58 protein-coding genes (1 of these 58 running past the window's edge) are annotated in these 57671 nt (G+C 46.2%); 26 read left to right on the top strand and 32 right to left on the bottom strand.

Annotation, left to right across the window (positions count from 1 at the left end; all coding sequences use genetic code 11):
- From KIT90_RS12890 to KIT90_RS12785, 22 genes are all read right to left on the bottom strand, one after another.
- Positions 1-239 carry the 5' portion of a F0F1 ATP synthase subunit epsilon gene (locus tag KIT90_RS12890; protein ID WP_005429758.1) on the bottom strand. 184 nt of this gene lie to the left of the window's left edge, so 239 of the gene's 423 nt are visible here — the first part of the coding sequence; the start codon lies at positions 237-239; its stop codon lies beyond the left edge, outside the window.
- Positions 240-257: 18 nt separating this feature from the next.
- Entirely contained in the window at positions 258-1661 is a 1404-nt protein-coding gene (gene atpD / locus KIT90_RS12885; protein WP_039840091.1) for a F0F1 ATP synthase subunit beta, read from the bottom strand.
- A gap of 35 nt (positions 1662-1696) precedes the next feature.
- On the bottom strand, positions 1697-2563 hold the full coding sequence (gene atpG / locus KIT90_RS12880; RefSeq protein WP_005440806.1) for a F0F1 ATP synthase subunit gamma: 867 nt from the start codon (positions 2561-2563) through the stop codon (positions 1697-1699).
- A 44-nt stretch (positions 2564-2607) separates the two neighbouring features.
- Positions 2608-4149 (bottom strand): F0F1 ATP synthase subunit alpha, encoded by a 1542-nt coding sequence (gene atpA / locus KIT90_RS12875; RefSeq protein ID WP_009708033.1) that lies wholly within the window; start codon positions 4147-4149, stop codon positions 2608-2610.
- Positions 4150-4162: 13 nt separating this feature from the next.
- A complete protein-coding gene (atpH, locus tag KIT90_RS12870; protein WP_285376992.1) occupies positions 4163-4696 on the bottom strand; it encodes a F0F1 ATP synthase subunit delta in 534 nt (177 codons plus the stop codon).
- Between the two features lie 14 nt (positions 4697-4710).
- A complete protein-coding gene (atpF, locus tag KIT90_RS12865; protein WP_005451032.1) occupies positions 4711-5181 on the bottom strand; it encodes a F0F1 ATP synthase subunit B in 471 nt (156 codons plus the stop codon).
- Between the two features lie 71 nt (positions 5182-5252).
- Positions 5253-5507, bottom strand: a complete 255-nt coding sequence (atpE, locus tag KIT90_RS12860) for a F0F1 ATP synthase subunit C (RefSeq protein ID WP_002540812.1) — start codon at positions 5505-5507, stop codon at positions 5253-5255.
- A 55-nt stretch (positions 5508-5562) separates the two neighbouring features.
- On the bottom strand, positions 5563-6375 hold the full coding sequence (atpB, locus tag KIT90_RS12855) for a F0F1 ATP synthase subunit A (protein WP_009708035.1): 813 nt from the start codon (positions 6373-6375) through the stop codon (positions 5563-5565).
- An 8-nt stretch (positions 6376-6383) separates the two neighbouring features.
- Complete coding sequence (locus KIT90_RS12850) at positions 6384-6773, bottom strand: F0F1 ATP synthase subunit I (RefSeq protein ID WP_005440813.1); 390 nt, start codon at positions 6771-6773, stop codon at positions 6384-6386.
- Positions 6774-6962: 189 nt separating this feature from the next.
- Positions 6963-7844 (bottom strand): ParB/RepB/Spo0J family partition protein, encoded by an 882-nt coding sequence (locus KIT90_RS12845; RefSeq protein WP_285376990.1) that lies wholly within the window; start codon positions 7842-7844, stop codon positions 6963-6965.
- Positions 7845-7869: 25 nt separating this feature from the next.
- Positions 7870-8643: a ParA family protein gene (locus KIT90_RS12840; RefSeq protein WP_005440815.1), complete on the bottom strand. Its 774-nt coding sequence runs from the start codon at positions 8641-8643 to the stop codon at positions 7870-7872.
- Positions 8644-8653: 10 nt separating this feature from the next.
- The gene (gene rsmG / locus KIT90_RS12835; protein WP_005440819.1) at positions 8654-9289 is read right to left on the bottom strand and encodes a 16S rRNA (guanine(527)-N(7))-methyltransferase RsmG; all 636 of its coding nucleotides are present in this window, start codon (positions 9287-9289) and stop codon (positions 8654-8656) included.
- Entirely contained in the window at positions 9289-11184 is a 1896-nt protein-coding gene (mnmG, locus tag KIT90_RS12830; protein ID WP_285376989.1) for a tRNA uridine-5-carboxymethylaminomethyl(34) synthesis enzyme MnmG, read from the bottom strand. Before mnmG ends, rsmG begins: the two co-directional genes overlap by 1 nt.
- A 469-nt stretch (positions 11185-11653) precedes the next feature.
- On the bottom strand, positions 11654-12094 hold the full coding sequence (gene mioC, locus KIT90_RS12825; protein ID WP_005440825.1) for an FMN-binding protein MioC: 441 nt from the start codon (positions 12092-12094) through the stop codon (positions 11654-11656).
- 103 nt (positions 12095-12197) lie between these two features.
- The gene (mnmE, locus tag KIT90_RS12820) at positions 12198-13559 is read right to left on the bottom strand and encodes a tRNA uridine-5-carboxymethylaminomethyl(34) synthesis GTPase MnmE (protein ID WP_005440826.1); all 1362 of its coding nucleotides are present in this window, start codon (positions 13557-13559) and stop codon (positions 12198-12200) included.
- Positions 13560-13692: 133 nt separating this feature from the next.
- Complete coding sequence (yidC, locus tag KIT90_RS12815; RefSeq protein ID WP_009708036.1) at positions 13693-15315, bottom strand: membrane protein insertase YidC; 1623 nt, start codon at positions 15313-15315, stop codon at positions 13693-13695.
- A 2-nt stretch (positions 15316-15317) separates the two neighbouring features.
- A complete protein-coding gene (yidD, locus tag KIT90_RS12810; protein ID WP_078608021.1) occupies positions 15318-15575 on the bottom strand; it encodes a membrane protein insertion efficiency factor YidD in 258 nt (85 codons plus the stop codon).
- Complete coding sequence (gene rnpA / locus KIT90_RS12805) at positions 15542-15865, bottom strand: ribonuclease P protein component (RefSeq protein ID WP_009699098.1); 324 nt, start codon at positions 15863-15865, stop codon at positions 15542-15544. The genes yidD and rnpA overlap by 34 nt, the downstream gene beginning before the upstream one ends.
- A 46-nt stretch (positions 15866-15911) precedes the next feature.
- Positions 15912-16046 (bottom strand): 50S ribosomal protein L34, encoded by a 135-nt coding sequence (gene rpmH, locus KIT90_RS12800; protein WP_005378825.1) that lies wholly within the window; start codon positions 16044-16046, stop codon positions 15912-15914.
- Between the two features lie 242 nt (positions 16047-16288).
- Entirely contained in the window at positions 16289-17026 is a 738-nt protein-coding gene (locus KIT90_RS12795) for an amino acid ABC transporter ATP-binding protein (RefSeq protein ID WP_005440831.1), read from the bottom strand.
- Complete coding sequence (locus KIT90_RS12790) at positions 17023-17694, bottom strand: amino acid ABC transporter permease (RefSeq protein WP_045398812.1); 672 nt, start codon at positions 17692-17694, stop codon at positions 17023-17025. The genes KIT90_RS12795 and KIT90_RS12790 overlap by 4 nt, the downstream gene beginning before the upstream one ends.
- A 105-nt stretch (positions 17695-17799) precedes the next feature.
- Positions 17800-18561 carry an amino acid ABC transporter substrate-binding protein gene (locus KIT90_RS12785; protein ID WP_258491053.1) on the bottom strand — a complete coding sequence of 254 codons (762 nt, stop codon included), beginning with the start codon at positions 18559-18561 and terminating at the stop codon, positions 17800-17802.
- Positions 18562-18991: 430 nt separating this feature from the next.
- On the opposite strand from KIT90_RS12785, the gene dnaA reads away from it, so the two are divergent.
- The 5 genes from dnaA (at position 18992) to KIT90_RS12760 (ending at position 25989) form a co-directional block, all read left to right on the top strand.
- Positions 18992-20398 carry a chromosomal replication initiator protein DnaA gene (gene dnaA, locus KIT90_RS12780; RefSeq protein WP_005440837.1) on the top strand — a complete coding sequence of 469 codons (1407 nt, stop codon included), beginning with the start codon at positions 18992-18994 and terminating at the stop codon, positions 20396-20398.
- Positions 20399-20461: 63 nt separating this feature from the next.
- Positions 20462-21562: a DNA polymerase III subunit beta gene (dnaN, locus tag KIT90_RS12775; RefSeq protein ID WP_005440839.1), complete on the top strand. Its 1101-nt coding sequence runs from the start codon at positions 20462-20464 to the stop codon at positions 21560-21562.
- Positions 21563-21571: 9 nt separating this feature from the next.
- The gene (gene recF, locus KIT90_RS12770; protein WP_285376984.1) at positions 21572-22651 is read left to right on the top strand and encodes a DNA replication/repair protein RecF; all 1080 of its coding nucleotides are present in this window, start codon (positions 21572-21574) and stop codon (positions 22649-22651) included.
- A 13-nt stretch (positions 22652-22664) separates the two neighbouring features.
- Positions 22665-25082 carry a DNA topoisomerase (ATP-hydrolyzing) subunit B gene (gyrB, locus tag KIT90_RS12765; protein WP_009708039.1) on the top strand — a complete coding sequence of 806 codons (2418 nt, stop codon included), beginning with the start codon at positions 22665-22667 and terminating at the stop codon, positions 25080-25082.
- A 469-nt stretch (positions 25083-25551) separates the two neighbouring features.
- Positions 25552-25989 (top strand): Hsp20 family protein, encoded by a 438-nt coding sequence (locus tag KIT90_RS12760; protein WP_285376983.1) that lies wholly within the window; start codon positions 25552-25554, stop codon positions 25987-25989.
- Between the two features lie 150 nt (positions 25990-26139).
- Here KIT90_RS12760 and KIT90_RS12755 read toward each other — a convergent pair whose 3' ends face one another.
- Positions 26140-27393, bottom strand: a complete 1254-nt coding sequence (locus tag KIT90_RS12755) for a valine--pyruvate transaminase (RefSeq protein ID WP_285376981.1) — start codon at positions 27391-27393, stop codon at positions 26140-26142.
- Between the two features lie 327 nt (positions 27394-27720).
- On the opposite strand from KIT90_RS12755, the gene KIT90_RS12750 reads away from it, so the two are divergent.
- The 14 genes from KIT90_RS12750 to KIT90_RS12685 are packed head-to-tail and all read left to right on the top strand — an operon-like array spanning position 27721 to position 39097.
- Positions 27721-27936, top strand: coding sequence for a Flp family type IVb pilin (locus KIT90_RS12750; protein ID WP_285376980.1), 216 nt, complete (start codon positions 27721-27723; stop codon positions 27934-27936).
- Positions 27937-27983: 47 nt separating this feature from the next.
- Positions 27984-28382: a prepilin peptidase gene (locus tag KIT90_RS12745; RefSeq protein ID WP_285377022.1), complete on the top strand. Its 399-nt coding sequence runs from the start codon at positions 27984-27986 to the stop codon at positions 28380-28382.
- A gap of 7 nt (positions 28383-28389) precedes the next feature.
- Entirely contained in the window at positions 28390-29196 is an 807-nt protein-coding gene (cpaB, locus tag KIT90_RS12740; protein WP_285376978.1) for a Flp pilus assembly protein CpaB, read from the top strand.
- A gap of 8 nt (positions 29197-29204) precedes the next feature.
- A complete protein-coding gene (locus KIT90_RS12735; protein WP_285376977.1) occupies positions 29205-30533 on the top strand; it encodes a type II and III secretion system protein family protein in 1329 nt (442 codons plus the stop codon).
- Entirely contained in the window at positions 30530-31000 is a 471-nt protein-coding gene (locus KIT90_RS12730) for a hypothetical protein (protein WP_171371576.1), read from the top strand. Before KIT90_RS12735 ends, KIT90_RS12730 begins: the two co-directional genes overlap by 4 nt.
- A gap of 18 nt (positions 31001-31018) precedes the next feature.
- Positions 31019-32242 (top strand): ATPase, encoded by a 1224-nt coding sequence (locus KIT90_RS12725; RefSeq protein WP_285376975.1) that lies wholly within the window; start codon positions 31019-31021, stop codon positions 32240-32242.
- Positions 32243-32255: 13 nt separating this feature from the next.
- Complete coding sequence (locus KIT90_RS12720; protein ID WP_285376973.1) at positions 32256-33539, top strand: CpaF family protein; 1284 nt, start codon at positions 32256-32258, stop codon at positions 33537-33539.
- A 3-nt stretch (positions 33540-33542) separates the two neighbouring features.
- Positions 33543-34460, top strand: a complete 918-nt coding sequence (locus KIT90_RS12715) for a type II secretion system F family protein (protein ID WP_285376972.1) — start codon at positions 33543-33545, stop codon at positions 34458-34460.
- Complete coding sequence (locus KIT90_RS12710; RefSeq protein WP_285376970.1) at positions 34460-35347, top strand: type II secretion system F family protein; 888 nt, start codon at positions 34460-34462, stop codon at positions 35345-35347. Before KIT90_RS12715 ends, KIT90_RS12710 begins: the two co-directional genes overlap by 1 nt.
- Positions 35340-36104: a lipopolysaccharide assembly protein LapB gene (locus KIT90_RS12705; protein WP_285376968.1), complete on the top strand. Its 765-nt coding sequence runs from the start codon at positions 35340-35342 to the stop codon at positions 36102-36104. The genes KIT90_RS12710 and KIT90_RS12705 overlap by 8 nt, the downstream gene beginning before the upstream one ends.
- Complete coding sequence (locus KIT90_RS12700; protein WP_009708052.1) at positions 36094-36579, top strand: TadE/TadG family type IV pilus assembly protein; 486 nt, start codon at positions 36094-36096, stop codon at positions 36577-36579. The genes KIT90_RS12705 and KIT90_RS12700 overlap by 11 nt, the downstream gene beginning before the upstream one ends.
- Entirely contained in the window at positions 36554-37123 is a 570-nt protein-coding gene (gene tadF, locus KIT90_RS12695) for a tight adherence pilus pseudopilin TadF (RefSeq protein ID WP_285376967.1), read from the top strand. The genes KIT90_RS12700 and tadF overlap by 26 nt, the downstream gene beginning before the upstream one ends.
- 1 nt (position 37124) lies before the next feature.
- Complete coding sequence (locus tag KIT90_RS12690) at positions 37125-38450, top strand: pilus assembly protein TadG-related protein (RefSeq protein ID WP_054824655.1); 1326 nt, start codon at positions 37125-37127, stop codon at positions 38448-38450.
- Positions 38451-38461: 11 nt separating this feature from the next.
- A complete protein-coding gene (locus tag KIT90_RS12685) occupies positions 38462-39097 on the top strand; it encodes an OmpA family protein (RefSeq protein WP_285376965.1) in 636 nt (211 codons plus the stop codon).
- Here KIT90_RS12685 and KIT90_RS12680 read toward each other — a convergent pair.
- The 5 genes from KIT90_RS12680 to glyQ all read right to left on the bottom strand — a co-directional run bounded on the left by KIT90_RS12680 (position 39094) and on the right by glyQ (position 46577).
- On the bottom strand, positions 39094-40476 hold the full coding sequence (locus KIT90_RS12680; protein ID WP_285376964.1) for an ATP-binding protein: 1383 nt from the start codon (positions 40474-40476) through the stop codon (positions 39094-39096). The two genes, KIT90_RS12685 and KIT90_RS12680, sit on opposite strands and share 4 nt — an antisense overlap.
- A gap of 3 nt (positions 40477-40479) precedes the next feature.
- Complete coding sequence (locus KIT90_RS12675; protein ID WP_285376963.1) at positions 40480-41160, bottom strand: response regulator transcription factor; 681 nt, start codon at positions 41158-41160, stop codon at positions 40480-40482.
- A 117-nt stretch (positions 41161-41277) separates the two neighbouring features.
- A complete protein-coding gene (locus tag KIT90_RS12670; RefSeq protein WP_285376961.1) occupies positions 41278-43362 on the bottom strand; it encodes an alpha-amylase in 2085 nt (694 codons plus the stop codon).
- A gap of 217 nt (positions 43363-43579) precedes the next feature.
- Positions 43580-45646: a glycine--tRNA ligase subunit beta gene (gene glyS / locus KIT90_RS12665; protein WP_005378875.1), complete on the bottom strand. Its 2067-nt coding sequence runs from the start codon at positions 45644-45646 to the stop codon at positions 43580-43582.
- A gap of 13 nt (positions 45647-45659) precedes the next feature.
- Complete coding sequence (gene glyQ / locus KIT90_RS12660; protein WP_005440855.1) at positions 45660-46577, bottom strand: glycine--tRNA ligase subunit alpha; 918 nt, start codon at positions 46575-46577, stop codon at positions 45660-45662.
- A 485-nt stretch (positions 46578-47062) separates the two neighbouring features.
- Here glyQ and KIT90_RS12655 point away from each other — a divergent pair, with 485 nt between their 5' ends.
- Both KIT90_RS12655 and KIT90_RS12650 read left to right on the top strand, forming a co-directional pair.
- Complete coding sequence (locus KIT90_RS12655) at positions 47063-47617, top strand: TMEM165/GDT1 family protein (RefSeq protein ID WP_009708060.1); 555 nt, start codon at positions 47063-47065, stop codon at positions 47615-47617.
- Positions 47618-47777: 160 nt separating this feature from the next.
- A complete protein-coding gene (locus KIT90_RS12650; RefSeq protein ID WP_009708061.1) occupies positions 47778-48038 on the top strand; it encodes a hypothetical protein in 261 nt (86 codons plus the stop codon).
- 44 nt (positions 48039-48082) lie between these two features.
- Here KIT90_RS12650 and tusA read toward each other — a convergent pair whose 3' ends face one another.
- Positions 48083-48331 (bottom strand): sulfurtransferase TusA, encoded by a 249-nt coding sequence (gene tusA / locus KIT90_RS12645; protein WP_005426051.1) that lies wholly within the window; start codon positions 48329-48331, stop codon positions 48083-48085.
- Between the two features lie 132 nt (positions 48332-48463).
- Between tusA and KIT90_RS12640 the strand changes: the two genes are divergently transcribed.
- Together KIT90_RS12640 and KIT90_RS12635 are read left to right on the top strand one after the other, a co-directional pair.
- Positions 48464-48646 (top strand): hypothetical protein, encoded by a 183-nt coding sequence (locus tag KIT90_RS12640; RefSeq protein ID WP_009708062.1) that lies wholly within the window; start codon positions 48464-48466, stop codon positions 48644-48646.
- Between the two features lie 167 nt (positions 48647-48813).
- Positions 48814-49755: a LysR family transcriptional regulator gene (locus tag KIT90_RS12635; RefSeq protein ID WP_009708063.1), complete on the top strand. Its 942-nt coding sequence runs from the start codon at positions 48814-48816 to the stop codon at positions 49753-49755.
- A gap of 73 nt (positions 49756-49828) precedes the next feature.
- On the opposite strand, the gene KIT90_RS12630 is transcribed toward KIT90_RS12635, so the two are convergent.
- The 3 genes from KIT90_RS12630 to fadB all read right to left on the bottom strand — a co-directional run bounded on the left by KIT90_RS12630 (position 49829) and on the right by fadB (position 54437).
- The gene (locus tag KIT90_RS12630) at positions 49829-50809 is read right to left on the bottom strand and encodes an MDR family oxidoreductase (protein WP_009708064.1); all 981 of its coding nucleotides are present in this window, start codon (positions 50807-50809) and stop codon (positions 49829-49831) included.
- Positions 50810-51075: 266 nt separating this feature from the next.
- On the bottom strand, positions 51076-52251 hold the full coding sequence (fadA, locus tag KIT90_RS12625; RefSeq protein WP_005426042.1) for an acetyl-CoA C-acyltransferase FadA: 1176 nt from the start codon (positions 52249-52251) through the stop codon (positions 51076-51078).
- Positions 52252-52265: 14 nt separating this feature from the next.
- Positions 52266-54437, bottom strand: a complete 2172-nt coding sequence (fadB, locus tag KIT90_RS12620) for a fatty acid oxidation complex subunit alpha FadB (protein WP_285376957.1) — start codon at positions 54435-54437, stop codon at positions 52266-52268.
- Positions 54438-54705: 268 nt separating this feature from the next.
- On the opposite strand from fadB, the gene KIT90_RS12615 reads away from it, so the two are divergent.
- From KIT90_RS12615 to hemG, 3 genes are read left to right on the top strand one after another with little or no spacing between them, the layout of a single operon-like run.
- Positions 54706-55329: a YigZ family protein gene (locus KIT90_RS12615; RefSeq protein ID WP_005440863.1), complete on the top strand. Its 624-nt coding sequence runs from the start codon at positions 54706-54708 to the stop codon at positions 55327-55329.
- Positions 55330-55375: 46 nt separating this feature from the next.
- On the top strand, positions 55376-56833 hold the full coding sequence (locus KIT90_RS12610) for a TrkH family potassium uptake protein (protein WP_005440865.1): 1458 nt from the start codon (positions 55376-55378) through the stop codon (positions 56831-56833).
- Between the two features lie 9 nt (positions 56834-56842).
- Positions 56843-57370 carry a menaquinone-dependent protoporphyrinogen IX dehydrogenase gene (gene hemG / locus KIT90_RS12605; protein WP_009708068.1) on the top strand — a complete coding sequence of 176 codons (528 nt, stop codon included), beginning with the start codon at positions 56843-56845 and terminating at the stop codon, positions 57368-57370.
- Positions 57371-57671: the final 301 nt, after the last annotated feature.

Below are 57671 nucleotides of genomic sequence, written 5' to 3'. Positions count from 1 at the left end.
ACTGTAGCAGTACCAGGCTGAACTTCGACCATACCACCAGAGACATAAATGAACTCTTCGTGGCCGTGCTGTTTCACAATACGCACCATACCAGGCTTAATAGCGGACAGCAGCGGAGTGTGGCCGTGGAAAATACCCAGCTCACCTTCGCTACCGGTCACCTGAAACGTTTCTACGCGACCAGAGAAAATACGTTTCTCAGCGCTTACTACGTCTAGGTGAAAGGTTATTGGTGCCATATCGCCTCCTAGTTAGCCTTATAGCTTCTTCGCATTCTCGATAGCATCGTCAATCGTACCGCAGTACATGAACGCTTGCTCAGGAATGTCATCGTATTCACCAGCTAGTAGACCTTTGAAGCCACGTAGTGTCTCTTTAAGAGGTACGTAAACGCCTGGGTCACCTGTAAATACTTCCGCTACGTGGTAAGGCTGAGTTAGGAAACGCTCAATCTTACGTGCACGAGATACAACTTGCTTATCTTCTTCAGATAGCTCGTCCATACCTAGAATCGCGATGATATCTTTCAGCTCTTTGTAGCGCTGAAGTGTCTGCTGAACGCCACGAGCTGTGTCGTAGTGCTCTTGACCAACTACTAGTGGGTCTAGCTGACGAGAAGTCGAATCTAGTGGGTCGATCGCTGGGTATAGACCCATAGCTGCGATGTTACGGTTAAGTACAACCGTTGCATCCAAGTGCGCGAACGTTGTTGCTGGAGACGGGTCAGTCAAGTCATCCGCAGGTACGTATACCGCCTGTACAGACGTGATAGAACCTTGCTTAGTTGACGTGATACGCTCCTGTAGTACACCCATCTCTTCTGCAAGAGTTGGCTGGTAACCTACCGCAGAAGGCATACGACCTAGAAGTGCTGATACCTCAGTACCTGCAAGCGTGTAACGGTAGATGTTATCAACGAACAGAAGTACGTCACGACCTTCGTCACGGAAACGTTCTGCCATTGTTAGGCCAGTCAGTGCAACACGTAGACGGTTACCTGGTGGCTCGTTCATCTGACCGTAAACCATCGCTACTTTAGATTCTTCAGGCTTCTCAACGTTTACAACGCCCGCTTCCTGCATCTCGAAGTAGAAATCGTTACCTTCACGAGTACGTTCACCAACACCAGCAAATACCGATAGACCTGAGTGTTGAAGTGCGATGTTGTTGATAAGTTCCATCATGTTAACGGTCTTACCTACACCTGCACCACCGAATAGACCGATTTTACCACCCTTAGCGAATGGACAAACCAAGTCGATTACTTTAACACCAGTTTCTAGAAGTGCTGTTTCGTTTGATTGCTCTTCGTAGCTTGGTGCTTCGCGGTGAATAGAGTAAACCTCTTCTGCACCGATCTCACCACGCTCATCAATCGCGTCACCTAGGACGTTCATGATACGACCTAGAGTTTTAGTACCTACTGGTACTGAAATTGGAGCGCCAGTGTTAACCACTTCAACGCCACGACGTAAACCATCAGAGCTACCCATTACGATACAACGAACTACGCCACCGCCTAGCTGTTGTTGAACCTCAAGAACTAGACGCTCTTTAGATTCTGTAACGTTTAGAGCGTCATATACACTTGGTACTTCGCTCTGTGGGAACTCTACGTCGACTACCGCACCGATGATCTGTACGATCTTACCTGTAGCCATCGTTAATCCTCTAAACTATTTCGTTTTACCTAAGCTTAAACCGCAGATGCACCACCAACGATTTCCGATAGTTCTTGTGTGATCGCAGCCTGACGGGCTTTGTTGTACACAAGTTCTAAATCTTCAATCAAGTTGGTTGCGTTATCCGTTGCAGCCTTCATCGCAATCATTCGAGCCGCTTGCTCACAAGCAAGGTTCTCAACCACACCTTGGTATACCTGAGACTCTACGTAACGCACTAGAAGTGTGTCTAATAGAGGTTTTGGCTCAGGCTCATAGATGTAGTCCCATGAGTGCTCACGCTGCATCTCTTCGCTGTCCGATTTAGGCAAAGGTAGCAATTGATCGATCGTTGGTTGCTGAATCATAGTGTTCACAAACTTGTTGAACACCACATATAGACGATCCAGTTCACCTTCATCGTATTTCTTAAGCATTACGCCAACAGAACCGATTAGGTCTTCTAGGCTTGGGCTATCGCCCAGACCAGAAACCTGTGCCGCAACTTTTGCGCCACCATGTTTGAAGAAAGCTGTTGCTTTTGAACCAATTACAGCCAGTTCAACTTCAGCACCTTTCTCTTTCCATGATTGCATGTCTGTAACGGCTTTTTTGAACACGTTAATGTTCAAACCACCACACAGACCACGGTCTGTCGAAACGATGATGTAACCAACACGTTTAGCTTCACGCTCTTCTAGGTACGGATGACGGTACTCTAGATTTGCATTAGCCACATGACCGATCACTTTACGCATTGTTTCAGCGTATGGACGAGAAGCTTCCATTGCGTCTTGAGAACGACGCATTTTTGAAGCTGCTACCATTTCCATCGCTTTCGTAATTTTCTGAGTGCTTTTAACACTACCGATTTTATTACGTATCTCTTTTGCGCCGGCCATCGTTACTCTCCGTTAGTTGGTGGCAGAAACTGCCACCGACCTAATTACCAAGTTTGGGTTGCTACGAAGTCGTCAGTCAGTTTCTTCAACTGAGCTTCAACTTCATCGTTGTATGCACCCGTCTTGTCGATCTCAGCTGCGAATTCAGCGTATTGACCGCGAGCGTACGATAGTAGAGACGCTTCGAAATCTAGCAGTTTGCTTAGTTCAACATCTGCTAAATAGCCGCGCTCTGCCGCGAAGATTACTAGTGCTTGGTCAAATACAGACATTGGAGCGTACTGCTTCTGCTTCATTAGTTCTGTAACTTTTTGACCATGGTCTAGCTGTTTCTTCGTCGCTTCATCAAGGTCAGACGAGAACTGTGCAAATGCCGCTAGTTCACGGTACTGAGCTAGTGCAGTACGGATACCGCCAGATAGCTTCTTGATGATTTTCGTCTGAGCTGAACCACCTACACGAGATACTGAGATACCTGGGTCAACCGCTGGACGTACGCCCGCGTTGAATAGCTCAGTTTGTAGGAAGATCTGACCATCGGTAATCGAGATTACGTTAGTCGGTACGAATGCTGAAACGTCACCTGCTTGAGTTTCGATGATAGGAAGAGCAGTTAGAGAACCAGTCTTACCTTTCACTTCACCATTAGTGAAACGCTCTACGTACTCTTCGTTTACACGAGCTGCACGCTCTAGTAGACGCGAGTGTAGGTAGAATACGTCACCTGGGAATGCCTCACGGCCTGGTGGACGTTTTAGTAGTAGAGAGATCTGACGGTAAGCTACCGCTTGCTTAGATAGATCATCGTAAACAATCAGTGCGTCTTCACCGCGATCGCGGAAGTATTCACCCATCGCACAACCTGCGTATGGCGCTAGGTATTGTAGCGCTGCAGATTCAGAAGCAGATGCAACAACAACGATAGTGTTAGCTAGCGCGCCGTGCTCTTCTAGTTTGCGAACTACGTTAGCGATAGTCGATGCTTTCTGACCGATTGCTACGTAGATTGAGAAAATACCAGAGTCTTTCTGGTTGATAATCGCATCGATCGCCATTGCTGTTTTACCAGTCTGACGGTCACCGATAACAAGCTCACGCTGACCACGACCGATTGGGATCATTGAGTCAACTGATTTGTAACCAGTTTGTACAGGTTGGTCTACCGATTTACGGTCGATTACACCTGGTGCAATTACTTCTACAGGCGAAGTCAATTTAGCTTCGATTGGACCTTTACCATCGATAGGCTCACCTAGTGTGTTCACTACGCGACCTAGAAGTTCTGGACCAACTGGCACTTCAAGAATGCGGCCAGTACCTGTAACTTTCATGCCTTCCTTAAGGTCAGCATATGGACCCATTACTACCGCACCAACCGAGTCACGCTCAAGGTTAAGTGCTAGTGCATAACGGCCACCCGGTAATTCAATCATTTCACCTTGCATCACGTCCGCTAGGCCGTGGATGCGGATGATACCATCGCTTACCGATACGATAGTACCCTCGTTGCGAGCTTCACTAACAACGTCGAAAGATTCGATACGCTGTTTGATTAGATCGCTAATTTCCGTGGAATTAAGTTGCATGCTCCAATCCCCATTAAGACTGCAATGCATCGCTCAGGCGGTTCAAACGACCTCGCGCTGAGTCATCGATGACTAGGTCTCCGGCTCGAATAATAACCCCACCAAGTAGGGTCTCATCTACGCTGCAATTCAGCTTCACTTTGCGTTCAAGACGCACTTCAAGTTTGCTGCCAATGTTTGCTAGCTGTTCATCAGAAAGTTCGCTTGCTGAAATGACTTCAACATCGATTTCTTTCTCATGCTCTTTCTTCAATAAGAAGAATTGCTCACAAACATCAGGAAGGGCCGTTAGACGACCATTCTCAGCCATAACCTTAATCAGGTTTTGACCGTGTGCATCAACTTGTTCACCGCAAACTGCAACAAAAATCTCCGCCAATTTGTCAGCAGAAACAGAACCCGTTAGAAGTTCATTCATTTGTTCGTTTATGGCAACTTCAGTAGCGAAAGACAACATTTGGCCCCATTGGTCCAATTGGTCTTTGTCTACAGCAAAGTCAAAAGCTGCTTTAGCATAGGGGCGTGCGATTGTAGTCATATCAGACATATGCGCCCCCAGACTTAAAGTTTTGCAGTAATGTTGTCGAGAATATCTTTCTGAGCGTCTTTATCGATAGTACGCTCAAGGATTTTCTCGGCACCAGCTACAGCCAGAGTAGCAACTTGTTTGCGCAGCTCATCGCGTGCACGATTACGTTCAGCTTCAAGTTCTGCTTCCGCTTGCGCTAGGATTTTCTGGCGTTCTGCCTGAGCTTCCTCGCGAGCTTCATCAATAATTTGAGACTTACGCTTGTTCGCTTGGTCGATGATCTCAGTTGCTGTGCGCTTCGCTTCTTTCATCTGATCAGAAGCGTTGGCTTGTGCTAGATCCAAGTCTTTTGCAGCACGTTCCGCTGCTTGAAGACCATCAGCAATTTTCTTCTGACGCTCTTCGATCGCTTGCATCAATGGTGGCCATACATACTTCATGCAGAACCACACAAATAGTGCGAACGAGATTGCTTGACCTAGCAGAGTTGCGTTTATGTTCACAACAGCTACCCCTCTATTTGGACTTAGTGTTAATCAGTGACAAGCCTGAGCTCGTCCCGAGTTAAAGGTGATTAACCTAGTTGACCAACGAATGGGTTTGCGAATGTGAATAGTAGCGCGATTACGATACCGATCATTGGAACCGCATCAAGTAGACCTGCGATGATGAACATCTTAACTTGTAGCATAGGAGCCATTTCTGGTTGACGTGCTGCACCTTCTAGGAATTTACCACCTAGTAGTGCGAAACCAATCGCTGTACCAAGAGAAGCAAGACCGACGATAATACCTACGGCGATTGCAGAAAAGCTCAGTAAAGTTTCCATTACTATCTCCAATTTATAGTTGTTGGCTTAGTGCCCAAATAAAAAGCTTAAAAAATTAATGATCAGCGTCTTCGTGTGCCATTGACAGGTAAACAATTGTCAACATCATGAATACGAAGGCTTGAATCGTAATAACCAAGATATGGAAGATTGCCCACGGTAGTGAACCCATCCATTGCAAGTACCATGGTAGCATTGCCGCACAAAGAATGAATACAACCTCACCCGCGAACATGTTACCGAATAGACGCATACCAAGTGATAGAGGCTTCGCTAGTAGCGATACCACTTCAATCAGTAGGTTAAACGGAATCATCAGTGGGTGATTGAATGGATGTAGTGCAAGTTCTTTTGCGAATCCACCTAGACCTTTCACTTTGATGCTGTAGTAGATCATCAATGCGAAAACGCCTAGAGCCATAGCCATGGTGATATTCACATCAGCAGACGGTACAACCTTAAGATAAGGGATACCTAGCCAATGCTCTGCTGGGTACGGTAAGAAGTCGATAGGAACTAAGTCCATCACGTTCATCAAAAATACCCAACAAAAGATAGTCAGTGCTAAAGGCGCGATCAGTGGGTTGCGTCCATGGAACGTGTCTTTGACGTTTTCCGCGACAAATTCAACGATCATTTCTACAGCACACTGAAGCTTACCCGGTACACCCGCTGTTGTTCTCTTCGCTACTTTGTAAAAAATTCCGAGGAAGATTAAACCAGTAAACCAAGAAAAAAACAGGCTATCGATATGTACGTTCCAGAAACTTGCTTCATCCGCTACCAAGCCTAACTTAGCTAAAGAAAGGTTTGATAAGTGGTGGGCAATGTAACCGGACGATGTTAGCGCTTCACCTGGCGCAGCCATAACTCATCCTATTTTTTGTTGTTAATGAATAGCACTGGTGCACAGATATTAATACCTAGTACCAGCAAATAGGTTAGTTTGAGGGGAACAAGTTCCACCTGCATATACATGTAGGCTACGTAGAACAACACAACCGTGATGAGGATTTTCAGTACTTCACCTGTGTAGAAAGACGCCGCGATACGCTTGGCAGCGCGAGCCCCACTAAACATAAAAGCACATAGCGCAAAGACAGCATTGGCAACAACAAAGATGCCTCCACCTACCAGCGCTGAAATTCCCCATTCAGGATTCACGGCTATCGCCATTCCTGCAGCCACAAAAATAACCGCGCCAGACTGGATCATTAACAATTGCTTTGCGAGCTCTCGTCCTGGTCTAGCTAACGCAGCTACCATGTATTCGTACCTCTAGTAATATCCACTTTGCACTAAACTCTCTGTGCAGGGAAATTGGCGAAAATTATACGGTGCGAACAATTGAATGCAATTATATTGCATCAAAAACTTACAGTTTTGTTTACAATCCGACAACTTTCACACAAAATTCGATTATTTTAATTAATTGACCTAAATCAATTATCTCATTTAGGCCTCTAGCTTGGCAATCAGTTGATCCAATTTGTGAGGCTCATCAAGACTTATCGTCACTTTCGCTTTGCCGTTTGCAGAACGGACCAAAGAAACCTTAGCATCAAGCAGTTGACTCAATTTATGCGACATTTGCTCCGCTTCGGTATCTTCTTGTTGAGCTTTTTGCTCATTTTGTGGGGCTAAGCACTTTTTTACTAACTGTTCGGTTTGGCGAACGGTCATTTGCTTCTTAGCCACTTGTTGAGCCACTTCAACCTGCTGCTCGCTTTCCAAGGCTAACAGAGCTCGAGCATGACCCATTTCTAATTTTTTGTCTGCAACCAGACCTTTTACATCAATTTCTAACTGATTTAGACGTAATAGGTTACTAACAGTGGTTCTTGATTTGCCAATCACATCGGCCACTTGCTGATGCGTTAGCGTGAATTCATCCTGTAGACGCTCAAGCGCTTGAGCTTCTTCAATCACATTCAAATCTTCACGTTGAATGTTCTCGATAAGCGCCATCGCAATAGCGGCACGGTCTTCGACCTTTTTCACCAAACAAGGTACTCGTTTTAGACCGGCTTGCTTTGCTGCGCGCCAACGGCGTTCACCAGCGATGATTTCAAACTGGCCACTCGCCACTTGGCGAACCACGATCGGCTGAATGATGCCTTGCGATTGAATTGAAGCTGCGAGTTCTTCTAGCGCTTCTGGCGCCATATCTTTACGCGGTTGGTAAACACCAGGCTGCAATTGACCAATCGCCAAATCAGTCAGTTCACCGTCTGCCGACAATGCTTGGCTGTGCGATGCAATATGCTGTTTTTCACGAGCCAACGAACTGGTCGACAACAACGCATCCAGTCCTTTTCCTAGACCACGCTTAGACATAGGATGAATTCCTTAGGTTAGAGAGTTAAACTGGGATTTCTTCGCGGCGGAGCATTTCGCCCGCTAAAGCAAGATACGCTTTGGCGCCCGCAGAGTACTTGTCATAGTACATTGCAGGTTTACCGTGGCTCGGCGCTTCGGCCAAACGCACATTACGTGGGATCACAGTACGGTAAACTTTACTACCAAAGTGTTTTTTAAGTTGATCGGATACTTCATTAGACAGGCGGTTACGTGGATCGTACATGGTACGCAGTAAACCTTCGATTTTGAGGTTTTCATTGACCACGGCCGCTAACTTGCTGATTGTATCCATAAGAGCAGTTAAACCTTCTAACGCAAAGTATTCACATTGCATCGGCACCAGCACAGAGTCGGCTGCGGCCATAGCATTGATTGTAAGAAGGTTTAGAGAAGGAGGACAATCAATAAAGATGAAATCATAGTTATCGCGAACTGACGCAAGGGCGTTTTTCAGACGCACCTCGCGCGCGAATACTTCCATCAATTTGATTTCTGCAGCGGTGACGTCGCCGTTCGCTGCAATCAGATCGTATTTCCCTGTGGTTTCAGTACAAACCACTTGATCAAACGGGGTATCTTCAACCAGAAGATCATACGCCGTCGCGTCAACCATGTACTTGTCGACGCCACTGGCCATCGTAGCATTGCCTTGAGGGTCGAGATCGATCACCAAAACCTTGCGCTTTGTTGCCGCCATCGAAGCTGCTAAGTTAATGCACGTTGTTGTTTTGCCGACCCCACCTTTCTGGTTGGCGATTGCTACAATTTTACCCACGATTACCTCGCTAATTTTCCTTGCGCGATAAGATTACTAGATGACGATCACCTTCCAACTCAGGAACAGCTAAAGATATGATCTCCGTCACACTACACCATTCAGGAAGCAGATCTATTTCATCTTTAGGGTGAAGACCTTTCAAAGCCAAGAACACCCCAGAATCTTGTTTAGGCAGATGATGACACCATTCCACCATGTCCGTCATTGAAGCAAAAGCTCGACTCAAAACGCCATCAAATTTTTCTTCTGGCTGGAATTCTTCGACGCGACTTTGAATTGCCGTCACATTTTTCAGCCCTAGCGTGTGCACAACTTGCTTGATAAAGCGGATGCGTTTGCCAAGGCTATCGAGCAAGAAGAAGGTCTTCTCTGGATTCATGATTGCCAATGGAATACCTGGTAAACCAGGTCCTGTGCCAACATCGATAAAACGCTCACCTGGTAAGTGAGTGCTAACGACGATGCTATCAAGGATATGTTTCACTAGCATCTCAAGTGGGTCACGAACCGACGTCAGGTTGTATGCTTTGTTCCACTTGTCGAGCAGTTCGACGTAACCGACTAACTGCTCGCGTTGTTTTTCAGACACTTCCAAATCAGTCTGGGCGATCAGAGCATCCAATCTTGTGCGTAAAGCGCTCATTACTCTTCCTCACCTTTTTTCAGCAAGCCATGCTTCTTCAGGTGAACAAGCAGAATCGAAATCGCAGCCGGCGTGATACCAGAAATACGTGATGCAATACCGATGCTTTCTGGTTTTGCTTCTGTCAGCTTAGCGACTACTTCGTTGGACAGACCTTTCACGTCTTTGTAATCCAAGTCCGCAGGGAGCTTAGTGTGCTCATGGCGCAGTGATTTTTCGATCTCTTCTTGCTGACGCTTGATGTAACCATCGTACTTGACTTGAATTTCAACTTGCTCTGACGCTTGTTGATCTTCGAGAGCAGGAGCAAAAGCATCCAATTGCGTCAATTGTGAGTATGAGATCTCTGGACGACGAAGAAGATCTTCACCGCTTGCCTCACGTGCCATTGGTGTTTTCAATAGCTTGTTCAGCTCATCGATACCTGCAGAATTTGGGTTCATCCACGTCGATTTCAGACGTTGACGCTCGGTTTCCATGTTCTCGATTTTTTCGTTGAAACGTGCCCAACGAGCATCATCAATCAAACCTAGTTCACGCCCTTTTTCCGTTAAACGTAGATCGGCGTTATCTTCACGCAGCAACAGACGGTATTCAGCACGAGATGTGAACATACGGTACGGTTCTTTGGTACCCATGGTCGACAAGTCGTCAATCAGCACACCCATGTAAGCTTGGTCACGGCGTGGGCTCCAGCCTTCTTTGCCTTGACTGTGTAAACTTGCGTTCAAGCCTGCCATCAAACCTTGTGCTGCCGCTTCTTCGTAGCCAGTTGTACCGTTGATTTGACCCGCAAAGAACAGACCGCTGATGAACTTGGTCTCGTAAGTTTGCTTCAAATCACGTGGGTCGAAGAAATCGTACTCAATCGCGTAACCTGGGCGAACGATGTGTGCGTTTTCAAAACCTTTCATTGAACGAACGATTTGTACTTGCACGTCAAACGGCAAGCTGGTGGAAATACCATTCGGGTATAACTCGTGCGTGGTTAGGCCTTCTGGCTCAATGAAGATTTGGTGACTGTTTTTATCCGCAAAACGCATCACTTTGTCTTCGATAGACGGGCAGTAGCGCGGACCAATACCTTCGATCACGCCTGCGTACATTGGGCTGCGATCAAGGTTATTGCGGATCACATCATGAGTTTGCTCATTGGTGTGAGTAATAAAACATGGGATTTGACGCGGCTGATGCTCACGTTTACCCATGAATGAGAATACTGGTGTTGGGTTGTCACCGTGCTGTGCTTCTAACACAGAGAAATCGACACTGCGAGCATCGATACGTGGTGGTGTGCCCGTTTTCAGACGATCCACACGGAATGGAAGTTCACGTAATCGATCCGCCAATGCGATCGATGGTGGATCCCCAGCGCGACCGCCTGAAGAGCTTTCCATACCAATGTGGATCTTACCGCCAAGGAAAGTACCTACGGTTAAAACCACCGCTTTTGCGTGGAATTTCAGACCCATTTGAGTCACAACGCCAACCACACGATCTTGGTCCACTATCAGATCATCAACCGATTGTTGGAACAGAGTTAGGTTTGGTGCGTTTTCTAGCGCGTTGCGTACGTACGCCTTGTACAATGCACGGTCCGCCTGCGCGCGAGTTGCACGAACTGCTGGACCTTTAGAGGCATTTAGCGTTCGGAATTGAATACCCGCATGGTCAATGGCTTCTGCCATCAGACCGCCCATAGCATCCACTTCTTTTACTAAGTGACCTTTACCGATACCACCAATCGCCGGATTACATGACATCTGGCCTAATGTATCGATGTTGTGGGTAAGAAGGAGTGTTTTTTGTCCTGTGCGTGCAGATGCGAGCGCGGCTTCCGTTCCTGCGTGTCCGCCACCGACAACAATGACGTCAAAGTTTTCGTGATAAAGCATGAACTGACCTCAGGTATTCAAAGGGTTTAATGGACAGATAAAAAAGAGCGGTATTTTACCTTTTTTCTCTGTGAGAGAGAATCGTTTTCTCGCTTTTCAAATTTTAGTCCCTAAGACTATATATATAAGATCTATATATATGATCTTTTATTGGATCTATTATTAGGATCGACCGTTTCTGTGGATAACTAGAAAATGATCAACAAGATCATGGATCTTCTTTGGATCATATCTTGTGATCATGACTTGATCAGATCGAGGATTTCCTGAGATCAAAATGCGGGGTTATACACAGGGGGTAAAACGGATCAAAGTTGTTATTGGGATAACTAAAGGAAAGTCACCGGATCTTACCTTACTTATCCACAGCTAGTTTGGGTGTTTTTTGAGCGGTTGAACAAAAAGTTTTGTAGGAAGTTATTCACTAAGGGGAGAAACAGAGCCGCGATGCGACTCTGTAAGAGAGGAATTAAGCGGTAAAGCGTGCCAGATTCTCCTTCAACCACACCTCTGCGGCGTCTTCAGGTACATCATGGCTGAGTACATCAATCTTCAAGCAGTCAGTGATAGGCGTTGCACCAATGTCTTCTAACAGGTCATAAGCATGCTGGCCTGCAGCGCAGAATGTATCGTAGCTTGAATCTCCAATCGCAATCACTGCGAACTTCACATCGGCCATCTTAGGTGGTGTGTTTTGTAACGCAGCAATAAAAGGTTGGATATTATCTGGGTATTCGCCCGCGCCGTGAGTTGAAGTGATCACTAGCCAAGTGCCTTGGTTCTCGATCGATGACAATTCTGGTTGGTTGTGGATCGTCGTTTCTAAACCGTTTTCATTTAGCAGATCACTCAGGTGATCACCTACGTATTCTGCGCCACCTAACGTACTGCCTGTAATAATGTGGATCATGTGTCTTCCTTTATTGAGCCATACTCACGCCTTGGGTAACCACAGTGCGTCAGTACAAAAAGAAACGCGGCGTTAAACTTATGCTTAACACCGCGCGTTTTGATTATTTACCGATACAGAATGAGGAGAAGATTCTGCCGAGGAGGTCATCAGAGCTGAACTCGCCAGTAATCTCATTCAAGTGCTGCTGAGTAATACGCAGCTCTTCTGCCAAGATTTCCCCCGCCATATAGCCTTCAAGCTGTTCTTGGCCGATTTGAAGGTGCTGAGCAGCACGTTCTAGCGCATCTAGGTGACGACGACGAGCCATAAAGCCGCCTTCGGTATTGCCTGAGAAGCCCATGCACTCTTTTAAGTGAGTACGTAAAGCATCCACACCTGCACCGGTTTTTGCAGAAAGGCGAATCAGTGTCGGATCGTTTACATGGCAGATCCCCATATCTTCGCCCGTTTGATCCGCTTTGTTGCGGATCACCGTCATGCCAATACTGTTTGGCAAGCGATCAACGAAGTCTGGCCAAATGTCTTTTGGATCCGTTGCATCGGTTGTGGTGCCATCAACCATAAACAGAACACGGTCTGCTTGGGCGATTTCATCCCATGCACGCTCGATACCGATTTTCTCTACTTCATCAGAAGCATCACGCAGACCAGCGGTATCGATGATGTGTAAAGGCATGCCATCGATATGGATGTGTTCACGCAATACGTCACGCGTGGTACCGGCGATATCCGTCACGATAGCGGATTCTTTGCCAGATAGAGCGTTCAATAGACTTGATTTACCAGCATTAGGACGACCAGCAATTACGACTTTCATGCCTTCACGCATGATCGCGCCTTGGTTGGCTTCTTTACGTACCGCATCTAGGTTATCGATGATTGTTTGTAGGTCACCAGACACTTTACCATCGGCCAAAAAGTCGATTTCTTCTTCTGGAAAGTCAATGGCGGCTTCCACGTAGATACGTAAGTGGATCAGAGATTCCACCAGCGTTTGGATGCGTTGTGAGAACTGGCCTTGCAGTGATTGCAGTGCTGATTTTGCTGCTTCTTCTGAGCTGGCATCAATCAGGTCGGCAATCGCTTCTGCTTGAGTTAGGTCCATCTTGTCGTTTAGGAAGGCGCGTTCTGAGAACTCACCTGGTCGAGCGGCACGTACGCCGTCGATACCCAAGATACGCTTAATCAGCATATCCATTACCACAGGGCCACCGTGGCCTTGCAGTTCAAGTACGTCTTCGCCTGTAAACGAATGTGGGTTAGGGAAGTACAGGGCAATGCCTTGGTCTAGCACGGTGCCATCTTCCGCTTGAAATGGCAGATACTCTGCGTAGCGAGGCTTTAGCGTCTTACCTGTGACTTCTAGCGCCACTTGATTGGCCTTAGGGCCAGAAACACGAATAATGCCGACACCACCACGACCGGGTGCGGTAGCCTGAGCGACAATCGTATCTGTAGTCATAATCTTGCCTTTTGAGCTGGGCTATAGGGTTTACACCCCTAGGGAGCCAGAACCAATTAATTAGCTGAATTGTAATCAGCCAAAAACAAAAAGGCGACCTTTTGGCCGCCTTTCTTATGCTTTTCTATCAAGGTTACTTAGTGTGTAAGCCTTTTTTCTCCAGCGCTTTGTAAATCAAAGTTTGCTGGATAAGCGTAACGATGTTCGACACCAACCAGTATAGAACTAGGCCTGATGGGAAGAACAAGAAGAAGAAGGTAAACATAACCGGCATAAAGGTCATGATCTTCTGCTGCATTGGATCCGTTACTGTTGTTGGGCTCATCTTCTGGATTAGGAACATTGACGCACCCATCAGTAGAGGCAGGATGTAGTAAGGGTCCTGCGCTGAAAGGTCATGAATCCAACCGAAGAATGGAGAGTGACGTAGCTCAACCGATTCCATTAGTGCCCAATAAAGCGCGATGAAGATAGGCATCTGTAGGATAAGAGGTAGACAGCCACCCAGTGGGTTCACTTTCTCTTTCTTGTACAGTTCCATCATTTCTTGGCTCATGCGCTGACGGTCATCACCGATACGCTCGCGCATTGCTTGCAGCTTAGGCTGTAGCATGCGCATTTTCGCCATAGACGTGTATTGCGCTTTAGTTAGTGGGTACATTGCACCACGAACGATGAAGGTCAAACAGATGATTGCTACACCCCAGTTACCCACAAAGCTTTGGATGAAAGCAAGCAGTGAGTGAAGTGGTTTAGCGATGAACCATAGCCAGCCGTAGTCCACTACTAGGTCTAGGTTTGGTGCTACTGCAGCCATTTCTTTTTGTAGCTTAGGACCAACCCATAGTGTTGCTTCAAACTTCGCTTGGTCACCCGTTGCGATAGTTTTGTTTGGCATACGTACGCCGATGTCACCTAGGTTACCAATCACGCGAGTGTACAGGTTAGTACCCGGTTCGTTGCGTGGGATCCAAGCTGCAGCGAAGTAGTGTTGGATCATTGCTGCCCAACCTTGGCCATCTGCTAGGTTGATAGACAGGTTACGATCCTGCATATCTTCAAAGCTGTATTTCTTGTAACGAACGTCTTCTGTTGAGTAAGCACCGCCACGGTAAGTCGGCATTGTGATGCTACCACCAGCGTCCATTAGGTTTTGACGCAAGTGAGCGTACATACCAAATGTTGCGTTGTTACCAGAGTTGTTCACAACATCGTATTCTACGTTCAGTGCGTAGCTGCCACGTTTGAATACGTAAGTTTTGATGTATTCGATACCGTTTGCAGTGAATGTCATTGGAACGCGTAGTTCGTCTTGACCGTCAGCTAGAGTAAAGCTGTCTGCGCTCACGTTGTAGTGAGGACGGTTAGTGCTGCTAAGGTCGATACCTTGAGGACCCACTAGACCGCTTTGTGCGATGAACTGGTGGCCTTTAGTGTCTTTTAGCAGAACGAATGGGTCTGATGAATCAAGTTCAGCAGCGTATTTGTTCAGGTCGGCATGTACCACATCGCCACCAACGGTGTCGATCGACAGAGTTAAAACATCAGTCGTTACTGTGATAGTTTTTGCAGAAGCTTGCTGTTGGCCAGGAACTGGATCCAAGTCATCAGCAAAAGATGGTGCAGGTAGAGTACTGCTTGATTGAGCCTGTTCAACCGCTTGAGGTGCTGGATTCTTTGCTACTTGCCATTGTTGAAACAGCAAGAAAGAAACCAGTGCCAGAGCGATAAGCAGGATATTACGTTGAGAATCCATCGTTAGTTATCTCTGTCTTGTTTTTGGACTGGTGGAACGGGGTCATACCCCCCTTCATTCAAAGGGTGGCATTTTAATAGACGTTTGCCTGATAACCAACATCCTTTTACAAAACCGTGAGCTCTCAAAGCTTCTAGCGCGTAAGTGGAACAAGTTGGAGTGAACCGGCAACGAGGACCAATCAGAGGGCTGATAAACCAGCGATATAGATTAATGAGCCCAATGGCTATCCACGTGAAGGGCGAGACAGGCGATGCCATAGCTTATCAAACAACTTAAATAATTCCTCATTGCTTAAATCTTGCGCGCTTTTCTTTGCAATCACAACAAAATCTTTATTTGGAAGTTGATGTTGATTGTTACGAAAGCTTTCACGAGCCAAACGCTTAAAGCGGTTACGACCAACAGCAGTTTTGATTTGCTTTTTCGGAACAGCTAAACCTAATCGAGGATGAGAAAGTTTGTTATTGCGTGCAATGATGGTGAAATGAGGCGAGCCAGCTCGATGAGCTTGCTGGAAGACGTTTTGATAATGCTCGGGAGTTAACAAGCGTAACTCCCGATTAAACGCGTACGTGTTCAAAATAAACTAGCGATTATTTTGATAGGCGCGCACGGCCTTTTGCACGACGTGCGTTGATAACTTTACGACCGTTCTTAGTTGCCATGCGAGCACGGAAGCCGTGAGTACGCTTGCGCTTTAGAACTGTAGGTTGAAAAGTGCGTTTCATGATAATTACCTTTACTGATCAGTAGTTTTAGGTTCTTGTTAAACCCGGCGTGGGCATTTTGCTTTCTTTATATAAAGAAGCTCTTTATTAAAGAAGAACAACCGACGCCTCTCAACAAAGAGGCGGAATTGTAATCACACTCACATAATGTGTCAATGACTCATGAGTACGAAATTCCGGCCGGGCGATTATACGTAGTGTGAGTAAAATCTCAAGGATCGATTGATCTTGATGCTTGATCTTTACTCTATTCCAACTTGGTTAAGGAATTTTTTCAAACGAGGATCTTGTGGATTATCGAAGATATCTTGTGGAGAACCTTGTTCAACGATGTTGCCTTCGGCCATAAAGATCACTCTATCCGCCACTTCTTTAGCAAATTGCATCTCGTGCGTGACCACTAACATTGTTTGATGTTGATTGGCTAACTTCTTCATTAATGAGAGAACTTCTCCAACCCATTCCGGATCCAACGCAGACGTTGGCTCATCAAAAAGCAGCAGTTCCGGTTGCAGCGCCATCGCTCGGCCGATACCCACACGTTGTTGTTGGCCACCAGACAGAGCCGCTGGATAACTTTCTCCTTTATCGCCAAGGCCGATGTCATCCAGAATTTCTTGAGCACGCTTGAGAGCGTCTTCTTTTTTCCAACCGCGTACCGTGATCAAGCCTTCTGCGATGTTCTGACGCGCGTTCATATGAGCAAATAGGGCATAGTTTTGGAAAACGAACCCAGTTCGGCGGCGCAGAGCCAATACTTCGGCTTTGGTATGCTTTTGTGTGTCGACGGAGATGTCATCGATGGTAATGCGACCTTCATCCGCTTGCTCTAAGAAGTTAACAGTACGTAGAAGTGTCGATTTACCCGTACCACTTGAGCCAATAATAACGATGATCTCACCTTGCTTGATATCGAGATCAATACCTTTGAGGACTTCTGTTTCGCCAAAGCGTTTGTGGATATTTTCTAATTTGATCATCGTACGTACGCCTTATTCAATTTCGCTTCTGCCCAAATTTGTACTCGAGTCAGAATCACCACCACACCCCAGTAGATAAGAGCGACGGCAAGGAAAGCTTCGAAGAAGCGGAAGCTAGAAGAGGCCTCCATCTGCGCTTTAGCCATGATTTCAGCCACACCCAGCGTGAAGGCAAGGGAAGTGGACTTAATCATATCGATGAAATAGTTCATAAGAGAAGGCAGTGCGACGCGCGTTGCTTGTGGCAAAATCACCCGACGCATTGCTTGAGGTGTTGTCATCCCCACTGACAAGCTCGCTTCCATCTGACTGCGATCGATACCAATGATGGCAGCGCGAATACTCTCTGCCATATAAGCGGCAAAGTGGAGCGTTAAGCCAATCACTGCCGCAGAAAAGGCATCAATGCCCACCATGAATGGGAAGATTTGCGGTAAGCCGTAGTAGAGCAAAAACAGTTGTACCAAAAGCGGAGTACCACGGAAGAAGCTGATGTAAAGTTGGCTCAATTGGTCGAGAAATGGCAGCTTAAATACGCGAATGTTCGCTAAAATAACGGCTAGAATCAGTGAAAAGACCAATCCCCATGTGGCCATTTCCATGGTTGTGCCAAGATACTTGAGCAGTATTGGCAACAATTCCAACATGTAATTAAAATCAAATCCCATACGACTTACCTTGAGAAAAGAAAAGGTGGAATACGAAGTTCCACCTTGTCATTGAGTTAAAAAAGGACGCGAGATAAAGCTCTGCGTCCTAAAAGAAGAGAAGTTTTACTTAGTGATGTCGGCACCAAACCATTTCACAGAAATCTTCTCTACTGTTCCGTCGGCACGCATCTCTTCAAGTGCTTTATTCACTTCTGCCTGTAGCTTACGACCTTTTTCGTTATCAACGAATGGCCAAGCGTTTTGAATCGTTTCAAATGGTTCACCCGCAAGTTGTAGCGGTAGACCGGTTTTCTTAATCAGTTCTAATGCAGACAGACGGTCCATAACGAACGCATCAGCACGGCCTAGCGCTACATCGTGCTCAATACCAGTATCGTAAGTCTTGATGTTGATCTTGCCGTCTTTGTCGTAGCTGCGAAGCAACTGCTCAAAGTTAGAGCCTAGGTTAACCGCAACGGTTTTGCCTGCTAGATCTTCCACACCTTGAATACTGTCGTTGCCTTTACGTACCGTGATTTGCGCGCCATCTACCACGTATGGGTCTGCAAACAGGTATTTCGCTTTACGTGCGTCTGTCATGGTGATCTGGTTTGAGATGGTATCAATACGGCCTGTCTCTAGAAGGCCAAACAAACCAGAAAAGTTCGCTGTTACGTATTCGATTTTGTAATCGTTACGTTTACCGATCTCATCCCACATATCCACTTCAAAGCCTTGCAGCTTATCTTGCTTCACAAAGGTGAATGGGAAGTAACGGCCAGACATGCCTACTTTTACTTCAGTAGCGGCAGTGTCGACTGCCGCTTGAACGGTCGCGGCAGATAAAGCGATGGCTGCAACGGCAACCTTAATCCAGTTTTTCATAATACATCTCCATACTTTTATGGTTGGAAATACTACTGTCAGTTAGCTCAATTAAAGAAATAACCAAGTGCAATAACCTAGACCTCAGAGTAATAAGATCTTATTTGGTATAGATAGTAGCCAAAATATAGGGATAAATGATGAAAAAACGATCGGAAAGAGCAGAAATGACGATCGAAAAAAATCGATGAACCGAAATTCATTCACAGAGTTATCACCAATTGCTCGATCTGGCTGATTTTGCCCAAATGTGGATCAATGTGTGGGCAAATTTGGGGCAAGATGTGTTGATCTCGCTTAGTTGGGCGAAATAATTGTGAATAACTTAGATCTTATTCACTGGATCATCGATCAATTGCTGGCGATCTTGGTTATCAACAGGTAAAATTGCCAGTCTTTTCCGATAATTCAAATACTCAGTGGGGGCACCGTGTCATCTTCGCTTTGGTTGCAATGTTTGCAGCAGCTTCAAGAAGAGCTACCAGCTACAGAATTCAGCATGTGGGTTCGTCCGTTACAAGCGGAGCTCAATGACAATACTCTCACTCTGTTCGCTCCAAACCGCTTTGTTTTGGATTGGGTTCGCGACAAGTACCTGAACAGCATCAATCGTCTACTGCAGGAATACTGCGGTAACGACGTCCCTAGCTTACGCTTTGAAGTGGGCAGTCGCCCAGTTGCAGCTCCTAAGCCGGCACCGACACGTACGCCAGCTGATGTGGCCGCTGAATCTTCAGCACCAGCGCAATTGCAAGCTCGTAAGCCTGTGCATAAAACGTGGGATGACGACGCTCAAGCGATCGCGAACATCAATCATCGTTCAAACGTGAACCCAAAGCACAAGTTCAACAACTTCGTGGAAGGTAAGTCGAACCAACTGGGTTTGGCTGCAGCACGTCAGGTTTCAGATAATCCGGGCGCAGCTTACAACCCGTTGTTCCTATACGGTGGCACGGGCTTAGGTAAAACGCACTTGTTGCATGCCGTGGGCAACGCGATTGTGGATAACAAGCCAAACGCGAAAGTGGTGTACATGCACTCTGAGCGTTTTGTTCAAGACATGGTAAAAGCACTGCAAAACAATGCGATTGAAGAGTTCAAACGTTATTACCGCAGTGTTGATGCGCTTCTTATCGATGATATTCAGTTCTTTGCTAATAAAGAGCGTTCACAGGAAGAATTCTTCCATACCTTCAACGCGTTATTGGAAGGTAACCAACAGATCATTCTTACTTCAGACCGTTATCCAAAAGAGATCAGCGGTGTGGAAGATCGTCTAAAATCACGTTTTGGTTGGGGTCTAACGGTTGCGATCGAGCCGCCTGAATTAGAAACCCGCGTAGCGATCTTGATGAAGAAAGCCGAAGACCACCAAATCCACCTAGCGGATGAAGTGGCGTTCTTTATTGCCAAGCGTCTACGTTCTAACGTTCGTGAACTGGAAGGTGCACTGAACCGCGTTATTGCAAACGCCAACTTCACTGGTCGTCCAATTACGATTGATTTTGTTCGTGAAGCGCTGCGCGATCTGCTTGCTCTACAAGAGAAGCTTGTAACGATCGATAACATTCAAAAGACGGTCGCGGAATACTACAAGATTAAAGTGGCGGACTTGCTGTCTAAACGCCGCTCTCGCTCGGTTGCTCGTCCTCGCCAATTGGCGATGGCGCTGGCAAAAGAGCTGACCAACCACAGCTTGCCTGAAATTGGTGATGCATTTGGTGGTCGTGACCACACCACGGTGCTGCATGCATGTCGCAAGATTGAGCAGCTGCGTGAAGAGAGCCACGATATTAAAGAAGATTACTCTAACTTGATTCGCACCCTGTCTTCGTAATCGGTTAGAATGACAGTATTCTAAGCAAATCATTAATTGAGCTGACAGCGTAAAGAGCCAAGCATGAAATTTACCATTGAACGTAGTCATTTAATCAAACCGCTACAACAGGTTTCGGGTGCACTAGGTGGCCGACCAACCCTACCAATTCTTGGTAACCTACTGATTAAAGTAGAAGAGAACGTGTTATCCATGACCGCAACCGATTTGGAAGTGGAATTGGTAAGCAAAGTGGCTCTAGAAGGGGATTTTGAAGCGGGCAGCATTACCGTTCCTTCTCGTAAATTTCTTGATATCTGCCGTGGTCTACCAGATGACTCTATTATCACCTTCGTACTAGAAGGCGATCGCGTACAAGTTCGTTCTGGCCGTAGCCGTTTCTCACTGGCGACGCTTCCAGCGAACGATTTCCCGAACATTGAAGATTGGCAGAGTGAAGTGGAAGTGTCACTGACTCAGTCTGATCTGCGTACGCTGATCGAGAAAACACAATTCTCAATGGCGAACCAAGACGTTCGTTACTACCTCAACGGTATGTTGTTTGAAATCGACGGTACGACGTTACGTAGCGTGGCTACTGACGGTCACCGTATGGCGGTATCTCAAACACAACTCGGTGCAGATTTTGCTCAGAAGCAAATCATCGTGCCGCGTAAGGGTGTGCAAGAACTTGTGAAGCTAATGGACGCACCTGAGCAACCTGTCGTACTGCAAATTGGTAGCTCAAATGTGCGTGCAGAAGTGAACAACTTTATTTTCACTTCTAAGCTTGTTGATGGCCGTTTCCCTGACTATCGCCGCGTAATGCCACAAAGTACGACCAAAACACTAGAAGCAAGCTGTGATGAATTACGCCAAGCGTTTTCTCGTGCAGCGATTCTTTCTAATGAAAAATTCCGTGGTGTTCGTGTGAATCTTGCGGGCAGTGAAATGCGCATTACTGCCAACAACCCAGAGCAAGAAGAAGCAGAAGAAATGCTAGACGTGACCTTTGAAGGTGACGCTATCGAGATCGGCTTCAACGTTAGCTACGTGCTTGATGTGCTTAATACACTGCGTTGCGATAACGTACGTGTGTCGATGTCAGATGCAAACGCAAGTGCGTTGATTGAAAACGCAGACGACGACAGTGCCATGTACGTGGTGATGCCAATTCGTCTATAAGCCATCTGAATGCCACTTTCTCGCCTCATCATTCAGCAGTTTCGAAACATTAAAGCCTGTGATATTGACCTATCAGCAGGCTTTAACTTTCTTATTGGGCCGAACGGCAGCGGTAAAACCAGTGTTCTAGAAGCGATTTACTTGCTCGGACACGGACGCTCTTTCAAGAGTTCGCTGACGGGCCGAGTTATCCAAAATGAGTGTGACGAACTGTTTGTTCATGGTCGTTTTTTGAACTCGGATCAATTTGAGCTACCTATCGGCATTAATAAGCAGCGTGATGGCTCAACAGAGGTTAAAATAGGCGGTCAATCTGGGCAAAAACTGGCACAACTCGCACAAGTTTTACCTTTGCAGTTGATACATCCGGAAGGGTTTGATCTACTAACGGATGGCCCAAAACATCGTCGTGCATTCATCGATTGGGGTGTGTTTCACACCGAGCCCGCTTTCTATGATGCATGGGGACGTTTCAAGCGTCTTAACAAGCAACGTAATGCACTGCTTAAAACCGCCAGAAGTTATCGTGAACTCAGTTATTGGGATCAAGAGGTGGCGCGTTTGGCTGAAAACATCAGTCAATGGCGAGCGCTGTACATCGATCAGATGAAAAGCGTAGCGGAAACCATCTGTCAGACATTTTTGCCAGAATTTGAGATCCAATTAAAGTATTATCGTGGATGGGACAAAGATACCCCTTATCATGAGATACTAGAAAAAAATTTCGAGCGTGATCAGTCGTTGGGCTACACCTTTAGTGGTCCGAATAAGGCTGATCTGCGCATTAAAGTGAACGGAACGCCTGTTGAGGACGTTTTGTCACGCGGTCAATTAAAACTCATGGTGTGTGCATTGCGTGTCGCGCAGGGACAACATCTTACCGAAATGACCGGAAAACAATGTATTTACCTAATTGACGACTTTGCGTCGGAATTAGACAGCCAACGTCGCAAGCGTCTTGCTGACTGCTTGAAAGAGACGGGCGCACAAGTATTTGTAAGCTCTATCACTGAAAGCCAAATCGCCGATATGTTGGACGATACGGGCAAATTGTTTCATGTGGAACATGGCAGGATAGAGTCAAACTAGAAGAGAGAAACTCATGTCTGAAAATTACGATTCATCGAGTATTAAGGTACTGAAGGGTCTGGATGCGGTACGTAAGCGTCCAGGTATGTACATCGGCGACACGGACGACGGCACTGGTCTTCACCACATGGTCTTCGAAGTGGTGGATAACTCAATTGATGAAGCGTTGGCAGGTCACTGTAAAGACATCGTTGTGACAATTCATGAGGACAACTCGGTTTCAGTTACGGATGATGGTCGTGGCATTCCAACAGAAATGCACCCAGAAGAAAAAGTATCAGCAGCAGAAGTTATCATGACGGTACTTCACGCTGGTGGTAAGTTCGACGATAACTCATACAAAGTATCGGGCGGTCTTCACGGCGTAGGTGTTTCAGTAGTAAACGCACTGTCTGAAAAAGTGGTTCTGACTATCCACCGCGGCGGTCATATCCACACGCAAACTTACCATCACGGTGAGCCTCAAGCGCCACTAGCAGTAATTGGTGATACTGACCAAACAGGTACACAGATCCGCTTCTGGCCAAGCGCTGAAACCTTCACAAATATCGAATTCCATTACGATATCCTAGCAAAACGTCTACGTGAGCTTTCTTTCCTAAACTCAGGTGTTTCTATCAAGCTGGTTGATGAGCGTGAAGCAGACAAGAGTGACCACTTCATGTTTGAAGGTGGTATTCAAGCGTTCGTTGAGCACCTAAACACCAACAAAACCCCAATCATTGAGAAAATCTTCCACTTCGATTTTGAACGTGAAGATGGCATTGCTGTTGAAGTAGCAATGCAATGGAACGATGGCTTCCAAGAGAACATCTACTGTTTCACTAACAACATCCCGCAACGCGATGGTGGTACTCACCTTGCTGGTTTCCGTGCTGCGTTAACGCGTACGCTGAATACCTTTATGGATAAAGAAGGTTTCTCTAAGAAGGCGAAAACAGCAACATCTGGTGATGACGCTCGTGAAGGTCTAACTGCGGTTGTTTCAGTTAAAGTGCCAGATCCTAAGTTCTCTAGCCAAACTAAAGACAAACTGGTTTCTTCTGAAGTGAAGTCTGCGGTTGAATCAGCAATGGGTGAGAAACTGTCTGAGTTCCTGATTGAGAACCCGACAGAAGCGAAGATGGTTTGTTCGAAAATCATCGATGCAGCTCGTGCTCGTGAAGCTGCGCGTAAAGCTCGTGAAATGACTCGTCGTAAAGGCGCACTAGACCTAGCTGGTCTACCAGGCAAACTTGCAGACTGTCAGGAAAAAGATCCAGCACTCTCTGAACTATACATAGTGGAGGGTGATTCGGCAGGCGGCTCCGCAAAACAAGGCCGTAACCGTAAGAACCAAGCAATCCTACCGCTAAAAGGTAAGATTCTTAACGTAGAAAAAGCACGTTTCGACAAGATGCTTTCTTCTCAAGAAGTAGCAACACTGATCACTGCACTAGGTTGTGGTATCGGTCGTGACGAGTACAACCCGGACAAACTGCGTTACCACAACATCATCATCATGACCGATGCTGACGTCGATGGTTCGCACATCCGTACGCTACTGTTGACCTTCTTCTACCGTCAAATGCCAGAGCTTATTGAGCGTGGCTACGTGTACATCGCTCAGCCACCGCTTTACAAAGTGAAGAAAGGCAAACAAGAGCAGTACATCAAAGACGAAGACGCGATGAACCAATACCAAGTTGCTTTGGCACTTGATAACGCGTCACTACACGTAAACGCAGAAGCGCCAGCATTGGCAGGTGAAGCGCTAGAGAAGCTAGTTCAGCAATACAACGCAGGTATCAAGCTGGCGGATCGCATGAGCCGCCGTTACCCAAGCGCACTAGTTCATGAGCTAATCTACACGCCGCGTCTAACGGCAGAGCAATGTCACGATGCTGCAGCAGTAGAAGCATGGACAAAACAGCTAGTTGAACAGCTAAACGCGAAAGAAGTGGGCGCAAGCCAATACAGCTTCGAAGTTGAGCAACACGAAGAGCTAGGTCTAAACCTACCTAAGATCATCGTACGTACTCACGGTGTGACTCATGACTACGCACTAAGCATCGACCTACTGAACTCGAAAGAGTACGGCAAACTAGCGGATCTATCTGAAGCGCTAGACGGTCTGCTAGAAGAAGGCGCTTACATCAAACGTGGTGAGCGTACTCAGCCGGTATCAAGCTTTGCAGCGGCACTTGAGTGGCTAATCAAAGAGTCGCGTCGTGGTCTAAGTCTACAGCGCTACAAAGGTCTAGGTGAGATGAACCCAGATCAGCTTTGGGAAACCACAATGGACCCTGAGACACGTCGCATGATGCAAGTAACCATTGAAGATGCGGTAGGCGCAGACCAATTGTTCACAACGCTAATGGGTGACCAAGTTGAGCCGCGTCGTAACTTCATCGAAGAGAACGCGCTTAAAGTAGCAAACCTAGACGTGTAGTCGTACAGACTCAGTCAAATCATACTAAAAACGCCATCTCGCAAGAGGTGGCGTTTTTTTATGGGGGTAGAAACGAGATAAAAGAGTCGAGATACGAGAACGACTGCGCCCTATGGATATGGGAACGCTTCGAGAGGGAGAGGGGACCGAGTCGGGGAGCTAAAAATATTTTCACTGGATCCCTTGAAAGCCCATTTTTCGACCTTATATCTAGTTATGAAGAGGGATGGCTACCTTGCTCAATAAGAGAAGAACAGCGCCTCTGGAATCGCTTAACGAGATCGCTCAAGAGAGGATACTCAGTTTTAGCACACAACTTGACCCTAGATTCGACATCATGTCCCCGCACCTAAAGAGTAGGTCAGAGGAATGAATCATCGGATCCCTTAGCTCGGCGTTTTCTTGCATAAATGCGCCACGTGGATGACCCTCATCTGGGCTAAGACTATTGCTTAAAAGAGGATAGATTATGCGTAATGTAGATTTCTCACCACTATACCGTAATGCAATTGGCTTCGACCGTCTGTTCAACCTGATGGAAGCAAGCTCTGCGAAGAACACTTCTGGCGGTTACCCTCCATACAACATCGAGCAAAAAGACGAGCACAACTACCGTATTACTATGGCAGTCGCTGGCTTTGCTGAAGATCAGCTCGATTTGACTCAAAACGAAAACATGTTGATCGTGAAGGGCGAGCGTAAAGCAGAAGAAGGTAAAAACTACGTTTACCAAGGCATCGCAGAACGCGATTTTGAACGTAAATTCCAACTTGCGGACTACGTAAAAGTCGTTGGCGCATCAATGGAAAATGGTCTGCTTCATGTTGATTTAGTTCGTGAAGTTCCAGAAGCAATGCAACCGCGTAAGATTGCTATCGGTGGCAACAACCTGATTGAAAACAACTAATCAGCTGATGACACTGCAGTTAACCACACGGTTATAGAATGAGAAAGAGCGCCTTCCATTATGGAAAAGGGCGCTCTTTTTAGTTTGGGGATTTCAAATCCACTATTTTAAAGCCGCAATTTCAAAGAGAAGCGGCTGAGTTCAATCGGTCTATTTACCTTCGCGGTAAGCTTTTTCCACTTCTTCAGCGATAATCGCAATGCCTTTTTGCATCATCTCATCATCTTGAACGTAGTTCATACGCAAGCATTGATGTGCATGATCCCACTCGTCCTTCTGGCCAATAAAGAAGTATTCACCCGGAACAATCAAAACTCCACGCGCTTTCAAGCGTTGGTACAGTTCCATTGTCGTAATTGGCAGTTCATCGAACCATAGCCATAAGAAGATAGCGCCTTCTGGTTTGTGAATACGGAAGCGCTCATCGGTAATCGCTTCTTGGAGTAGTTCAACTGCACGTAGCGACTTCTGCTTGTAGAACGGCTTAATCACCTCTGAACTCAGTTTAAGCAGGTCGCCTTTGCCAATGATGTGGTTTGCCAGCGCTGGACCAACACTGCCCGGTGCTAGGCTGATGATGCCATTCATATTGGTTAATGCTTGCGTGATTTCTTCACTCGCAATCACAATCCCACAACGCACACCTGGCAAGCCAAGTTTAGATAGGCTCATGCACAGGATGGTGTTTTCATTCCAGAACGGTTCGACATCTTCAAAAATGATATTCGGGAACGGCAGACCGTAGGCGTTATCAATGATCAGCGGAATGTTGTTCTCACGTGCTAGTTTGTCCAGTTTACGTACTTCTTCGTCTGTCAGTACGTTACCTGTTGGATTGGTTGGGCGAGACGCGCAGATTGCCGCAACAGAGTCATCGACGGTTAGCTGCTCAAAATCGACGTGGTATTTAAACAGACCGTTATCCAACAGCTCGATCTCTGGGTGGTATGAGACAAAGATATCTTCATCAATACCTGCGTCACCATAACCGATGTACTCAGGCGCGATAGGCAGTAGCACTTTCTTGTGCGAACCGTCTGGCTGTTTACCTGCTAACAAGTTGAACAAGTAGAAAAAGCCACTTTGGCTGCCGTTAGTTAGGCTGATGTTTTTCTCGGAAATATCCCAGCCGTAAGTTTCACGGAATAACTGAGCCAACGCTTTAACGAACGCGTCTTTGCCTTGCGGACCATCATAGTTGGCGAGGGCGGCGACGAGCTCTCCACTGGCGAGCATTTCCTCACTGGCTTGGCGAAAGTAATCGAGCATGGCAGGAATGGCGGCAGGGTTACCTCCACCGAGCATGATGGCACCTGGTGTGCGCAGACCATCATTCAAATCGTCCATTAACTGCGTGATACCTGAATACTGATTAAATTTTTCACCAAACTTAGAGAACTGCATTTGTCGTTATACCTAATTCATTGTGATTGCTTTGTGTATGTTTGTGCCGATGTTTTATCGGCTTATCGAGTAATCCTTGACCTTACCTCAATGCGTAATTAACGCAAAGTGTGAATTAAGCCGAAAAAGAAAAAATCGGACCACAATGATTTTTGTTGTGATTAAGTAAACGTTTTCCTATGCGAAAACTGAATCCAACCTGAATGAAACCTCGCTATTTGTCAGAGCAGTGTCAGGCACCATCGTCTAGGTTTGCTCAAAATCCCTTCGATTCTTACTATCTCCTACGTCATCTTTTTGACGTATTAGAAAAATTGAGGAGTCAAAATGTTTACTAACCTATTTGTAAAAACACAACTGTTTATCGAATCATTCAAAAACGATGAGCGTGGCGTAACGGCAATTGAATACGCAATCCTAGGCGTATGTATGTCTGCTGTCGTACTAGCTGTATTTGATAAAGCTCTATACAAAGCACTAAATGATGCAATTACGACGATTTCTACGAACATTGGTAATGCGAATACACCTACGCTCCCATAAGTTCGAAAGTGCTTGGACAGTTATGGTGGTTGCTTCCCCTTACCACCATGGCTTTTATAGCCAGTTATCAAGACATCAAATACCGAAAAATACCCAATGGAGTGGCGTTAAGTGTTGCTTTGTTGGGTGTTTTTTTTGTCTTGAGTAAAGGGGAGTACAGTCACGCACTGTCTTCAATGGCGATATTGGTGATAGGTGCTGTGCTGTTTCAACTACGAATCCTCGCAGCGGGGGACAGCAAATTACTGGCTGCATTTGCACTGATGATTGCGCCGCAGTACTTGCCGTTGACGATTTGGTTGATTGTCACTTTGGGCGGAGTGCTCGCTCTGACGCAGTGGCTCGTCAGCCAAATAGGTAATCATCCTACTGGGATGGAAAGAGGTGTGCCTTATGGTGTGCCCATTTGTCTCGGAAGCCTGTTTGGCATCGCTGCATCTTTATAGGTGAACCATGAATTCAAAAGTCATTCTTGTTTTGGCGGCGATTGCCATTTCGGTCGGGCTTTATGGCGTGACTCAATCACAGCCAACCGCTCCGGTTGTACAAACACAACAACCGAAGAAAGAAGAGAAAAAGTTTAAAGTCTGGACGTTAAAGCGTGATCTAAAACGAGGTGAAGCACTGCAACGTCGAGATTTGGTGATTGAATACTTAACCGAGTCACAAGCGGCGCAACAAGGGATTGATAGCGATATTAAGCTCGATTGGAGCAAGCGCCTAATTGCGACTGAAGCTCTGAATCAAGGTGAATGGGTGACTAAAGAGGTGCTGACTTCTCCGGGAGAAAGCGATTACCTCTCGACCATGGCTAAGCCTGGTTACGCTCCGTTCAATATCACAGTGCCGGGTGATGATGTGGTAGGAGGAACGATTGCCGTTGGTGATTTGGTCGATATCTCAGTGATTTCCACCATGGATCAAAACCTTTCGGCAGACAACACCGTGTCGGATATCGAACATCTGACCATGACACCACTGATTGCTCAAGTGCCCGTATTGTACATGACCTCAAAGCAGCGCTCAGTCAGCACCTTGACCGACCAGAAAACCACTGATGTCACTTTAGTGTTGCAAGTAACTAACCGTCAGTTGGCTAAGTTGTCGGTAGCAAAACGCATTGCAGAAATTACGGTACATAAATCGATTGGTGAGCAGTTTGTGGATGAACTGCATGCGAACTCAAGCGATGTGATTCGTTTTGCTGATGAAAGGCAAACCACGAAAACCCAATCGATCAAAGAATATCGATTCAACTAGGAGGCAAGATGAAAACCATAACTCGATTTAGCATCTATTGCTTAATGCTTGTTTCCACGGCTTTACAGGCTCAGGGCATAACGACGCTTTCGGCTGGTGGCGCAAGAACCCTATCGTTTAAAGCCGAAGTTGATTCTGTGTTCGTTTCCAACCAAAAAGTGGCGGACTACCAAGTTATCGATGCTCACAAGGTGGTGTTACTGGGTAAATCAGAAGGTGAAGCATCGTTCATCGTGTTTGACCGTGATGGTTTTGAGCTTATCAACCAAACCCTGATTGTCAGCAAAAGCTACCGCAATATTGAGCAGCAAATTCAAGTGCAGTATCCATACTCTGATGTTCAGGTTAACGGTATTGGTAGCAACGTTGTACTGAGTGGTAGTGCCGTTTCAGACAATGAACGCGACAATATCTACGCCTTGGTGGGTGAGTTGTTGGGTAAGTCTTCCAGTAACCATGATTTTGAAATGCCAGAACTCGATAGTTCGACTGACGACCTTCAAGTGGATTTTATGTCTCGCCCTACCTATCAAGGTGTGGTGAACAACATTGAAGTCACTGCGACGAAGCAAGTTAACGTCAAGTTGACCATTGCAGAAGTCTCCCACAGCTTTATTCAAGATTTTGGTATCAAGATGGGCTCTGGCGGTGATGTTGGCATCTTTGTCGATCAGTTAACCAGTTTTAGTGCCGATGACATTGTTTCTGTTATCTCAGCAGTCGGCTCTGACAAGGTAGGCCAAGTGCTGGCTGAACCAAATCTATCGGTAATTTCTGGCGAGCAAGCAAGCTTCTTAGTTGGTGGTGAGATGCCTGTTGTGACGGTGGTCGATGGTGCTAGCGATGTCGATTACAAAGAATTCGGTGTGCGTTTAGATCTGATGGCGAAAGTGCTGCGTGACGACAAAATCAAATTGGCATTATCACCAGAGGTGAGCTCTTTAGATAACACCTACACCAGTGAAGTGTTTGATTTGCCGGCTTTCAAAACTCGTCGTGCACAAACCACCGTTGAATTAGGTGACGGTCAAAGCTTTGTTCTGGGTGGTTTGCTTAATAGTGAAGAGCGCGAATCACTGACACGAATTCCTTTTATTGGTGATATTCCTGTTTTAGGAGCGCTGTTTCGTCACACAGGAACAGAACGCAACAAAACCGAGCTGATTATTGTGGCAACCGTCAACTTGGTGAAACCAGTAAAAGCCAATCAAATCCAGCTACCAACCATGGAAAAAACCGGCACGTTACGACGCTTTTTTGCACTTGATGGTAGTTATGACAAAGCTCAAGACCAATGGGCTGGTGAGGTTCTTAACGCGGGAGGTTTCCGTCAATGAAAAACTGGATGTTAGCTCTACTTGCGGTTACGGCACTATCCGGCTGCGCCGACCATATTGTTGAACCTCGCGGGACCAGCATTGCACTTAAACCGACAGAATTTAACTTTGCGGTACAAAGTCAGGACCAAGTTTATGCCATGAATAAGCTCACTCAGTTTGTTCGTAAGTATCCGAATCAAGCGGGCAGTAAATGGCAAATCACGAGCTACAACGCCCAAGGTAAAAAGTTGGCGCAGCATTACCGCATCGCACTGTTGCAGCAAGGCGTGGCGGCTGAACAGTTAGTGCTCGAACATCGCCCGGAGTCTCATCGCTTTGATGTGCAAGTATCGGTGATTCAGCTTCAAGCTCAGCTTGAGGTATGCCACCAAGAGGTTATTGGTGATTACGGTTTGGGTCACCTAGGTTGTTATACCGATGGCAGCCGTTGGCAGTCGATGGTTAATCCGCAGAATGCGCTTTGATATTGAGGGACACTCATCATGTTTGATTTAGTGGATAAGTTGAGTAAGAGCACGCCAAATCACACTCAACAAAAAGAAAATAAGTGTGCGTTCTTGTATCAAACCGCTGCGTGCAAAGACTTAGTTCATAAGGCGTTTCGCTTTGAAGGGTTAGTCGAGCCAATTACGGTGAACAACCAAGAGAAAAACTACCCAGAACTGCATACGCACTCAAGTGTGGAAGTGGTGATTGTTGAGCTGAATAAAAGCCAAAGCGTGGTTGAAGATGCAAAAAACATTGCCCATCAATTGCCAACGCATGTGTCGGTTGTGGTCGTTGGCAGCGAAGATGCGATCTCAACGATTCGTGCATTAAAACAGCTTGGTTTTTATTACCTATTTTGGCCTGCGACCGACAAAGAAATCATGGAGTTTTACCATGGTGTACGTCGTAACCGTCAGCAGCAAAGTGGTGTGGCTTCGAATCGAAAAGCAAAGCAAGTGGCGTTTCTTGGTGTGAAAGGCGGTGTTGGAACGTCTTTGATCGCCAGTGAAGTGGCACGTTCATTGGGGCGTCATCATAAAACGCCTACCTTGTTGGTTGATCACACCTACACCGGCAGTAATATCGATGTGCTTTTAGGTTTGCAGAAGTTCAGTAAACGCAGTGTACGCAAAGGTACTTTGGTATCGAGTATTGATGGTGATTTCGCCACTAGCTTAGTACAACGTTTGGAACGAAACCTCGCGATTTTAGGTTTGGAGTCGGATGCGTTTACGCGTGCTGAGCTGCATGAATATACCCAAGCGCTCAAAGAGCAAGTGGTTAAGAATTATTCATTTGTGATTGAAGACTATTCACATACCGTCACCACAAATGAAGAGTTCGATCGTGCAGTGGCTGAGATTGATACGTTAGTGGTGGTGTTTGATGCCACGGTGTCGTCGCTACGAGAATTAAACCGCGTAGTGTCTGAGCTAGAAACACGCTATCCAGAGCTGCCGCTTCTTACCGTGATGAACCAATCGCGTCCAGATAATGCCGCTTCAATCAGTATGTCTGACGTTAGTAAATATTTCGGCCGCAAAGCCGACTGCAAAATTGAGTTTGACCACAAAGCGAACCATTACCTACTTCAAGGTCATCAACTGATTGATACTAAATCAGAAATGCAGCAAGGCTTGAGTGATTTAGTCGCACTGCTGGTGGGTGATAAGCCGCAACAAAAACGTTCTTGGGTGCAAGAACTGTTTAATCGCTAAAAAGGAGTAGGGAATGCAACATTCGAAACAAACCTACATCCATCTGCGTGACCAAATTTTTAATGCCTTGGATGCATCTGCACTAGAAAGCTTATCGAAAAGTGACCTAGAACGTCAGTTAAGTAATGCGGTAGATATGTTGGTTAGTCGCGACCAGCTATCAGTTTCTTCTCTGGCGAGAAGCGAATATGTCGTCAGCATGATTCATGAGTTAGTAGGTTTGGGACCGCTTCAGGTCCTGATGGATGACGACACTATTACCGACATCATGATCAATGGCCACCAGCAAGTGTATGTCGAGCGCTTTGGTTTAGTACAACAAGCGGATGTGCATTTTCTCGATGAAAAGCAACTCGCAGATATCGCGAAACGTATTGCCAGTCGTGTTGGTCGTCGTGTTGATGAATCGTCACCTACGTGTGATGCGCGCTTAGAAGATGGCAGCCGTGTGAATATCGTTCTGCCGCCAATTGCCATTGATGGCACTGCGATATCGATTCGTAAGTTTCGGCAGGAAAGTATTGGCTTTGCTGACTTAGTTGAATTTGGCGCATTGAGCCCTGAAATGGCGAAGTTACTGCAATTGGCTGCGCGCTGTCGGCTGAATATTCTTGTCGCTGGTGGTACAGGCTCAGGCAAAACAACGTTGTTAAATGCATTGTCTCAATACATCTCGCAAGGTGAGCGAGTAGTGACGATTGAGGACACTGCGGAGCTGAGACTGCTTCAGCCTCATGTGGTTCGTATGGAAACTCGAACAGCAGGTATCGAAGGCTCTGGTGAAGTGAACTCACGCGATCTGATGATTAACTCGCTGCGTATGCGTCCAGATCGCATCATTGTTGGTGAGTGCCGTGGTGCTGAAGCGTTTGAAATGTTGCAAGCGATGAACACTGGCCACGATGGTTCGATGTCGACGCTGCATGCTAACAGCCCACGTGACGCCCTTGCCCGAGTGGAATCCATGGTCATGATGGCAACCAATAACCTGCCACTAGAGGCGATACGCCGCTCTTTAGTAAGTGCAGTGGACCTCATTATACAGGTCAATCGCCTTCACGATGGTTCTCGCAAAGTGATGAGTATTACGGAAGTGATTGGTATGGAAGGACAAAACGTTGTGCTTGAAGAGCTGTTTTGCTTCCAATCTGATCCGCATCATTACGAAGGTAAAATTACCGGCCGTTATGAAACGACGGGTGTTATGAGCCGCTCAGTTTTGTTTGAAAAAGCACGTTTCTACGGAGTGGACAAAGAGCTTGCTGACACCATCAGCGCTATCGAAGCGGTGGGGTAAGCGATGTATTGGTTCATTTTAATCGGTGGTGTTGCGCTGATTGTTGTCGCCTTAATGGGCGAAAAAAATAAACGTCTTGATAGTTACCTAACTCAATACCAACAGCGTACCCGTTTAGAAACGACTTTGACTCATCAAGCGGTGAACTTTGCCAGTCTGTCTGACAAAAGTTTACGTCAAGGTTTGAAAACGCGTTGGGATAATTTAAAGCGCCAATTGGGCCGTTTGGCGCTACTAAAAATAGCGCTCTACACCATGGTGGTCATGGTGCTGGCTTTAGTTGTGAATAGCACATTTATTCGGTTTGCTGCTTATGAGCTATTGCCCTTTGCGGTGCCATTTGGCTGGTGGTTTGGTTATCAATGGCTACAGAAGCGTGAGCAAAAGCAGTTTGATGAAACCTTTCCGGATGCATTGAATATGCTGGCAAGCGCCATCAGTGCGGGAGAGAGCATTGGCCGCGGCATCATGTACGTGGGTGACAATCTCGAGGGTGAAGTCGGACGTGAGTTCAAGTTAATGGGTGAGCGTCTAAAAATGGGCGAGTCAATTGATGAGGTGTTTCGTAAATCTTGTCTGCGTTTTCCAAACCCGAACTTCCATTTCTTCGTGATTACACTGCGAGCCAATATGCAGCGCGGTGGTCAGTTGAAAGAAATCATGACGCGTTTGAATCGCCAGATGTTTGAAGCTCGAGCTGTCGAGCGAAAGAAATTCGCCCTGACGTCTGAGGCTCGTATTTCAGCAAAAATCGTTTCGGCGACGCCATTTTTCTTTCTGTTTATCTTGCAGTTTTTAAGTCCAGAGAACTTTGAGTTCGTGATGTTCAACCCAGAAGGTCGTTCGCTGCTTTATTACTTAGTGATCAGCGAAGCGATTGGTATGGCGATCATTTGGGCACTAATGAAGAGAGTGAAGTAATGATGACACAAACGACGTTTTGGCTGTTTTTCTCTCTCGTTGGTGTCAGTTTCGGCGTACTTCTGCTCGTTTACTGGATGCTAAACCATTTCGGCTATCAACGTCGTGTGGCAAGAATCGTTCGCCAACACAAAGGTGATCAGCAAGTAGAGTCACGACTAGAGTCGATACTATCCCCGTTATCGAACTTAGTAGAGAAGCGAGATGCGAGTTTGTCACAGCGTTTACACCTCGCTGGGATTGATAACCCCAATGCTGCCACTTGGTTTGCGCCATTGAAGTATGCGGCTTTGCTGCTTGGGGAGTTGTTGATTGCCGTGTTGGTCTTCACGTTAGATATCGCAACCAACTATTGGGTTGCTCTTGCTGCTGTTTGGGCGATGACAGTGATTCTATTGCCTGATATGTGGCTTGAAGTTCGTAAGACCAATCGCCAACGACGTATCAGCCGCAGCTTACCTTATTTAATCGATCTCATGGCGATATGTGTTCAGACCGGCATGTCGATTGAAGCGTCGTTGAAATACTTGGCGATAGAGATTCAAAGTTTTAACCCTGAGTTGGGCAAGTTATTGGATAACACCAACCAGCGTGCCCGCATTGTGGGTATGGAGCGTGCGTTACAAGAGTTGTATCAGCAAGTGCCATCGTCTGAGATGCGCAGTTTTATGCTGACACTAACCCAGAGCATGCAACACGGCTCATCCATCTACACCATGTTGACGACATTGTCCGGAGATATCCGCGAAGTGCAGATGTTGGAGCTTGAAGAGCAAATAGGGAAGTTGGCGGCCAAGATGTCGATCCCATTGATTGTCTTTATCTTGATTCCACTTGTTTTTGTAATCACCGCTCCAGGGGTGATGAGGATGATGTCCCATGTTTAAAAAAATTCTGATTTGTTTGTTACCAGCCATGCTCACAGCGTGCAGTTCTACCCAGCAAGCGTGGCAACAACAAGACTCCAAAGAAGCTATTTACCAGAAAACCAACAATCATGCTCAATTAGTGACCTTGTATAAACAACAGCTTCAACAAAGCGATGATGCGCAGGTGCGTGAGAAGCTAGCGCAAAGCTATCTCTCACTTGGTGATGCCGAATCAGCGCTGTTTTATATCAAGCCATTAACCAATAAATCCGCAGCGAGCGTCGATACCTTGCTAATCCAGGCGCAAGCCTATGGTGAATTGGCGCAATATCCTGCTGCGATCAACAGTGCAAAGGCGGCACTCACGCTTGAAGAGACCAATGCAGAAGCAGAAAACTTGCTTGGTACTTACTACGGTTATAACTACCAATATGACTTGGCTCGTCGCTATTTCGAACGTTCACGCGAACACTTCTTTGATGGAGTAACGGTCAACAACAACCTTGCGGTACTTGATATTGCAGAAGGGCAATACAAACAGGCGATTCAGCGTCTCCTGCCTCTTTATAAAAACGGTCAAGCGGATGAGCAAGTGATGGCCAACCTGACGTTGAGTATGGCCAAAGAAGGTCAGTATGAGTTTGTTAAACAAGTATTGAGTGAGAAATACAGTAACCACCAGATCGACAATATTTATCGTGCTTTACGCGGTTATGACCCATTGAAAGCGAAGCAGAAAAAGCGAGCTCTAACTGAGGTTACCCATGAAAGCTAAGCAACGTGGTGTTGCCAGTATTGAATTTGCCATTGGGTTCTTCGCTTTTTGGCTGATGTGCATGGCGTGGGTAGAAATGAGCTATATGTCTTACATTTCAGCCATCAACGATCTGACCATTTCAGAGATCTCACGCACCGCTAAAAAACGTAATGACGACTACATGCAAACAGTGCAAGCCGTGCTGAATCGAGAGGGTAGTATTTGGAATACCGCGGTGGATGTTGAGCGCTTTCGCGTTTCTATCCAATACCTCGATAACATCGAATCTCTCACGGCTTATACCGAGCAATGCGAATTAGCACCGGAGCAAGCCAGCAGAGAATGCGGTGATGCAGAGAATGCAGCCTTGGCTGTTTATCACATCGATTACAACTTTCAACCAATCTTTAGTTACTTCCTGGGTTTACAAAGCACGATGAGCCGAGAAATGGTGGTGGTACAAGAATATGAACGCTCGCAATTTGCAATTTAATTACTGTCGAGGGCAGAGCAAGCAACGTGGTACTTTCAGTATTGAGTTTGCCATTGTTGGTATCTTCTTCAGCTTACTATTGGCGTTTAGTGGTGATGTAATTATTAAGCTGTCGGTAAAAGGGAAGTTGGACCGATTGACTTATTCGCTAGTGAATGTGGTGAAAGAGCGTACCCAGCTTTATGGTGCGGATTATGAGCTTTCAAAAGAAGAAGCCGATGATGTCGATACCATCACTCGCCACTCATTGGAACGCACGTTTGGTAACTTTCAAACCAGTCAGTATGGCTTACAAGTTGAAGAGCTAAGCTTCGCCGCTGTGGATAAACCCAACCCAGTGATTATTGAAAAACGTGGCGCGATAGATTGCCAAGTTGGGGAAGGCATCAGTTCATTGAGTTTATTGTCAGTAGTGAGTAACCGAGGTCGTCAAATGCCGCTGTATCGTGTTTCTGTTTGCTATGAAACCGACAATTGGGTTGGCAGTTTGTTGGGTGTTGAGTTCACTCGAGTTGAATCTGATGCTGTCGTGATCGGGAGGTAACATGCCACATAGTATTCAAAGACACTCTAGCTTGAAAAAACAAAGCGGTCATGTCGGCATGTTATTCGCCATGATCATTCCCATCCTTTTTGGTGTCTTCATGCTGGGCTCAGACGGAGCGAGGGCATTACAAACTAAAGCCCGTTTAGAAGAGGCGGCAGAAGCTGCGGTGCTAGCGGTTTCTGCAGAAGATTCAGAAAATCACACATTGGCGCAAAACTACATTGAGCACTATGTGTATGACGTTGAGGGTATTGAGAACCTAAATGTGCAGCGTTTGTCGTGTGAAGACATGCCGGATTGCCAAGCTGGGTTATCAAAAGGGCAAGCGCGTTATTTTGAATATCGTGTTGCGGGGCAAACTCGCCATGAATCTTGGTTTCCTGGACAGGGTGTGATTGTTGGTTTTGGTGAAACGTTCGATGTTACTGGAAGCTCGAAAGCACGACGTTATCAAGGTCAGCCTGTCGACATTACCTTTATCGTTGATTTCTCTGGCTCGATGAATGAAAACTGGAGTGGTGGTAAGAAAACTAAAATCGAAGATCTGAAAGACATCATCGAAAAAGTGACCGATGAATTAGAGCAATACAATGCGTTAAACCCAGAACAAACACACAGAGTTGCAATCACAGGGTACAACCGTCGAACGATCAATACTGGCAATAACAACAAACTGATTATTCGAGATCAGCGTATCACTACCAAAATGGGTGAATACGATAAGGATGACGTGGTTAACTTTAACAAAACGATAGAACAACAATTTAAAGTCAAAGGAGCAGCTAAACGAGTACCTAATGGAGACGATGAGGCTGAATTTTATGACATTTTCTATACAGATAAGTTTGATGGATTTGTAAAGGACGTTAGAGGCTTTAAGGCCAACGGCGGTACTGCTTCGCTACAGGGAATCATCAGAGCTGGGCAGATTGTTACTCAGTTAGCAAAAAGGCCAAAGCAGCTAATAATTATTCTATCCGATGGTGAAGATTGGAATCATTATGCTGAACAAACGCCAAAGCTTGTTGAAAAAGGTATGTGTACCAACATCCTCAATATGATTAATGGTGGCAAAGTGACGGCAGATAATACCAGTGACTCCATCAATGTCGTGAATGGCGTTAGCCAAGGAATGAAGACGCCAGATGGCGAGCAAATGACGGCCAGTATGTCGGTTATTGGTTTTGATTATGAGCTGGATGCCAATGTTGGCTTACGTAATTGTGTCGGGGTGGATAACGTCTACAAAGCAGAAAATACCGACGACATATTGAATCAAATCTTATCGCTGATCACCGAAGAAGTCGGTCACCTAACCTTGTAGAGAGCAATACAATGAACAAGTTAATTCTGGCATTAGCCGTGAGCTTATCTATGCCATCATTCGCACAAGATAACACTAATCAAGCGCTGTATTACTATTGCCAGCAAGGGCAGAATCAGTATCAAGAATCGGTGTCTTTTGGGCATCAAACGGAAGTGAAATACCATCAAGGTCCGTTTATGCAGATTACCGTTAATGGTGAACAGAGTGCTCTAGAACCCATGTTACTGTCTCAGCTGGAACAAACTGGCATCGATAAATCCTGTGCTACTTATCTATTGAGTCGAGCACAACTAACAGAGCAAAAACAAGGAGAACTTGCTGCCCGAGTGCTGTTTGAGTTTGATAAAGCGAGTTTAAATGCTCAATCGAAGTTCATTCTCACTCAGTTGAATCAGCAACTGAAACAGCGACCTCAATCTTCATTGTTGGTGGTTGGTAATACGGATGCGAAGGGCAGTAATGGGTATAACCTAACGCTCGGCTTAAAGCGTGCGAACTCTGTGGCTAAATATCTTGAAGGGTATGATGAAGTGGTGTCCACTTCACGCTCTGATGGCGAAACGCACCCTGTGAGCAGTAATGCAAACACTCACGGGCGCGAGTTAAATCGCCGTGTTGATATTAACGTGCCAACGCAAGGCTAACGGTAAGGTAACAGTACCTTTAAGCTCGCACCCATGGATGGGTCGCTTGGTGTTTCAAACCAAATAGCGCCTTTGTAGCTGTGTACAATCTCATCACACAACGCCAAACCTAATCCTGTTCCCGGGTTTTGCTCATCAGCACGCACTCCGCGTTTAAATAAAGTGTCGCTTATCGACTCGTCTACGGCGGGACCATCGTTGTTAAAGGTAATGATAATGCCTTCTTCGGTATTGTTAATGAACACATCGATACGCTTATTGGCATAGCGGTACGCGTTCTCCAAAACGTTACCAAACACTTCCATCACATCCGCTTTACTCATCGGCAGAGTCTGATCATTATTGATAAACTGTTCGACGCGAATACCTTTATCTATATGGACTTTATCAAACATCAGCAGCAGGCTATTGAGGATAGGTTTGATTGGAGTGGTATTTTCTACAATCCCTTTCACACCCAATGATGCACGCTTGAGTTGGCCTTGAATCACATCATCCATTTCCAATAGCTGTTGGTTGATATCGTGAATTTTTCCTTCTTCAATGTCATCTAACAATGCTTGGGATACTGCGACTCGTGTTTTCAAGCTATGTGCGAGGTCGTTTAATGCTCGGCGATAGCGCTGTTCGTTTTCTTTTTGCTGGAACATCAGCTCATTGAGGGCACTTGTGATTGGCATTAAATCTTCTGGGTATGAGTGTGCTAGTTTTTCTTTTTTGTTCGCTTTTACGTCAATTAATTCCTTTTCGAGAATTTTGAATGGTTTAAAACTCCAACGATAAATAAGAAAAATTAGCCACATAACAATGAGCGAGGCAATAATGGAAAATATCGCTACATTTACTTTGAGTTGATTCAGTGAATCGACTTTGTCTTCCATACGTCTTAGCAATACGATCCTTCCTTGAGGGTTATAAGGTGTTTTGTCTAAGGGCAGAACATGAGCTATGAAAGCAGAGCCTTGTTTTGTTTGAATTAACTCAAACTGATTAATTTCGGTTGGTAATAATGGGTCTAGGCAGAAGTTTTCTATTTTTGGCGTTTTTATCCCTCTCTTGAGAAGTCGTTGTCGAGATTCCTCATTCATGGATCGCCAAAGTTCATTATTATTCTCATCGCAGATGAACATAGAGAAATGGGATGAGTGTAAAGGAAACTCTTCATTCCATTTCTCTAAGGGAGTTACTTGCCCTGAAGCTATTATTTCATTCGTAATAGCTGGTACATGGCTAGCGACATCTAGCGCATACTCTTCGAATAATTTATCTTTTTCGAGATGGTAGACGAAAGCACTTATCGTTAATAAGTAGCTTATTCCTACAACAGAGGTTATGAATAAAACGCGTCGACGAAAGGTGCTAGATATCAATCGCTTCATTGACTATTTAGCCTCTAGCTCAAAGCGATAACCCTGGCCGCGAATGGTACTAATGATTTTTTCTTCAGTATGTGTAGCAAGCTTTTTACGCAAACGCGAGATGATCACTTCGATATTGTTCAGTTGTACGCTCTCTCCTGAATCGTAGAGTGAGTCAGCTATCTGTTCTTTAGAAATCACTTTTTGGCGGTGACGGATAAGATACTCAAAGATTTGATATTCCAACGCGGTGAGATCTAGGACGTTGTCTGCGTAGCTGATGCTTTTCGCCTGAGTATCTAACGTTACTTCACCTGCATTGATGGTGCTGGTGGAGAAGCCTTGATAACGACGGACAAGTGCTTCTAAGCGAGCCATTAATTCTTCAAACTGAAACGGTTTGGTGAGGTAGTCATCTGCACCAGAGTTCAGTCCTTCCACTTTATCTTGCCAATCTCCGCGAGCGGTCAATATTAGGATTGGTACATTAATCTCTTTGCGGCGGATCTGCTTTATTAAGGTGATACCATCAAAATCAGGTAAGCCAAGGTCAATGATCATGGCATCCGCATTGGGGTGTTTTTGAATGGTTTGCAGGCAAGCGGATGCGGTTTTATCGGCATACACCGTATTGCCACGATCTTTGAGCTGCGAAGCTAAATGGTGATTGAGAATTTCGTTGTCTTCGACCAGTACGACTAACATGAACAACCTAATCAATGGATTTCATAATTGGATTAACCTTAGCATTCAACAAAAAAAAGGGAAGCCATGCCTCCCTTTAAACCTTGTTAATTCACCACATTCTTGTTGCTGAGCAAGTTACTCACCGGTGTAAACAATCAGCACCTTGTCGTCTTGGTATTGGCGTTCGAACGCGTAATAACCTTCTTGGTTGCGAGTGATGTGCTTACCTTGAGCAACTGCTGGGTGGCGTTTACGGAATTCCCCCAACTTTTGCCAATGTTGCAGTAGATCTTCTCGCTCGCCTTGAATCTTATCCCATGGCATATCTGAGCGTGTGCCTTGGTGGGCGTCTGAACCAGTAATGCCAAAATCACGAGCTATCTCATCACCGTAATAGATCTGTACTGCACCGGGAGCCAGCATCAGAGCATTTGCTGCACGTGCTTGGTCATCAAAGCTGCGGCTGCGCGCTGACCAAAACAGCTGTGTATCGTGTGAAGACAAGTAGCTCAACACGTTGAACTCAGGATCGTTATTGATGCGTTCTGCATAGCGGCGGTAATCATTATCAAGTTGAGCGAAACACTTCAGCGCTTTTGGTGCCACATCAGATTGGAACTCGAAGTTGATGATGGAATCGAAGCCGTTATCGAAATACGGGCTCTTCACTACGCTGTGTGCCCACACTTCACCTGTCATCCAGAAAGGTAGGTCATCCAAGGCTTTGTCCGGGTTGTTTTGCTTCCATTGAGCAAGCGCTTGGGTGGTGCTGGCTTTCAGCTCTGCCCACGCTTCCATTTCAACGTGTTTAGCGGTGTCGACACGGAAGCCGTCAATGCCGTAGTCACGTACCCAATCGGATAACCAAGTAATCAGGTGTTCACGTGGTGTTTGCAACTCATCTTGCGCATTGGTGTCTTTATTGCGGAAGAAGTTTGGTAATCCGGTTTTCTGAGTCGATTCGGTTTTTAGATCCGGTAGGTAGTTCAAAGACATGGTGATGTCGTTGTAGCCCGGAGCATCGTAGTCGCCAATGTCGGTGCGGATCCAATCTTTGCCCCACCATTTATCCCACGCTTCGCTATCACCGTATTTGATGTAGTCGTTGAAGCTGTGCCAGCTTTGTCCTGATTTTGGCTGCCAGTCGGTCCATTTTTCACCAAGGACGTCTTTGGCTTCTTGGTCATCAAGGTAAAGCTGACCAAATCCGAATTCCTGCATGTCTGCTAATGTCGCATAACCTGTGTGGTTCATGACCACATCCCAAATCACGCGGATGCCTTTCTTGTGGGCGGTATCAACGAAGGTTCTGAGTTCATCTTCGGTACCCATGTTGGCATCAAGCTTGGTCCAATCTTGGTGGTAGTAGCCGTGGTAGCCGTAGTGCTTAAAGTCGCCTTTATCGCCGCCGCCAACCCAGCCGTGGATTTGTTCCAGTGGCGAGGTTATCCAGATAGCATTCACACCAAGTGATTCGATGTAATCGAGTTTTTTCGTCAGACCCGCCAAGTCACCACCGTGGAAGGTGCCAATCTCATATTTTCCGTCTTTGCTGCGACCGTAGCTGTTGTCGTTGTCTGGGTTACCGTTGTAGAAGCGGTCGGTCATGACGAAGTACACCGTCGCGTTATCCCAGCTGAATGGTTTATCGGCTTGCTGTTCAACTTCTTCTAGCAGCAATAGACCTTGGCTCATAGGACCCGGCTGCATGGTGACGCTGCCATTGGCGACTGTGGCTTCTTGTCCGGTTAAGGCATCGCGAACGACAGTGCCATCATTAAAGGTTTGAGCAACATTGATGGTTTTTGGCGTGTCAGTTGCGACAGGGCAAGAGTAGGTGATGTCCTGAGTCTGTTTTGGTTTGATCTTTACCGTCAGCTCATTGGTGGTTGGATTGAGCGTAAATTGATAGGTATTGGCTTTGAAGATACGCAGCGGCATTTGTGCATCAGTGGCGCAGTTATCCATTTTTAATGGACGATTGAACTTGATGCGATCTTCTTCTGCTAGGGCAAAGCTACTGCCACAGCTTTGCTTGCTGTCAGCAATGGTAAAGGTGTAACTGCCTTTTTCGAGTTTTTGCTCGGCGACAAGTAAGCCTTGTGAGTTTTCTTCAAAAACAGCGGTGTCATCGCCAACGCTTAATATGATGGCATTTTCTGGAATCTGGCTGCAGGCGCTCAGTAGACCGATAGAGAGTGCGAGAATTGTTTTTTTCATTGTGTCCTTCCCCCGAATAAACAGTCCAGTTATAGCAAAACTATGCCTCTACAATCCGAGCTCTACACCAACAAGTTAAACGCGTCTCACCCTACAAATTTTAGTCTTGTTCACAAAATGAATAATAAGCGTCACCTTCATCGGTTTGAAGGCAACAAAAAAGGGAAGCATCTGCTTCCCTTTCACTTATTTCTTAATCACTTCTAAGAGTAATGAATTACTTTTGAAGCAAAGAAATGTCTGCGATCTGTAGGAACAGGTTACGCAGGTTGTTCAGTAGTGTCAGACGGTTCTTCTTAAGTGCTTCGTCGTCTGCCATTACCATTACGTTATCAAAGAACGCATCAACTGGTTCACGTAGGTCAGCTAGCTTGCTTAGGGCTTCTTGGTAGTTACCTGTAGCAAATGCTGGCTCTAGCGCTTCTGTCATTACTTCAACGCTTTCTGCTAGTGCTTTCTCTGCGTCTTCTTGTAGAAGTGCTAGGTCGATGTCTGCTGCTAGTTCACCGTCGAATTTCGCTAGGATGTTACCTACACGTTTGTTCGCTGCTGCTAGAGACTCAGCTGCTTCTAGTTCACGGAAGTGAGAAACCGCTTTAACTCGTTGGTCGAAGTCTGCTGGTTTCGTCGGACGACGAGCTAGAACTGCTTGGATGATGTCTACGCTGAAGCCTTCGTCTTGGTACCAAGCACGGAAACGACCAAGCATAAACTCGATAACGTCTTGTTCAACGTTGTCGTTGGTTAGGCGGTCGCCAAACAGTGACTTCGCTTTCGCTACTAGGTCAACAAGGTCTAGGTTGTAGCCGTATTCAACGATGATACGTAGTACACCTAGAGATGCGCGGCGTAGTGCGAATGGGTCGCTGCCTTTAGGTGCTTGACCAATACCGAAGATACCTACGATAGTGTCTAGCTTGTCTGCCATTGCAACTGCAGTTGAAACGCCGTTTGATGGCAGTTCATCACCTGCGAAACGAGGCATGTATTGCTCGTTCAGTGCTACTGCAACTTCTTCTGCTTCACCGTCGTGGCGAGCATAGTGCATACCCATAACACCTTGAGTATCCGTGAATTCGAATACCATTGAGGTCATTAGGTCACATTTTGCTAGTAGACCAGCACGCTTTGATTTCTCAACGTCAGCACCGATTTGCTCAGCAATGTAGCCAGCAAGTTCTGTGATGCGGTCAGTTTTGTCTTTGATCGTACCCAGCTGCTTTTGGAAGATCGCTTGCTCTAGTTCAGGCAGACGGTCGATAAGCGGACGCTTACGGTCTGTGTTGAAGAAAAACTCTGCGTCAGCAAGACGAGGGCGAACTACTTTCTCGTTACCTTCGATTACGTAACGAGGCTCTTTTGATTCGATGTTCGATACGAAGATGAAGTTAGGTAGTAGCTTCTTGTTTTCGTCGTAAACAGGGAAGTACTTTTGGTCACCTTTCATGGTGTAAACCAACGCTTCAGAAGGCACTTTTAGGAACTCTTCTTCAAACTTCGCTGTTAGTACCACTGGCCATTCAACCAGAGACGTTACTTCTTCTACTAGGTCATCTTCTAGGTCAGCGATACCGCCAACCGCTGCTGCCGCTTTTTGTGCGTCAGCTAGGATGATTGCTTTACGCGCTTCGTAATCTGCCATTACTTTACCGCGCTCTTCTAGAATTGCAGGGTATTGTTCAGCAGAATCGATAGTGAATTCTTGCTCACCCATGAAGCGGTGACCACGGATAGTGCGGTCAGAAGCGACACCAAGGATCTCGCCTTCGATTAGGTCGCTGCCCATTAGCATGGTTAGCGTCTTAACTGGACGGATGAACTGAGTCGTTTTGTTACCCCAGCGCATTGGTTTTGCGATAGGTAGGTTTGCTAGTGCTTTCGCTGCAAGTTCAACTACGATCTCAGACGTTGGCTGACCTTTCACTTCTTGTTTGAACAGTAGCCATTCACCCTTGTCTGTCACCATGCGCTCAGCTTGGTCAACCGTGATGCCACAACCGCGTGCCCAGCCTTGAGCCGCTTTTGTTGGGTTGCCTTCCGCGTCAAACGCTGCAGAAACCGCAGGACCACGTTTTTCAACAACTTTGTCAGACTGGCTGTCTGCTAGTGCTGCTACTTTTAGTGCAAGACGACGAGGTGCCGCGAACCATTTCACGCCTTCGTGAGCAAGCTCAGCGCCTTTTAGTTCTGCTTCGAAGTTTGCTGCGAATGCTTCAGCTAGAGTGCGAAGTTGCGTTGGTGGTAGCTCTTCTGTACCTAGCTCGATTAGAAATTCTTTTGCCATGTTACTCTACCCCTTACGCTTGTTCTTTCTTGCACATTGGGAAGCCTAGAGCTTCACGCGATGCGTAGTATGCTTCTGCAACTGCTTTAGTCAGGTTGCGGATGCGTAGGATGTAACGTTGGCGTTCAGTTACTGAGATCGCTTTACGTGCGTCTAGTAGGTTGAATGCGTGACCAGCTTTTAGGATGCGCTCGTAAGCAGGCAGTGGCAGTGGCTTTTCAAGCTCAAGCAGCTCTTTACACTCTTTCTCACACTGTTCGAAGAAACCAAATAGGAATTCAACGTCTGCGTGCTCGAAGTTGTAAGTTGATTGCTCTACTTCGTTTTGGTGGAAGATGTCACCGTAAGTCACTTTGCTGCCGTCTGGTGCGATGTTCCAAACTAGATCGTAAACAGAGTCTACTTCTTGGATGTACATTGCTAGACGTTCGATACCGTAAGTGATCTCACCAGTTACTGGCTTACACTCAAGGCCACCAACTTGCTGGAAGTAAGTAAACTGAGTCACTTCCATGCCGTTTAGCCAAACTTCCCAGCCTAGACCCCATGCGCCTAGTGTTGGGTTTTCCCAGTTGTCTTCTACGAAACGAATGTCGTGAACAAGTGGATCGACACCAAGAACCTCTAGAGAACCTAGGTACAACTCTTGGATATTGTCTGGCGATGGTTTTAGCGCTACTTGGAATTGGTAGTAGTGCTGAAGACGGTTAGGGTTTTCACCGTAACGGCCATCAGTAGGACGACGTGAAGGTTGTACGTAAGCTGTAGACATTGGCTCTGGGCCAAGTGCTCGTAGGCAGGTCATTGGGTGAGAGGTACCCGCACCAACTTCCATATCTAGTGGTTGAACAATGGTACAACCATTTTGAGCCCAATAATCCTGCAGCGCGAGGATCATTCCCTGGAAGGTTTTGATATCGTATTTTTGCATAAGTCAGGTTCGCGCGATTCTCTTATTACTCGTGAATTCGTCTCTTTTTTGTTGGGTTTTCTTGCCTCAACAATGGCGATTCAAAGTAATTACGGTTGAATAAATTAACAATCAAGTATACCCAGATATTGAGCATGGGAGTAGAGCTAATCTTGATTAATTCGTGGGCAATTTTCTCCTTTAATGGATTTTTACCGCTTTATCTGCTGAATTTTTCCTAAAAGGGAGTTTTCACTGGCTTTCACTCTTGAGGTGATGAGGAAACATGGCTAGAATTGCGCCTGTCTTTGGGGAGTAGCTTACTCGATGAAATGTCTTTTTCATCCAGTTCGTTCGTCAACATAATTGGTGCAAAATCACCATGGCGTTCGAGACTCATCAGCCCGATGAGTTTAGCAAGACCTTAGACAAATCATCATGAACCGGGGTGGGGCGTGAGATTTGTCTTAGGTTAAAAATAATTATCCCGCCCCAATGAGCATGTCGTGAGCGTTTTAGCTATTTCAATTACAACTGTAGCGTTAGCAGAAATTGGCGATAAGACCCAATTGCTATCTCTATTACTTGCCAGTCGTTACCGCAAGCCAATCCCTATTATTGCAGCAATCTTTTTGGCAACCATTGCCAACCACGCTTTGGCTGCATGGTTAGGTGTGGTGGTGGCCGATTATCTTTCGCCTGAAGTTCTCAAATGGGTGCTGGTGGTCAGTTTTGTCGCTATGGCGGCTTGGGTGTTGATCCCAGATAAACTGGATGACGACGAGCAAATCTCCAACCGTGGTCCATTTATTGCCAGTTTTATTGCTTTCTTCGTTGCGGAGATTGGCGACAAGACTCAGATTGCGACTTCTATCTTGGGTGCGCAGTACGCAGATGCGTTGAGTTGGGTGATTCTTGGCACCACGATCGGTATGCTGCTGGCGAATGTACCTGTTGTCCTGATTGGTAAGTTGTCGGCTGATAAGATGCCTTTAGGGCTGATTCGTAAGGTGACCGCATTCCTGTTTATCGCGCTAGCTATCGGAGCGGCAATGTTCTGATTTGTTGCACGTAAAATGGTGTGAATTATCAATAACTAGAGAAGTGATACACAGCGTCAAACTCTGACTCAAAATCGTTCAAGACCGTGACGGATGACATATTAGTGTCATACTTGTCATGGTAATTTAATGGTGTGAATGATAGCGAGAGGGCAAAGGTATGCTTACACGTTACATGGGGATGACCCCAAAGAGTCAGAGTTATTTATTCACCTTTGGTTTGGCACTTTGCTTACTAGCAATGGTGCTGACTGATATGTGGCTGCCGATTGTGGCAGGGTCTTTCATTCTTACCGGTTTAACGGTAGAAGCGTGGATTCGAGTGGCTCATATCATTCCGATGCATGAGGAAATGCGTGCAATGCGGAAACAATTAAACAAGCTACAATCTGAAGTTCGCACACTAGAATACGATGAATAAACAAACGGCAGCCTTTTGGGCTGCCGTTTTTGATCTTGCTGAGATTATTCCAAACCTTTCTTAATTAGGTACTGGTATGGAAGCTGCTCCGTTTGTGCCGCAATCAACTGGTGATCCATAAATCGGCAGAAGCTCGGGATATCTCGAGTTGTGGATGGGTCGTCCGCTTTAACCAGCAACACCTCACCATCTTGCATGTTTCGAATTGTCTTCCTGACCATCATCACTGGCTCTGGGCAGCGTAATCCTTCCGCCTCTAATGTCTTGGTCGCCAGTTCAGGATTAAAACTCATAATGTGATTCTCGTAACTAACTGAGCGGTGAATTTTACTTTCGTTGAAAAAATATTCAATAACCACTTGGCAAACCGAATTTTTTGATTTACCTTAAATTAACAATTTGGTAACAACTGGTAAGGAGACACGATGTTAACAGCGTTAGACAGACTAACCATCTATTCGGTTTTGTGTTTCATCTCGTTCTGCGCATTAGTACTCAGAACACCAGCTGAAACCTCATTGCTGCCTCTTGTAGGCATGAGTGCAACGATTATTGGGATTTGGATTGAGATGCACAAATGGTCAGGTGCATCTGAGCAAGAAAATTAGCGCTTCTTGCTGTAATCGGAACCTATTGATACACCGCTCACCAAGTTTAACGACACTTCATTCCGACACTATCCCCATTTTTCTTGGGCTTCCCCGCTGAAAGGCGGGATTTTTTTTGCCTGAAGAGTACAATTTACCTAAATCCCCTACATGGTAAGTGGCAAATCGTGGAATTAGAAGACATCTATCGTCGAGATCTGAACTTATTGGTCGCATTACGTGTGCTGATCGAAGAGAGTAGTGTCAGTAAAGCAGCAACGCGTCTCAATTTAAGCCAATCGGCAATGAGTCGTGTGTTAGGGCGTTTACGCGATCTGCTTGGTGATCCGCTGTTTACGCGTCAAGGTCAGCACTTGATCCCAACTCAAAAAGCGTTAGAAATTGATCGTTCTTTGGGTGAGCCTTTGGAGTCACTACGCCAATTACTTTCTCCACGTGAGTTTGATCCACGCAGTTGCGATCAGACGTTTAATATCGCCACGACTGACTACGCGATGCAAACCATTCTGCCCTTCGCTCTGCCACGTATTTATCAAGAAGCACCGAACGTGTCGTTTAACTTCTTGCCATTGCAACACGACCGCTTGTCTGATCAATTAACATATGAAGGCGCGGACTTAGCGATTTGTCGCCCTACAGGTCCTGTGGAGCCACTACGCAGTGAAGTGTTAGGACGAGTCGGTGTGCTATGTATGCTCTCCAAGCAACATCCATTAGCCGACAAAGAGATGAGCCTGGATGATTACCTCAGTCATCCGCATGCCATGATTGCCATCAGTGATGGGGTTAAGGCGCTGATTGAGCAAGCGTTGGTGGAGAAGCCGCAACGTCAGATGGTATTGCGCGCTTATCACTTGGAAGCGGCGCTGGCGATTGTCGATACTCTGCCCATTATTATTACCGTACCTGCCGATTTAGCGTACTTGGTTGCTGATCGTTATGACTTGGTGGTGAAGCCATTACCATTCCAATTCACACCATTTGAATATTCGATGATTTGGCATGCACGTTGCGAGCACTCTCCCGCTCAAGAGTGGTTGCGAGCAGTGGTTCGTGAAGAATGTAGTCGTCTTATTGCCAAGCGCATCGAAGATATGGGGTTGGACTGATTTTTCCAATAATCGAAATAGCAAAAAGCCGGGCAATGACCCGGCTTTGTTTATTCTATCGAAGGGTTAACGCTTATAGTTTGATAACCACACGACCAGTTACTTGGCCGTTTGTGATGTCTTCAGCGTATTTTGGTGCTTCTGCTAGTTCTACCTCGGTACAAGCTTGTTCGAAGTAGCTGTCTGGTAGTAGTTCAACCAATTTTTCCCACGCTGCAGTACGTTTTTCAAATGGGCATGAAACAGAATCCACACCTTGTAGACGAACGTTACGTAGGATGAACGGCATCACTGTCGTCGGTAGATCGAAGCCACCGGCAAGACCACAAGCTGCAACCGCACTGTTGTAATCCATTTGTGCCAATACTTTTGCTAGTACTTTGCTGCCCACTGTATCAACCGCACCTGCCCATACTTGCTTTTCAAGCGGACGTGCTGGCTCTTCAAACTCAACGCGGTCGATGATGCGGCTAGCACCAAGTTTTTCTAGTAGTGGGCCGTTTTTCTCTACGCGACCTGTCACTGCTGCAACTTTGTAACCAAGCTGTGCTAGAAGCGTTACTGCTACTGAGCCTACACCGCCACTTGCGCCAGTTACAAGGATTTCGCCATTTTCAGGTTTGATGCCTGCATCAAGCAGTGCTTGAACACATAGCATGCCAGTGAAGCCCGCTGTACCCACCATCATTGCTTTCTTGCTGTCTAGACCTTTTGGTAGTGGTACTAGCCAATCCGCTTTTAGACGAGCACGTTGAGACATACCACCCCAATGGTTTTCACCTACACCCCAACCAGTAAGAACAACTTTGTCGCCTGCTTGGTAGCGGTCGTCTTCTGAGCTTACTACCGTACCTGCTAGGTCAATACCCGGCACCATCGGGAAGTTACGGATGATTTTACCTTTACCTGTAATTGCAAGACCGTCTTTGTAGTTCAACGATGAGTAATCAACGTCAATCAGAACGTCGCCTTCAGGCAGTTGTGTTTCATCGATTTGCTCGATGCTAGCGATAGTACGTTTGTCTTCTTGATTTAGAACTAGAGCATTAAACATAAGGTTCTCCGATTGTGCGGTAGCGTGACTCTGGGTCACATGCAGCAAGATATCAACTGCTGCTAAGTGTATGTCTTCTTTGTCTATGAATAAAATGAAACTTGAGCATTTAATGTATGCTTTTTGTGCATGTAAGCAATGTTTAGCGTAAAACAAAGGGCGACATCAGATGCCGCCCTTAAGTGTAATACTAAAAATTTTCAGTATTGGTTCATTTGCTCGTGATTGTTGGATTGATCACTACAACCTAGCGTTTCTCAAGCAAACTATGGTCGTTCAAATACCGTCGCAATACCCTGACCTAAACCGATACACATGGTTGCCAGACCGTATTTCGCGTCTTTGGCTTCCATTAGGTTGATTAATGTCGTTGAGATACGTGAGCCAGAACAACCAAGTGGGTGACCCAATGCAATCGCACCACCGTTAAGGTTGACCTTCTCATCCATAACATCAAGCAGACCCAAGTCTTTAGCACATGGTAGAGACTGCGCAGCAAATGCTTCGTTTAGCTCGACCACATCCATGTCTTCAATTGAAAGACCAGCACGCTTGAGCGCTTTTTGCGTCGCAGGTACAGGACCGTAACCCATGATTGAAGGATCGCAGCCCGCAATGGCCATACCTTTAATGCGTGCACGAATCTTCAAACCAAGCTCATTGGCTTTTTCTTCACTCATGATCAACATCGCAGATGCACCATCAGACAGCGCCGAAGATGTACCGGCTGTTACTGTGCCGTTTGCTGGGTCGAAAACAGGACGAAGTTGAGACAGACCTTCAACGGATGTTTCAGGGCGAATCACTTCATCGTAATCTAGAGTGAATAGCGTGCCGTCAGCCGCATGACCTTCAATTGGTAGGATTTCGTTTTTAAAACGCCCCTCTACGGTTGCAGCATGTGCACGAGCATGCGAGCGCGCAGCAAACTCGTCTTGTTGTTCACGGCTAATGCCATGCAGCTTACCAAGCATTTCAGCCGTTAAGCCCATCATGCCTGCTGCTTTTGCAACCGTCTTTGACATACCTGGGTGGAAGTCCACGCCGTGGTTCATTGGTACGTGTCCCATGTGCTCAACGCCACCAATTAGGCAGATTTCAGCATCACCCGTCATGATGGCACGTGTACCGTCGTGAAGCGCTTGCATTGATGAACCACACAAGCGGTTCACCGTCACGGCGCCAATCTCAATTGGTAGGCCAGCAAGCAGCGCTGCATTACGAGCAACGTTAAAGCCTTGCTCTAGTGTTTGTTGTACACAGCCCCAGTAGATATCTTCAATCTCACTTGGGTTCACCTGTGGGTTACGCGCAAGAATGCCCTTCATCAGGCGCGCAGATAGATCTTCTGCTCGAGTATGACGGAAAGCACCACCTTTAGAGCGACCCATTGGAGTACGTAGACAATCGACTACGACAACATTTCTTGTTTGATTAGTCATTTTAGAATCCCTCCTTAGATAGAACCTTGCTGTTGTGCACCGTAAAAGCTTTCACCTTTCGCCGCCATATCAATCAGCATCTGTGGTACTTGGTACATAGCACCAAGCTCTGAGTATTGTTTTGCCATTGCAACAAACTCAGCGATACCTACGCTATCTAGGTAGCGGAATACGCCGCCGCGGAATGGAGGGAAACCAAGACCGTAAACCAGAGCCATATCCGCTTCTTGTGGAGTGGCAATGATGCCTTCTTGTAGACACAGTACCACTTCGTTGATCATCGGAATCATCATACGTTGAATGATGGTCTGATCGTCAAAGTCCTGCTTATCGGCACAAACGTCAGCGAGCACTGGCAAGATCTCTTCAGAGAAGGTTTTCTTAGGTTTACCTTTTCTATCAATGGTGTAGCTGTAGAAGCCATTGCCATTCTTCTGACCGTATTTATCTGCTTCGAACAGCGCATCTATTGCGTCACGACCTTGTTTGCCCATACGCTCAGGGAAACCTTGCGCCATAACAGCTTGTGCGTGGTGAGCAGTATCAATACCAACAACATCGAGCAAGTATGCAGGTCCCATCGGCCAGCCAAACTTGCGCTCCATGATTTTGTCGATTTTCGTAAAGTCAGCACCATCGCGAAGTAGCATGCTGAAGCCACCAAAGTATGGGAACAATACGCGGTTTACAAAGAACCCAGGGCAGTCATTAACGACAATTGGTGATTTGCCCATTTTCGCTGCGTAGGCAACAACACGATTGATGGTTTCATCTGAGGTGTGTTCACCACGGATGATCTCAACAAGAGGCATACGATGCACTGGGTTGAAGAAGTGCATGCCACAGAAGTTCTCTGGGCGTTTTAGCGATTTTGCTAATAGATTGATTGGAATCGTCGAGGTGTTTGAGGTGATAACGGTATCGTCACCGACATGTGATTCGACTTCACTCAGCACTGCTGCTTTTACTTTCGGGTTTTCTACTACGGCCTCAACAATCACGTCTGATTCTTCGATGCCTGCGTAATGTAGGCTTGGTGTGATAGACGCTAAAATACCAGCCATCTTAAAGCCATCAATGCGACCGCGAGATAAGCGTTTATTTAGCAGCTTAGATGCTTCAGTCATGCCTAAATCGAGTGAAGGTTGCGCGATGTCTTTCATTAACACCGGCACGCCTTTGAGTGCAGATTGGTAAGCGATGCCGCCGCCCATGATACCCGCACCAAGCACAGCTGCACGTTGCGTGTCTTTACTCGCTGACTTAGCCGATTTTTTAGCAAGCCCTTTGATGTATTGGTCGTTAAGGAACAAACCAACCAGTGATTTTGCTTCTTCAGACTTAGCCAGTTTTACGAAGTGCTTGCGTTCAATGTCGAGTGCTTCGTTACGAGCAAAGCGAGCGCCTTCTTCAATAGTAATAACGGCAGTCATTGGAGCTGGGTAGTGAGGACCCGCTTTCTGAGCCACTAGACCCTTCGCCATGGTAAAGCTCATCATTGATTCAAGCTTACTTAGCGTTAGAGGTGATGTCTTTTGCTTGCGACGAGCTTGCCAATCTAGTTTTTCGTTGATTGCCGATGTCAGTGTTTGTAGTGCTGACTCGTAAAGTGCGTCGGTATCAACAACCGCATCAAGAAGACCAATTTTTAACGCTTCATCCGCACGACACGCTTTACCTTGAGTGATCACTTCCATTGCGCTGTCGGCACCAATAACACGTGGCAGACGCACACAACCACCAAAGCCCGGCATGATACCCAGTTTCGTTTCTGGTAGACCGATACTGGTGGTCTTGTCACCAATTCTCATGTCAGTTGCAAGCACACACTCACAACCGCCACCTAACGTGTGGCCTTTTAGTACCGAGATAGTTGGGACAGGCAAGTCTTCCAGCTTGTTGAAGATGCTGTTAGCAAATTGCAACCACTGATCGAGCTCAGCGTCTGTCTTGGCAAAAAGACCTAAGAATTCGGTGATATCTGCGCCAACAATGAACGCGTCTTTATCTGAGGTGAGCATCAAGCCCTTCAGTCCTTGGTGCGCTTTTAGTGCATCAAGGGCTTTGTCGAGTGACTCTAGTGTCGCTAGGTCGAGCTTGTTAACTGATTTTGGAGAGCAGAAGCTTAATTCTGCAATGCCATCTTGTACTTCCTTTACCTGTAGGGTTTCGGCTTGGTAAATCATTGTCTATCTCCATGACATACAATCTTGGATTGTCTGTATACCGATTTGTTGCGGGCTGAGCGCCTGTAGGGCAGCAAATAGATATAGAGGAAAGTCGTTTTATTTATTGTTCTGGTTAGACCAGTGAAGTTAGTTTGGACTTCAGATTGGTTAATTTCAATACATTTTTTAAACAAGTGTTTAACATTGTGCGCTAAGGCAGATCTTATGCGACTCACAATTACCTCTCGTGATAGACTCTGAACAAAGAGAAAAGTGACCTAATCCTATGAATGACCTGCCTTATCTGATTCCTGCTCAGCCTGCTCAATTTGAAGAAGAAATTAAAAAGAGTGTCTTTATTACTTACTTAGCACACACGCCAAGCGTGGAAGCGGCGAAAGCATTCGTTGAGCAGATCAAAACCAAGCATGCAGATGCAAGACACAACTGCTGGGGATTTGTTGCAGGTCGACCAGAAGACTCGATGAAGTGGGGCTTTAGTGATGATGGGGAACCTTCAGGGACGGCAGGTAAACCGATCCTTGCTCAGCTGTCTGGCTCCGGAGTTGGAGAGATTACAGCTGTAGTGACTCGATATTCTGGCGGCATCAAGCTCGGTACAGGTGGTTTGGTCAAAGCCTATGGTGGCGGCGTGCAACAAGCGCTCAAGCTGCTTCAAACAATTGAGAAAAAAATAACCACAAAACTCCGACTAGAGTTAGACTATGGGTTTATGCCTATCGCACAGTCGCTTATGCCCCAGTTTGGTGCGGTTGAAGTGGATGCTGAATACAGCGATCAGGTGGTATTAGTGGTGGAAATTGAGCTACGTGAAGTGAGCGCGTTTACCCAAGCTATCATCAACAAAAGTGGTGCAAAGGCAATTGTCACCCCACTAGACGGACAATAATGAAAAATAGGAAGCCACAGGGACAGCTTCGCTAGTCAATCAATCCATGCAATTTCGTTCAATTATTCGAATCGTCGGGCTATTGCTCGCACTTTTTAGTGTCACAATGCTCGCGCCTGCGCTGGTTGCGCTTATCTATCGAGATGGTGCGGGTGTACCTTTTGTCACGACTTTCTTCGTACTTCTTGTATGCGGTGGGATTTGTTGGTTCCCAAATCGCAGGCACAAACACGAGCTAAAAGCACGTGATGGCTTCCTTATTGTTGTTCTTTTCTGGACTGTACTTGGCAGTGCGGGCTCTATCCCTTTTCTGATCTCAGATAACCCCAATGTATCTGTGACTGACGCTTTTTTTGAGTCCTTCTCTGCTTTAACGACAACAGGTGCGACGGTGATCGTCGGGCTCGACGAGTTGCCAAAAGCGATTCTCTTTTATCGCCAGCTCCTGCAATGGTTTGGTGGTATGGGTATCATCGTTTTGGCGGTAGCCATTCTTCCTGTTCTTGGTATCGGTGGTATGCAGTTGTATCGAGCCGAAATACCAGGACCGGTAAAAGACACTAAGATGACCCCACGTATTGCTGAGACAGCAAAAGCACTGTGGTACATCTATTTGAGTCTGACAATTGCATGTGCCGTAGCATTTTGGTTGGCAGGTATGACGCCATTTGATGCTATTAGCCATAGCTTCTCCACCATTGCTATCGGTGGCTTCTCTACGCACGATGCCAGTATGGGCTATTTCGATAGCTATGCCATCAACATGATTACCGTTGTCTTCTTGTTAATCTCGGCATGTAACTACTCTTTGCACTTCGCCGCGTTTGCATCCGGCGGCGTACATCCTAAATACTATTGGAAAGACCCAGAGTTCCGCGCGTTCATCTTTATACAAGTTGTTTTGTTCTTGGTGTGCTTCTTATTATTGTTGAATCACCATTCTTACGACTCAACCTATGATGCATTCGATCAAGCGCTTTTTCAGACCGTGTCCATCTCAACCACGGCTGGCTTTACCACAACCGGCTTTGCTGATTGGCCATTATTCTTACCAGTGCTGTTGTTGTTCTCTTCTTTTATAGGTGGTTGTGCTGGTTCGACTGGCGGCGGTATGAAAGTGATCCGTATTCTGCTACTGACCTTACAAGGTGCGCGTGAGCTGAAGCGTTTGGTACATCCTCGTGCCGTATACACCATCAAAGTGGGTGGCAGTGCTCTACCGCAAAGAGTCGTTGATGCGGTTTGGGGATTCTTCTCTGCTTACGCTTTGGTGTTCGTGGTTTGTATGTTGGGCTTGATTGCTACAGGGATGGATGAGCTAAGCGCGTTTTCTGCGGTTGCAGCAACGCTCAACAACTTAGGTCCAGGCTTGGGTGAAGTTGCGCTTCACTTTGGCGATGTGAACGACAAAGCAAAATGGGTATTGATTGTTTCTATGCTGTTTGGACGTTTGGAAATCTTTACCTTACTTATTCTACTTACGCCGACGTTTTGGCGTAGCTAAGGGGAAATCGTGGCAAAAGCATTATTTCTATATTCCTCCCGTGAAGGGCAGACTAAAAAAATTCTCCACTATATAGATGAGAAGCTAACAGGCTTCGAATGTGAGCTGGTGGATTTACATAATGTTGAGACGATTGATTTTAGCCAATACGACAGGGTATTGATTGGAGCGTCTATTCGTTATGGTCATCTTAATAAGAAGCTGTACCAGTTTATTGATCGAAACCTCAATCAGCTTGAACAAAGTAAAGTGGCATTTTTCTGCGTAAACCTAACCGCTCGTAAAGAAGACCAAGGAAAGGATACGCCAGAGGGCAGCGCTTACATTCGCAAGTTCCTAATGAAGTCGCCTTGGAAACCAACCTTAATCGGTGTTTTTGCTGGTGCTCTTTATTACCCACGTTATGGATGGTTCGACAAAACGATGATTAAGTTCATTATGTCGATGACGGGTGGCGAAACCGATACGACCAAAGAAGTGGAATACACCAATTGGGAAAAAGTGGCTCTTTTCGCAGATAAATTCAAAGAACTGTAGAAATAACGTGCTCTTTTGACCGCTTTTGACGCAAATTTATCCGAACGATAAAAAAATCAAAAAAAACGAGAAAAAGGGCTTGCCAATGTGATCGCAATCTCTATAATGCCACCTCGCTGACACGGCAACGCTTCGAAGCTTAGGTTTCGAAAGTAAGAAGTCAAGTTAGCAAGCCAATTAGCCAAGCGGAAACGCTTGAAAAAAGTTTGAAAAAAGTGATTGACACTGAACTTTAACTCGCTAAAATGGCCGTCCGATTTGAGCAAAGCTCAATAGGAAAGTTCTTTAACAATATAGACCT

Source organism: Vibrio sp. B172a (assembly GCF_030248355.1).
GTDB classification, from domain to species: Bacteria; Pseudomonadota; Gammaproteobacteria; order Enterobacterales; family Vibrionaceae; genus Vibrio; species Vibrio owensii.
The sequence above is the reverse complement of the archived record's forward strand: the minus strand, read 5'-3'. Positions and strand labels throughout refer to the sequence as shown.

Excerpts from the sequence above, each read along its gene's own strand:
- atpD (WP_039840091.1), bottom strand. The coding sequence starts at position 1,661 with ATGGCTACAGGTAAGATCGTACAGATCATCGGTGCGGTAGTCGACGTA.
- atpG (WP_005440806.1), bottom strand. The coding sequence starts at position 2,563 with ATGGCCGGCGCAAAAGAGATACGTAATAAAATCGGTAGTGTTAAAAGC.
- atpA (WP_009708033.1), bottom strand. The coding sequence starts at position 4,149 with ATGCAACTTAATTCCACGGAAATTAGCGATCTAATCAAACAGCGTATC.
- atpH (WP_285376992.1), bottom strand. The coding sequence starts at position 4,696 with ATGTCTGATATGACTACAATCGCACGCCCCTATGCTAAAGCAGCTTTT.
- atpE (WP_002540812.1), bottom strand. The coding sequence starts at position 5,507 with ATGGAAACTTTACTGAGCTTTTCTGCAATCGCCGTAGGTATTATCGTC.
- atpB (WP_009708035.1), bottom strand. The coding sequence starts at position 6,375 with ATGGCTGCGCCAGGTGAAGCGCTAACATCGTCCGGTTACATTGCCCAC.
- KIT90_RS12850 (WP_005440813.1), bottom strand. The coding sequence starts at position 6,773 with ATGGTAGCTGCGTTAGCTAGACCAGGACGAGAGCTCGCAAAGCAATTG.
- KIT90_RS12845 (WP_285376990.1), bottom strand. The coding sequence starts at position 7,844 with ATGTCTAAGCGTGGTCTAGGAAAAGGACTGGATGCGTTGTTGTCGACC.
- rsmG (WP_005440819.1), bottom strand. The coding sequence starts at position 9,289 with ATGAGCGCTTTACGCACAAGATTGGATGCTCTGATCGCCCAGACTGAT.
- mnmG (WP_285376989.1), bottom strand. The coding sequence starts at position 11,184 with ATGCTTTATCACGAAAACTTTGACGTCATTGTTGTCGGTGGCGGACAC.
- mioC (WP_005440825.1), bottom strand. The coding sequence starts at position 12,094 with ATGATCCACATTATTACAGGCAGTACGTTAGGTGGCGCAGAATACGTA.
- mnmE (WP_005440826.1), bottom strand. The coding sequence starts at position 13,559 with ATGACTACAGATACGATTGTCGCTCAGGCTACCGCACCCGGTCGTGGT.
- yidC (WP_009708036.1), bottom strand. The coding sequence starts at position 15,315 with ATGGATTCTCAACGTAATATCCTGCTTATCGCTCTGGCACTGGTTTCT.
- yidD (WP_078608021.1), bottom strand. The coding sequence starts at position 15,575 with ATGGCATCGCCTGTCTCGCCCTTCACGTGGATAGCCATTGGGCTCATT.
- rpmH (WP_005378825.1), bottom strand. The coding sequence starts at position 16,046 with ATGAAACGCACTTTTCAACCTACAGTTCTAAAGCGCAAGCGTACTCAC.
- KIT90_RS12795 (WP_005440831.1), bottom strand. The coding sequence starts at position 17,026 with ATGATCAAATTAGAAAATATCCACAAACGCTTTGGCGAAACAGAAGTC.
- KIT90_RS12790 (WP_045398812.1), bottom strand. The coding sequence starts at position 17,694 with ATGGGATTTGATTTTAATTACATGTTGGAATTGTTGCCAATACTGCTC.
- KIT90_RS12785 (WP_258491053.1), bottom strand. The coding sequence starts at position 18,561 with ATGAAAAACTGGATTAAGGTTGCCGTTGCAGCCATCGCTTTATCTGCC.
- dnaN (WP_005440839.1), top strand. The coding sequence starts at position 20,462 with ATGAAATTTACCATTGAACGTAGTCATTTAATCAAACCGCTACAACAG.
- recF (WP_285376984.1), top strand. The coding sequence starts at position 21,572 with ATGCCACTTTCTCGCCTCATCATTCAGCAGTTTCGAAACATTAAAGCC.
- gyrB (WP_009708039.1), top strand. The coding sequence starts at position 22,665 with ATGTCTGAAAATTACGATTCATCGAGTATTAAGGTACTGAAGGGTCTG.
- KIT90_RS12760 (WP_285376983.1), top strand. The coding sequence starts at position 25,552 with ATGCGTAATGTAGATTTCTCACCACTATACCGTAATGCAATTGGCTTC.
- KIT90_RS12755 (WP_285376981.1), bottom strand. The coding sequence starts at position 27,393 with ATGCAGTTCTCTAAGTTTGGTGAAAAATTTAATCAGTATTCAGGTATC.
- KIT90_RS12750 (WP_285376980.1), top strand. The coding sequence starts at position 27,721 with ATGTTTACTAACCTATTTGTAAAAACACAACTGTTTATCGAATCATTC.
- KIT90_RS12745 (WP_285377022.1), top strand. The coding sequence starts at position 27,984 with ATGGCTTTTATAGCCAGTTATCAAGACATCAAATACCGAAAAATACCC.
- cpaB (WP_285376978.1), top strand. The coding sequence starts at position 28,390 with ATGAATTCAAAAGTCATTCTTGTTTTGGCGGCGATTGCCATTTCGGTC.
- KIT90_RS12735 (WP_285376977.1), top strand. The coding sequence starts at position 29,205 with ATGAAAACCATAACTCGATTTAGCATCTATTGCTTAATGCTTGTTTCC.
- KIT90_RS12730 (WP_171371576.1), top strand. The coding sequence starts at position 30,530 with ATGAAAAACTGGATGTTAGCTCTACTTGCGGTTACGGCACTATCCGGC.
- KIT90_RS12725 (WP_285376975.1), top strand. The coding sequence starts at position 31,019 with ATGTTTGATTTAGTGGATAAGTTGAGTAAGAGCACGCCAAATCACACT.
- KIT90_RS12720 (WP_285376973.1), top strand. The coding sequence starts at position 32,256 with ATGCAACATTCGAAACAAACCTACATCCATCTGCGTGACCAAATTTTT.
- KIT90_RS12715 (WP_285376972.1), top strand. The coding sequence starts at position 33,543 with ATGTATTGGTTCATTTTAATCGGTGGTGTTGCGCTGATTGTTGTCGCC.
- KIT90_RS12710 (WP_285376970.1), top strand. The coding sequence starts at position 34,460 with ATGATGACACAAACGACGTTTTGGCTGTTTTTCTCTCTCGTTGGTGTC.
- KIT90_RS12705 (WP_285376968.1), top strand. The coding sequence starts at position 35,340 with ATGTTTAAAAAAATTCTGATTTGTTTGTTACCAGCCATGCTCACAGCG.
- KIT90_RS12700 (WP_009708052.1), top strand. The coding sequence starts at position 36,094 with ATGAAAGCTAAGCAACGTGGTGTTGCCAGTATTGAATTTGCCATTGGG.
- tadF (WP_285376967.1), top strand. The coding sequence starts at position 36,554 with ATGAACGCTCGCAATTTGCAATTTAATTACTGTCGAGGGCAGAGCAAG.
- KIT90_RS12690 (WP_054824655.1), top strand. The coding sequence starts at position 37,125 with ATGCCACATAGTATTCAAAGACACTCTAGCTTGAAAAAACAAAGCGGT.
- KIT90_RS12685 (WP_285376965.1), top strand. The coding sequence starts at position 38,462 with ATGAACAAGTTAATTCTGGCATTAGCCGTGAGCTTATCTATGCCATCA.
- KIT90_RS12680 (WP_285376964.1), bottom strand. The coding sequence starts at position 40,476 with ATGAAGCGATTGATATCTAGCACCTTTCGTCGACGCGTTTTATTCATA.
- KIT90_RS12675 (WP_285376963.1), bottom strand. The coding sequence starts at position 41,160 with ATGTTAGTCGTACTGGTCGAAGACAACGAAATTCTCAATCACCATTTA.
- KIT90_RS12670 (WP_285376961.1), bottom strand. The coding sequence starts at position 43,362 with ATGAAAAAAACAATTCTCGCACTCTCTATCGGTCTACTGAGCGCCTGC.
- glyS (WP_005378875.1), bottom strand. The coding sequence starts at position 45,646 with ATGGCAAAAGAATTTCTAATCGAGCTAGGTACAGAAGAGCTACCACCA.
- glyQ (WP_005440855.1), bottom strand. The coding sequence starts at position 46,577 with ATGCAAAAATACGATATCAAAACCTTCCAGGGAATGATCCTCGCGCTG.
- KIT90_RS12650 (WP_009708061.1), top strand. The coding sequence starts at position 47,778 with ATGCTTACACGTTACATGGGGATGACCCCAAAGAGTCAGAGTTATTTA.
- tusA (WP_005426051.1), bottom strand. The coding sequence starts at position 48,331 with ATGAGTTTTAATCCTGAACTGGCGACCAAGACATTAGAGGCGGAAGGA.
- KIT90_RS12640 (WP_009708062.1), top strand. The coding sequence starts at position 48,464 with ATGTTAACAGCGTTAGACAGACTAACCATCTATTCGGTTTTGTGTTTC.
- KIT90_RS12630 (WP_009708064.1), bottom strand. The coding sequence starts at position 50,809 with ATGTTTAATGCTCTAGTTCTAAATCAAGAAGACAAACGTACTATCGCT.
- fadA (WP_005426042.1), bottom strand. The coding sequence starts at position 52,251 with ATGACTAATCAAACAAGAAATGTTGTCGTAGTCGATTGTCTACGTACT.
- fadB (WP_285376957.1), bottom strand. The coding sequence starts at position 54,437 with ATGATTTACCAAGCCGAAACCCTACAGGTAAAGGAAGTACAAGATGGC.
- KIT90_RS12615 (WP_005440863.1), top strand. The coding sequence starts at position 54,706 with ATGAATGACCTGCCTTATCTGATTCCTGCTCAGCCTGCTCAATTTGAA.
- KIT90_RS12610 (WP_005440865.1), top strand. The coding sequence starts at position 55,376 with ATGCAATTTCGTTCAATTATTCGAATCGTCGGGCTATTGCTCGCACTT.